This is a genomic window from Delftia sp. UME58 (assembly GCF_014170385.1).
Lineage (GTDB): Bacteria > Pseudomonadota > Gammaproteobacteria > Burkholderiales > Burkholderiaceae_C > Comamonas > Comamonas acidovorans.
Genome location: NZ_LZZV01000003.1, coordinates 55,933 through 109,711 on the forward strand (window position 1 = coordinate 55,933; position 53,779 = coordinate 109,711).

General features: G+C 63.7%; 54 protein-coding genes, 1 tRNA gene and 2 pseudogenes (1 of these 57 cut by a window edge). 36 read left to right on the forward strand and 21 right to left on the reverse strand.

Annotated elements, in window-relative coordinates:
* The 25 genes from A9976_RS00310 to A9976_RS31250 form a co-directional block, all read left to right on the forward strand.
* Window positions 1-597: the 3' portion of a carbohydrate ABC transporter permease gene (locus A9976_RS00310; protein ID WP_183017333.1), read on the forward strand. The gene continues 297 nt to the left of window position 1, outside the view; 597 of the gene's 894 nt are visible here — the last part of the coding sequence; the start codon falls outside the window, past its left edge; it ends in the stop codon at window positions 595-597.
* A complete protein-coding gene (locus A9976_RS00315) occupies window positions 590-1,402 on the forward strand; it encodes a carbohydrate ABC transporter permease (protein WP_183017334.1) in 813 nt (270 codons plus the stop codon). Before A9976_RS00310 ends, A9976_RS00315 begins: the two co-directional genes overlap by 8 nt.
* A 160-nt stretch (window positions 1,403-1,562) precedes the next feature.
* Entirely contained in the window at window positions 1,563-1,871 is a 309-nt protein-coding gene (locus A9976_RS00320; RefSeq protein WP_043820414.1) for a DUF2160 domain-containing protein, read from the forward strand.
* A gap of 251 nt (window positions 1,872-2,122) precedes the next feature.
* Window positions 2,123-3,856, forward strand: coding sequence for an ABC transporter substrate-binding protein (locus A9976_RS00325; RefSeq protein ID WP_012202962.1), 1,734 nt, complete (start codon window positions 2,123-2,125; stop codon window positions 3,854-3,856).
* A gap of 343 nt (window positions 3,857-4,199) precedes the next feature.
* On the forward strand, window positions 4,200-5,789 hold the full coding sequence (locus A9976_RS00330) for a glycerol-3-phosphate dehydrogenase/oxidase (RefSeq protein WP_183017335.1): 1,590 nt from the start codon (window positions 4,200-4,202) through the stop codon (window positions 5,787-5,789).
* A 525-nt stretch (window positions 5,790-6,314) separates the two neighbouring features.
* Window positions 6,315-6,476, forward strand: coding sequence for a hypothetical protein (locus A9976_RS00335; protein ID WP_013804445.1), 162 nt, complete (start codon window positions 6,315-6,317; stop codon window positions 6,474-6,476).
* Window positions 6,473-6,841 carry a 50S ribosomal protein L14 gene (gene rplN, locus A9976_RS00340; RefSeq protein ID WP_012202964.1) on the forward strand — a complete coding sequence of 123 codons (369 nt, stop codon included), beginning with the start codon at window positions 6,473-6,475 and terminating at the stop codon, window positions 6,839-6,841. The genes A9976_RS00335 and rplN overlap by 4 nt, the downstream gene beginning before the upstream one ends.
* A gap of 10 nt (window positions 6,842-6,851) precedes the next feature.
* Window positions 6,852-7,172, forward strand: coding sequence for a 50S ribosomal protein L24 (rplX, locus tag A9976_RS00345; protein WP_012202965.1), 321 nt, complete (start codon window positions 6,852-6,854; stop codon window positions 7,170-7,172).
* A gap of 10 nt (window positions 7,173-7,182) precedes the next feature.
* The gene (gene rplE, locus A9976_RS00350; RefSeq protein WP_012202966.1) at window positions 7,183-7,722 is read left to right on the forward strand and encodes a 50S ribosomal protein L5; all 540 of its coding nucleotides are present in this window, start codon (window positions 7,183-7,185) and stop codon (window positions 7,720-7,722) included.
* A gap of 8 nt (window positions 7,723-7,730) precedes the next feature.
* The gene (rpsN, locus tag A9976_RS00355; RefSeq protein ID WP_012202967.1) at window positions 7,731-8,036 is read left to right on the forward strand and encodes a 30S ribosomal protein S14; all 306 of its coding nucleotides are present in this window, start codon (window positions 7,731-7,733) and stop codon (window positions 8,034-8,036) included.
* 20 nt (window positions 8,037-8,056) lie between these two features.
* A complete protein-coding gene (rpsH, locus tag A9976_RS00360; protein WP_012202968.1) occupies window positions 8,057-8,452 on the forward strand; it encodes a 30S ribosomal protein S8 in 396 nt (131 codons plus the stop codon).
* Between the two features lie 24 nt (window positions 8,453-8,476).
* The gene (gene rplF / locus A9976_RS00365) at window positions 8,477-9,010 is read left to right on the forward strand and encodes a 50S ribosomal protein L6 (RefSeq protein ID WP_013804444.1); all 534 of its coding nucleotides are present in this window, start codon (window positions 8,477-8,479) and stop codon (window positions 9,008-9,010) included.
* Between the two features lie 11 nt (window positions 9,011-9,021).
* Complete coding sequence (gene rplR / locus A9976_RS00370) at window positions 9,022-9,387, forward strand: 50S ribosomal protein L18 (protein WP_012202970.1); 366 nt, start codon at window positions 9,022-9,024, stop codon at window positions 9,385-9,387.
* A 15-nt stretch (window positions 9,388-9,402) separates the two neighbouring features.
* Window positions 9,403-9,924 carry a 30S ribosomal protein S5 gene (gene rpsE, locus A9976_RS00375; RefSeq protein ID WP_183017336.1) on the forward strand — a complete coding sequence of 174 codons (522 nt, stop codon included), beginning with the start codon at window positions 9,403-9,405 and terminating at the stop codon, window positions 9,922-9,924.
* Between the two features lie 14 nt (window positions 9,925-9,938).
* A complete protein-coding gene (gene rpmD / locus A9976_RS00380) occupies window positions 9,939-10,121 on the forward strand; it encodes a 50S ribosomal protein L30 (protein ID WP_012202972.1) in 183 nt (60 codons plus the stop codon).
* A gap of 11 nt (window positions 10,122-10,132) precedes the next feature.
* Window positions 10,133-10,564, forward strand: coding sequence for a 50S ribosomal protein L15 (gene rplO / locus A9976_RS00385; protein WP_012202973.1), 432 nt, complete (start codon window positions 10,133-10,135; stop codon window positions 10,562-10,564).
* Between the two features lie 24 nt (window positions 10,565-10,588).
* Window positions 10,589-11,908 carry a preprotein translocase subunit SecY gene (gene secY / locus A9976_RS00390; RefSeq protein WP_012202974.1) on the forward strand — a complete coding sequence of 440 codons (1,320 nt, stop codon included), beginning with the start codon at window positions 10,589-10,591 and terminating at the stop codon, window positions 11,906-11,908.
* 132 nt (window positions 11,909-12,040) lie between these two features.
* The gene (gene rpmJ / locus A9976_RS00395) at window positions 12,041-12,154 is read left to right on the forward strand and encodes a 50S ribosomal protein L36 (protein ID WP_003050535.1); all 114 of its coding nucleotides are present in this window, start codon (window positions 12,041-12,043) and stop codon (window positions 12,152-12,154) included.
* A gap of 22 nt (window positions 12,155-12,176) precedes the next feature.
* Window positions 12,177-12,542 carry a 30S ribosomal protein S13 gene (gene rpsM / locus A9976_RS00400; protein ID WP_012202975.1) on the forward strand — a complete coding sequence of 122 codons (366 nt, stop codon included), beginning with the start codon at window positions 12,177-12,179 and terminating at the stop codon, window positions 12,540-12,542.
* A gap of 18 nt (window positions 12,543-12,560) precedes the next feature.
* On the forward strand, window positions 12,561-12,965 hold the full coding sequence (rpsK, locus tag A9976_RS00405) for a 30S ribosomal protein S11 (protein WP_012202976.1): 405 nt from the start codon (window positions 12,561-12,563) through the stop codon (window positions 12,963-12,965).
* Between the two features lie 90 nt (window positions 12,966-13,055).
* The gene (rpsD, locus tag A9976_RS00410; protein ID WP_012202977.1) at window positions 13,056-13,679 is read left to right on the forward strand and encodes a 30S ribosomal protein S4; all 624 of its coding nucleotides are present in this window, start codon (window positions 13,056-13,058) and stop codon (window positions 13,677-13,679) included.
* Window positions 13,680-13,791: 112 nt separating this feature from the next.
* Window positions 13,792-14,790, forward strand: a complete 999-nt coding sequence (locus A9976_RS00415) for a DNA-directed RNA polymerase subunit alpha (RefSeq protein WP_012202978.1) — start codon at window positions 13,792-13,794, stop codon at window positions 14,788-14,790.
* 186 nt (window positions 14,791-14,976) lie between these two features.
* Window positions 14,977-15,369: a 50S ribosomal protein L17 gene (gene rplQ / locus A9976_RS00420; protein ID WP_012202979.1), complete on the forward strand. Its 393-nt coding sequence runs from the start codon at window positions 14,977-14,979 to the stop codon at window positions 15,367-15,369.
* Between the two features lie 21 nt (window positions 15,370-15,390).
* Window positions 15,391-15,467, forward strand: a tRNA-Met gene (locus tag A9976_RS00425).
* Between the two features lie 386 nt (window positions 15,468-15,853).
* Window positions 15,854-16,564 (forward strand): site-specific integrase, encoded by a 711-nt coding sequence (locus A9976_RS31250; RefSeq protein ID WP_310889359.1) that lies wholly within the window; start codon window positions 15,854-15,856, stop codon window positions 16,562-16,564.
* A 2,051-nt stretch (window positions 16,565-18,615) separates the two neighbouring features.
* Here A9976_RS31250 and A9976_RS00435 read toward each other — a convergent pair.
* From A9976_RS00435 to A9976_RS00470, 8 genes are read right to left on the reverse strand one after another with little or no spacing between them, the layout of a single operon-like run.
* The gene (locus A9976_RS00435) at window positions 18,616-20,592 is read right to left on the reverse strand and encodes an ATP-binding protein (protein WP_183017337.1); all 1,977 of its coding nucleotides are present in this window, start codon (window positions 20,590-20,592) and stop codon (window positions 18,616-18,618) included.
* Between the two features lie 30 nt (window positions 20,593-20,622).
* Complete coding sequence (locus A9976_RS00440) at window positions 20,623-21,471, reverse strand: restriction endonuclease (protein WP_183017338.1); 849 nt, start codon at window positions 21,469-21,471, stop codon at window positions 20,623-20,625.
* Window positions 21,472-21,503: 32 nt separating this feature from the next.
* Window positions 21,504-21,653, reverse strand: coding sequence for a hypothetical protein (locus A9976_RS00445; protein WP_183017339.1), 150 nt, complete (start codon window positions 21,651-21,653; stop codon window positions 21,504-21,506).
* A 30-nt stretch (window positions 21,654-21,683) separates the two neighbouring features.
* Window positions 21,684-22,031: a hypothetical protein gene (locus A9976_RS00450; protein WP_183017340.1), complete on the reverse strand. Its 348-nt coding sequence runs from the start codon at window positions 22,029-22,031 to the stop codon at window positions 21,684-21,686.
* Window positions 22,032-22,044: 13 nt separating this feature from the next.
* Complete coding sequence (locus A9976_RS00455) at window positions 22,045-24,912, reverse strand: ATP-binding protein (protein ID WP_183017341.1); 2,868 nt, start codon at window positions 24,910-24,912, stop codon at window positions 22,045-22,047.
* 11 nt (window positions 24,913-24,923) lie between these two features.
* Window positions 24,924-27,767: a DUF1156 domain-containing protein gene (locus tag A9976_RS00460; protein WP_183017342.1), complete on the reverse strand. Its 2,844-nt coding sequence runs from the start codon at window positions 27,765-27,767 to the stop codon at window positions 24,924-24,926.
* Window positions 27,764-31,285, reverse strand: coding sequence for a helicase-related protein (locus A9976_RS00465; protein ID WP_183017343.1), 3,522 nt, complete (start codon window positions 31,283-31,285; stop codon window positions 27,764-27,766). The genes A9976_RS00460 and A9976_RS00465 overlap by 4 nt, the downstream gene beginning before the upstream one ends.
* Window positions 31,286-31,306: 21 nt before the next feature.
* Entirely contained in the window at window positions 31,307-32,203 is an 897-nt protein-coding gene (locus A9976_RS00470; RefSeq protein WP_183017344.1) for a WYL domain-containing protein, read from the reverse strand.
* A 78-nt stretch (window positions 32,204-32,281) separates the two neighbouring features.
* Here A9976_RS00470 and A9976_RS31830 point away from each other — a divergent pair.
* Window positions 32,282-32,492 (forward strand): annotated as a pseudogene (locus A9976_RS31830) (transposase); the annotation flags it as partial.
* 279 nt (window positions 32,493-32,771) lie between these two features.
* Here A9976_RS31830 and A9976_RS00475 read toward each other — a convergent pair.
* Window positions 32,772-33,347, reverse strand: coding sequence for a hypothetical protein (locus tag A9976_RS00475; protein WP_183017345.1), 576 nt, complete (start codon window positions 33,345-33,347; stop codon window positions 32,772-32,774).
* A gap of 555 nt (window positions 33,348-33,902) precedes the next feature.
* Here A9976_RS00475 and A9976_RS00480 point away from each other — a divergent pair.
* Window positions 33,903-34,535 (forward strand): hypothetical protein, encoded by a 633-nt coding sequence (locus tag A9976_RS00480; protein ID WP_183017346.1) that lies wholly within the window; start codon window positions 33,903-33,905, stop codon window positions 34,533-34,535.
* A gap of 35 nt (window positions 34,536-34,570) precedes the next feature.
* Here A9976_RS00480 and A9976_RS00485 read toward each other — a convergent pair whose 3' ends face one another.
* Window positions 34,571-35,281, reverse strand: a complete 711-nt coding sequence (locus A9976_RS00485; protein ID WP_183017347.1) for a hypothetical protein — start codon at window positions 35,279-35,281, stop codon at window positions 34,571-34,573.
* Window positions 35,282-35,391: 110 nt separating this feature from the next.
* On the opposite strand from A9976_RS00485, the gene A9976_RS00490 reads away from it, so the two are divergent.
* Window positions 35,392-35,625, forward strand: coding sequence for a helix-turn-helix domain-containing protein (locus tag A9976_RS00490; RefSeq protein WP_183017348.1), 234 nt, complete (start codon window positions 35,392-35,394; stop codon window positions 35,623-35,625).
* 550 nt (window positions 35,626-36,175) lie between these two features.
* Here the strand turns inward: A9976_RS00490 and repC are convergent.
* The 3 genes from repC to A9976_RS00505 all read right to left on the reverse strand — a co-directional run bounded on the left by repC (window position 36,176) and on the right by A9976_RS00505 (window position 37,999).
* A complete protein-coding gene (gene repC, locus A9976_RS00495) occupies window positions 36,176-37,039 on the reverse strand; it encodes a replication protein C, IncQ-type (protein ID WP_183017349.1) in 864 nt (287 codons plus the stop codon).
* Entirely contained in the window at window positions 37,036-37,302 is a 267-nt protein-coding gene (locus A9976_RS00500) for an AlpA family transcriptional regulator (protein ID WP_183017350.1), read from the reverse strand. Before A9976_RS00500 ends, repC begins: the two co-directional genes overlap by 4 nt.
* A gap of 379 nt (window positions 37,303-37,681) precedes the next feature.
* Window positions 37,682-37,999: a hypothetical protein gene (locus tag A9976_RS00505; protein ID WP_183017351.1), complete on the reverse strand. Its 318-nt coding sequence runs from the start codon at window positions 37,997-37,999 to the stop codon at window positions 37,682-37,684.
* 294 nt (window positions 38,000-38,293) lie between these two features.
* On the opposite strand from A9976_RS00505, the gene A9976_RS00510 reads away from it, so the two are divergent.
* Entirely contained in the window at window positions 38,294-39,799 is a 1,506-nt protein-coding gene (locus tag A9976_RS00510) for a DASS family sodium-coupled anion symporter (protein ID WP_183017352.1), read from the forward strand.
* A gap of 12 nt (window positions 39,800-39,811) precedes the next feature.
* On the opposite strand, the gene A9976_RS00515 is transcribed toward A9976_RS00510, so the two are convergent.
* From A9976_RS00515 to A9976_RS00545, 7 genes are read right to left on the reverse strand one after another with little or no spacing between them, the layout of a single operon-like run.
* Entirely contained in the window at window positions 39,812-40,399 is a 588-nt protein-coding gene (locus A9976_RS00515) for an alkylhydroperoxidase domain protein (RefSeq protein WP_183017353.1), read from the reverse strand.
* Window positions 40,396-41,091 (reverse strand): CMD domain protein, encoded by a 696-nt coding sequence (locus tag A9976_RS00520; protein WP_183017354.1) that lies wholly within the window; start codon window positions 41,089-41,091, stop codon window positions 40,396-40,398. Before A9976_RS00520 ends, A9976_RS00515 begins: the two co-directional genes overlap by 4 nt.
* Entirely contained in the window at window positions 41,088-42,206 is a 1,119-nt protein-coding gene (locus A9976_RS00525; RefSeq protein WP_183017355.1) for a putative FMN-dependent luciferase-like monooxygenase, read from the reverse strand. Before A9976_RS00525 ends, A9976_RS00520 begins: the two co-directional genes overlap by 4 nt.
* The gene (locus tag A9976_RS00530) at window positions 42,187-43,878 is read right to left on the reverse strand and encodes an ABC transporter ATP-binding protein (protein WP_183017356.1); all 1,692 of its coding nucleotides are present in this window, start codon (window positions 43,876-43,878) and stop codon (window positions 42,187-42,189) included. The genes A9976_RS00525 and A9976_RS00530 overlap by 20 nt, the downstream gene beginning before the upstream one ends.
* Window positions 43,875-44,849 carry an ABC transporter permease gene (locus A9976_RS00535; protein ID WP_183017357.1) on the reverse strand — a complete coding sequence of 325 codons (975 nt, stop codon included), beginning with the start codon at window positions 44,847-44,849 and terminating at the stop codon, window positions 43,875-43,877. The genes A9976_RS00530 and A9976_RS00535 overlap by 4 nt, the downstream gene beginning before the upstream one ends.
* Window positions 44,846-45,793, reverse strand: a complete 948-nt coding sequence (locus tag A9976_RS00540) for an ABC transporter permease (RefSeq protein WP_183017358.1) — start codon at window positions 45,791-45,793, stop codon at window positions 44,846-44,848. Before A9976_RS00540 ends, A9976_RS00535 begins: the two co-directional genes overlap by 4 nt.
* Before the next feature lie 27 nt (window positions 45,794-45,820).
* Window positions 45,821-47,494 (reverse strand): TIGR04028 family ABC transporter substrate-binding protein, encoded by a 1,674-nt coding sequence (locus A9976_RS00545; protein ID WP_183017359.1) that lies wholly within the window; start codon window positions 47,492-47,494, stop codon window positions 45,821-45,823.
* 252 nt (window positions 47,495-47,746) lie between these two features.
* Between A9976_RS00545 and A9976_RS00550 the strand changes: the two genes are divergently transcribed.
* From A9976_RS00550 to A9976_RS00560, 3 genes are all read left to right on the forward strand, one after another.
* Window positions 47,747-48,298, forward strand: coding sequence for an OsmC family protein (locus tag A9976_RS00550; protein ID WP_183017360.1), 552 nt, complete (start codon window positions 47,747-47,749; stop codon window positions 48,296-48,298).
* A gap of 34 nt (window positions 48,299-48,332) precedes the next feature.
* The gene (locus tag A9976_RS00555; RefSeq protein WP_183017361.1) at window positions 48,333-49,157 is read left to right on the forward strand and encodes a VOC family protein; all 825 of its coding nucleotides are present in this window, start codon (window positions 48,333-48,335) and stop codon (window positions 49,155-49,157) included.
* Window positions 49,158-49,273: 116 nt separating this feature from the next.
* The gene (locus A9976_RS00560; RefSeq protein WP_183017362.1) at window positions 49,274-50,530 is read left to right on the forward strand and encodes an Hsp70 family protein; all 1,257 of its coding nucleotides are present in this window, start codon (window positions 49,274-49,276) and stop codon (window positions 50,528-50,530) included.
* Here A9976_RS00560 and rsmI read toward each other — a convergent pair whose 3' ends face one another.
* Window positions 50,531-51,472 (reverse strand): 16S rRNA (cytidine(1402)-2'-O)-methyltransferase, encoded by a 942-nt coding sequence (gene rsmI, locus A9976_RS00565; protein ID WP_183017363.1) that lies wholly within the window; start codon window positions 51,470-51,472, stop codon window positions 50,531-50,533. It abuts the gene before it with no gap.
* On the opposite strand from rsmI, the gene A9976_RS00570 reads away from it, so the two are divergent.
* From A9976_RS00570 to A9976_RS00585, 4 genes and pseudogenes are all read left to right on the forward strand, one after another.
* Window positions 51,472-51,906 carry a YraN family protein gene (locus A9976_RS00570; protein ID WP_183017364.1) on the forward strand — a complete coding sequence of 145 codons (435 nt, stop codon included), beginning with the start codon at window positions 51,472-51,474 and terminating at the stop codon, window positions 51,904-51,906. The two genes, rsmI and A9976_RS00570, sit on opposite strands and share 1 nt — an antisense overlap.
* A 73-nt stretch (window positions 51,907-51,979) precedes the next feature.
* A complete protein-coding gene (locus A9976_RS00575; RefSeq protein WP_012202994.1) occupies window positions 51,980-52,588 on the forward strand; it encodes an SIS domain-containing protein in 609 nt (202 codons plus the stop codon).
* A complete protein-coding gene (locus tag A9976_RS00580) occupies window positions 52,585-53,316 on the forward strand; it encodes a BON domain-containing protein (protein ID WP_183017365.1) in 732 nt (243 codons plus the stop codon). The genes A9976_RS00575 and A9976_RS00580 overlap by 4 nt, the downstream gene beginning before the upstream one ends.
* A gap of 106 nt (window positions 53,317-53,422) precedes the next feature.
* A pseudogene (locus tag A9976_RS00585) lies at window positions 53,423-53,779 on the forward strand (IS3 family transposase); the annotation flags it as partial.

The window sequence follows — 53,779 nt, forward strand, 5'->3', positions numbered from 1 at the left end:
GCTTCGGCCGTGCTGGTCGTGGTCTCGCTGTCGCTGCTGATTCCTTGGAACGTGGTCGGCACCATCTGGCAGATCTACGGCCGCGCCGACATCGGACTGCTGGGCGCGGCGCTCAACGCGCTGGGCGTGGACTACAACTACACGGGCAATGCCACCCATGCCTGGCTCACCGTGCTGGTCATGGATGTCTGGCACTGGACGCCGCTGGTGGCCCTGCTGTGCTACGCGGGCCTGCGCTCCATTCCCGACGCCTACTACCAGGCCGCGCGCATCGACGGCGCCAGCAAGTTCGCGGTGTTCCGCTACATCCAGCTGCCCAAGATGCGCGGCGTGCTGATGATTGCCGTGCTGCTGCGCTTCATGGACAGCTTCATGATCTACACCGAGCCCTTCGTGCTCACGGGCGGCGGGCCCGGCAATGCGACCACCTTCCTGTCGCAGTACCTCACGCAAAAGGCCGTGGGCCAGTTCGACCTCGGGCCGGCGGCTGCCTTCTCGCTGATCTATTTCCTCATCATCCTGCTGCTGTGCTTCATCCTCTACAACTGGATGCAGCGCGTGGGTACGGCAGACAAAGAAGGAGCCGGCCATGACTGAACGCCGTTTCCACAAGCGCACGCTGTTCCTGGTCGCCTACCTGCTGTTCGCCGTGCTGCCCATCTACTGGATGGTCAACATGAGCTTCAAGACCAACGAGGAGATCCTGTCCAGCTTCTCGCTGTGGCCCCAGCATTTCACCTGGGCCAACTACCAAACCATCTTCACCGACGCCTCCTGGTACTCGGGCTACATCAACAGCCTGATCTACGTGGCCATCAACACCGTGATCTCGCTCACGGTGGCGCTGCCGGCGGCCTATGCGTTCTCGCGCTACCAGTTCCTGGGCGACAAGCATGTGTTCTTCTGGCTGCTGACCAACCGCATGACGCCGCCGGCCGTCTTCCTGCTGCCCTTCTTCCAGCTCTACACCACGGTAGGCCTGATGGACACGCACATCGCCGTGGCCCTGGCGCACCTGCTGTTCAACGTGCCGCTGGCCGTCTGGATCCTGGAAGGCTTCATGAGCGGCATCCCGCGCGAGATCGACGAGACGGCCTATATCGACGGCTACTCCTTCCCGCGCTTTTTCCTCACCATCTTCCTGCCGCTGATCAAGGCCGGCGTGGGCGTGGCGGCCTTCTTCTGCTTCATGTTCAGCTGGGTGGAGCTGCTGCTGGCGCGCACGCTGACCAGCGTGAACGCCAAGCCCATCGTGGCGACCATGACGCGCACCGTCTCGGCCTCGGGCATGGACTGGGCGACGCTGGCTGCGGCCGGCGTGCTGACCATCGTGCCGGGCGCCATCGTGATCTGGTTCGTGCGGCATTACATCGCCAAGGGTTTCGCTATGGGAAGGGTTTGAGGCACCCCCTGAGCGGCTTACGCCGCTTCCCCCTCTCTACCCGCTTCGCGGGGGAGGGGGACGACAGCCTCGCGGCGGGGCGGCCCTTGCTCGCTGTCCCTCGCTTGGGGCCGCGCCAGTTTCGACGGGCAGTGGTTTTTGTTTCTGAAAGGACTCGTCAATGTTTTCCTGGATGGCCTGGACGCTGCCGGTGGCGGTGTTCTTCAGTTGCATCGTGCTGATGCTGGTGGGCATGACGCTGTGGGAGTTGCGCAGCCCGACCGTGATGCGCAAGGGCTGGCTGCCGATGGCGACGACGCGCGGGGACCGGCTGTTCATCGGGCTGCTGCTGGCGGCCTATGTCAATCTGGCCTGGGTGGGCCTGGGCGAGAGGATGGTGCAGTGGTTCTCGCTGGAGGCCGAGCCTTCGGTGTGGATCAGCCTGGTGCTGTCCATGCTCGTGCTGGCCGTGGTCATGCGCAAAGGCTGAAATGAAGCACCCCCTAAGTCGCTGCGCGCCTTCCCCCGTGTGCACGGCGCCCTCTCTCGCTTCGCGGGAGGGGCACGACAGCCTCGCTGCGGGGCGGCCCTTGCTCGCTGTCCCTCGCTTGGGACATGCCTGCTCTATTCGCAGCGCCATGAATATTTGAAGCTCTTCTCAACAGCCGGGTCCGAAGCTCCCCCGGGGCCCGCTGGTGCATGTGCATGTCGGGGAGACAGCAAGAATCTAGGAGACGGCAGATGAAACAACGACTTCATACCATCGCCCTCGCGGCGGCCCTGCTGGCGGCGGGGCAGGCGTCCTGGGCCGGAGAGGCGGAAGCCAAGAAGTGGATCGACGCGGAGTTCCAGCCCAGCACGCTGTCCAAGGACCAGCAGATGGCCGAGATGAAGTGGTTCATCGAGGCGGCCAAGAAGCTGCAGGCCAAGGGCGTCAAGGAGATCGCCGTGGTCTCCGAGACCATCACCACGCACGAGTACGAGAGCAAGACGCTGGCCAAGGCCTTCACCGAGATCACGGGCATCACCGTCAAGCACGACCTGATCCAGGAAGGCGACGTGGTCGAGAAGCTGCAGACCTCGATGCAGTCGGGCAAGTCCATCTATGACGGCTGGATCTCCGACTCCGACCTGATCGGCACGCACTACCGCTACGGCCGCATCATGAGCCTGACCGACTACATGGCCGGCGCCGGCAAGGACTTCACCAATCCGGGCCTGGACATCAAGGACTTCATCGGCACCAGCTTCACCACCGCGCCCGACGGCAAGCTCTACCAACTGCCCGACCAGCAGTTCGCCAACCTCTACTGGTTCCGCGCCGACCTGTTCGAGCGCAAGGACCTCAAGGACAAGTTCAAGGCCAAGTACGGCTACGAGCTGGGCGTGCCGCTGAACTGGAGCGCCTACGAGGACATCGCCGAGTTCTTCACCAACGACGTCAAGCAGATCGATGGCAAGCCCATCTACGGCCACATGGACTACGGCAAGAAGGACCCGTCGCTGGGCTGGCGCTTCACCGATGCCTGGCTGTCCATGGCCGGCGCGGCCGACAAGGGCATTCCCAACGGCATGCCCGTCGATGAATGGGGCATCCGCGTGGCCGACGACAAGTGCACGCCCGTGGGCGCATCGGTCTCGCGCGGCGGCGCCACCAACTCGCCGGCCGCCGTGTTCGCGCTCACCAAGTACGTGGACTGGATGAAGAAATACGCGCCCAAGGAAGCCATGGGCATGACCTTCGGCGAGTCCGGCCCCGTGCCGGCCCAGGGCCATATCGCGCAGCAGATCTTCTGGTACACCGCCTTCACGGCCGACATGACCAAGCCCGGCCTGCCCGTGGTCAATGCCGACGGCACGCCCAAATGGCGCATGGCGCCCGGCCCCAACGGCCCGTACTGGAAGGACGGCATGCAAAACGGCTACCAGGACGTGGGCAGCTGGACCTTCTTCAAGGACCATGACGCCAACCGCACGGCCGCCGCCTGGCTCTACGCGCAGTTCGTCACCGCCAAGACCACCAGCCTCAAGAAGACCATCGTCGGCCTGACGCCCATCCGCGAAAGCGACATCCGCTCCAAGGCCATGACCGACATGGCGCCCAAGCTCGGCGGCCTGGTCGAGTTCTACCGCAGCCCTGCCCGCGTGGCCTGGACGCCCACCGGCAACAACGTGCCCGACTACCCCAAGCTGGCCCAGCTGTGGTGGAAGAACGTGGCCCAGGCCGTCACCGGCGAGAAGACGCCCCAGGGCGCCATGGACAACCTGGCCGAGGAAATGGACCAGGTCATGTCCCGCCTGCAGCGTGCCGGCATGGCGCACTGCGCGCCCAAGCTCAACCCCAAGGGCGATCCGGCCAAGTGGCTCAGCGACAAGCAGGCGCCTTGGAAGAAGCTGGCCAATGAAAAGCCCAAGGGCGAGACGATTGCGTATGACACGCTGCTCAATGCCTGGAAAAACGGAAAAGTTCGGTAAAAGCACCCCCTGAGGCGCTGACGCGCCTTCCCCCTCTCTCGCTTCGCGGGAGGGGGACGACGCCCTCGCCGCGAGGCGGCTCTTGCTCGGCGTCCCTGAGTTGGGCCGCGTCGGCTTTGGGCGCAATACCCTGCGCTGGCACCACAGTCCATCGTTGGGCGTCCTGGGTCGCAAAAAACACGAAACGAAAGATAGCGAAGAAAAAAATACAAAAACGAGCGAAAATAGCGGAAAACCCGATTCCGTCCCCTTCGCATTGGGCGCAGGCGTGGCGTCCCGGGTGCTGACATGGCGGCTACATGGCGCCCTGTTAACTTGCCCCACATTCCTTCGTCGAAGATCCATGTCCCTCGCTGCTTCCCCTCTGCCCACCGGCCGCGCCGCCCTGCTGGAACGCCTGGCCCAGCCTGAAACCTACGATCTGGCCATCATCGGCGGCGGTGCCACCGGCCTGGGCGTGGCCCTGGACGCGGCGGCGCGCGGGTTCAAGGTCGTGCTGGTGGAGTCGCATGACTTCGCCAAGGGCACGTCCTCGCGTGCAACCAAGCTGGTCCATGGTGGCGTGCGTTACTTGGCCCAGGGCAACATCGCCCTGGTGCGCGAAGCCCTGCACGAACGCACCACGCTGCTGCACAACGCGCCCCACCTGGCGCAGCCGCTGGCCTTCGTCATGCCGTCGTACAAGCTGCTGGACACGCCGTTCTACGGCATCGGCCTCAAGATGTATGACGCGCTGGCCGGCAAGGCAGGCCTGGGCGCCACCGAATTTCTCTCGCGCTCCAGCACTGTCAAGTGCCTGCCCACCGTGCGCCAGCAAGGCCTCAAGGGCGGCGTCAAATACTGGGACGGCCAGTTCGACGATGCCCGCCTGGCGCTGGCGCTGGCACGCACGGCCGCCGCCAAGGGCGCGCTGCTGGTCAACTACTGCCCCGCGCTTGAACTGCTGCATGAAGGCGGCAAGGTCGCCGGCCTGGTCTGCGAAGACACGGAATCGGGCCGGCGCTTCACGCTGCGCGCCAAGTGCGTGGTCAACGCCACCGGCCCCTGGGTGGACCTGTTCCGCCAGCAGGATGCCGAGGCCCAGGGCCGTCCCGTCAAGCCCATGGTCGCGCCCAGCCAGGGCGTGCACGTGGTCGTGGACCGCGACTTCCTGCCCAGCGATCACGCCCTGCTCGTGCCCAAGACGGCCGATGGCCGCGTGCTCTTTGCCGTGCCCTGGCTGGGCAAGGTCATCCTGGGCACCACCGACACCCCGCGCAACGACCTGGCACGCGAGCCCCTGCCGTTCCCCGAGGAGCTGGACTTCATCCTCACCGAGGCCGGACGCTACCTCACGCGCCAGCCCACGCTGGCCGACGTGCGCAGCATGTGGGTCGGCCTGCGCCCGCTGGTCAAGCCCCAGGACGACGACGGCGAGAACACCAAGAAGATCAGCCGCGAGCACACGGTCATGTCCAGCCGCACCGGCCTGGTCACCGTCACGGGCGGCAAATGGACCACCTACCGCGCCATGGCCGAAGACGTGCTCTCCGAGTGCTTTGCCATCGGCCGCCTGCCGCACCGACCCGGTGGCGTCACGGCCCGCCTGCCGCTGGCCGGCGCCCCGGCCGAGGCCGCCGTGCACCACCGCATGAACCAGATCCAGGGCCTGCACTCCTATGGCACGGAAGCCTCGGCGGTGGAGGCGTTGCCGGGCAACGACGAATGGCTGGCAGACGGCCTGAACGAAGCCATGGTGCGCTTTGCCGCGCGCTTCGAATACGCGCGCACCGTGGAAGACGTGCTGGCGCGCCGCAGCCGCCTGCTGTTCCTGGATGCGCGCAAGGCTGCCGAAGTGGCGCCGCGCGTGGCTGCCATCCTCCAGGAGGAGCTGGGGCAGGACGCCGGCCTGGCGGACTTCATGGCGCTGGCGGCGCAGTACCTGCCTGCCTGATCCCGTCCATTTCCAGGCAAAACGCCCTGCAACCGCAGGGCGTTTTGCTTTCTGCGGCAGGCACTTGCGCAAGGCATGATTATCAAAAATTATGAATATGTGCGATCGATTGTTTTTATGAATGAGAATGCCGCTCATGGCACCGTGCTCCAGTGCCGGCGAACAGCAGCCAGCACAAGGCTGACGAGGGAGGGGGAACGATGAAGAAAGCGCCTGAAAGTCCGTTTTCCGCATGGCAGGGGCTGTACCCAAGCCAGTCGCGGTGGCTCCAAGCCGCTGCGCGATCCGTGCCGTCGCAGTCAGCGCGGCCAGTCCGCAGCCAACAATTGCGTTGAGTCTGCCACCCTTTGCCGAGCCCGCGTGGCTCGGCTTTTTTATGGGCATCTCCGGCGGCATGTGGCGTTCAGGAGGTTGAGGCTGCTCCTGGGTTGGTAGCGCCCTTGTGGGCGCTGCGCAACGCTGCTGGCCAGGGGTGGAAAAAGGCGCTAAGGGTTTGACGCGCAAAGGAATTTCTGGGACAATCCCATGCTTCACGTGAAAATCGTGAAGTTATCTGCCCAGTGGAAGCGCCGAGAAATGGTTTTCGGCGTGGACGACGGGCCCAAGACTGACTGGCTGCTCGCGGCCCTTGAGAAGACTCTGGGGCTGTCGAGTGTTTGCTGGAGCAAGTTGGGAATATTGAAATGATCCAAACAGAATCTCGGTTAGAGGTTGCCGACAACACCGGCGCGAAGTCTGTTCAGTGCATCAAAGTGCTGGGCGGTTCTCATCGTCGCTATGCGAGTGTTGGTGACATCATCAAGGTGACCATCAAGGAAGCTGCACCGCGTGGACGCGTCAAAAAAGGCGAGGTCTACAGCGCGGTCGTGGTGCGTACGGCGAAGGGTATTCGCCGTGCCGATGGCTCGCTCGTCAAGTTCGACGGCAATGCCGCCGTGCTGCTGAACGCCAAGCTGGAGCCTATCGGCACCCGCATCTTTGGCCCCGTGACTCGTGAACTGCGCAACGAAAAGTTCATGAAGATCGTGTCCCTGGCACCTGAAGTTCTCTAAAGGAAGCACCATGAACAAGATTCGCAAGGGCGACCAAATCATCGTGCTGACCGGCCGTGACAAGGGCAAGCAAGGCGTGGTCTCGGCTCGCAAGGACGACTCCCACCTGTTGATCGATGGCATCAACATGGTGAAGAAGCACGTCAAGCCGAACCCCATGAAGGGCACCACTGGCGGTATCGTGGAAAAGGCCATGCCTATCCACCAATCCAACGTGGCCATCTTCAATGCAGCGACCGGCAAGGCTGATCGCGTGGGCATCAAGGTGCAGGCCGACGGCACACGCGTTCGCGTGTTCAAGTCCAGCGGCGCCGAAATCAAGGCGGCCTAAGGGGTAACACATGGCACGACTGCAAAAACTGTATCGCGAAAAGATCGCGGCTGAACTCAAGGAAAAGTTCGGCTACACCTCCTCCATGGAAGTGCCCCGTCTGACCAAGATCACCCTGAACATGGGTGTGAGCGAAGCCGTGGCCGACAAGAAGGTGATGGACAACGCCGTGGCTGACCTGACCAAGATTGCCGGTCAGAAGCCCGTGGTTACCAAGGCCAAGAAGGCTATCGCCGGCTTCAAGATCCGTGAAGGCCAGGCCATTGGCTGCATGGTGACCCTGCGTGGCGTTCAGATGTATGAATTCCTGGACCGTTTCGTCACCGTGGCTCTGCCCCGCGTGCGTGACTTCCGTGGTATCTCCGGCCGTTCTTTCGACGGTCGCGGCAACTACAACGTCGGCGTCAAGGAACAGATCATCTTCCCCGAAATCGAGTACGACAAGGTGGACGCTCTGCGTGGTCTGAACATCAGCATCACGACGACAGCTCGGACCGACGATGAGTGCAAGGCACTGCTCGCCGCTTTCCGTTTCCCCTTCAAGAACTGAGGTGGCGCATGGCTAAAGTTGCATTGATCCAGCGCGAACTCAAGCGCGAAAAGCTGGCAGCCAAGTACGCTGCCAAATACGCAGAACTGAAGGCAATCGCCGCTGACGCAAAGCGCAGCGACGAAGAGCGCGACGCCGCTCGCCTGGGCCTGCAGAAGCTGCCCCGTAACGCGAACCCCACTCGCCAGCGCAACCGCTGCGAGATCACGGGTCGTCCCCGTGGCACCTTCCGTCAATTCGGTCTGGGCCGCGCCAAGATCCGTGAACTGGCCTTCGCTGGCGACATCCCCGGTGTCACCAAGGCCAGCTGGTAAGCAAGCAGGAGAGATTAAACATGAGCATGAGTGATCCCATCGCTGACTTGCTGACCCGCATCCGCAATGCACAAATGGTCTCCAAGACCACCGTGACGGCTCCTTCCTCCAAGGTCAAGGTTGCCATCGCCCAGGTGCTGAAGGATGAAGGCTATATCGACGGCTTCCAAGTGAAGACCGACGCTGGCAAGTCCGAACTCGAAATTACCCTGAAGTACTACGCCGGCCGTCCGGTGATCGAGCGCATCGAGCGCGTGAGCCGTCCCGGCCTGCGCGTGTACAAGGGCCGTGACGCAATCCCCCAGGTCATGAACGGCATGGGCGTTGCCATCGTCACCACTCCCAAGGGCGTGATGACGGATCGCAAGGCGCGCGCCACTGGCGTGGGCGGCGAAGTGCTGTGCTACGTGGCCTAACGGACATTAAGGAGAAATACTGAAATGTCTCGCGTAGCAAAGACTCCCGTGGCCATCCCCGCAGGCGTGGATGTGTCCATCAAAGACGACCAGATCAATGTGAAGGGCACCGGCGGCACGCTGTCGCAAGCCCAGAACGTTCTGGTGAAGATCTCCAACAACGAAGGCAAGCTGTCTTTCGAGCCCGTCAATGACTCGCGCGAAGCCAACGCCATGAGCGGCACCATGCGTCAGCTGGTGAACAACATGGTGGTGGGCGTGAGCAAGGGCTTCGAGAAGAAGCTGTCGCTGGTTGGCGTGGGTTTCAAGGCTTCGGCCTCGGGCTCCAAGCTGAACCTCGCGATCGGCTTTTCGCACCCGGTGAACTTCGAAATGCCGGCCGGCATCACTGTCACCACCCCCACACCGACCGAAATCTTGGTCAAGGGTGCTGACCGCCAGGCCGTTGGCCAAATGGCTGCTGAGATCCGTGCCGTTCGTCCTCCCGAGCCCTACAAGGGCAAGGGCATCCGTTACTCGGATGAGAAGGTCGTGATCAAAGAGACCAAGAAGAAGTAAGGAGCTGCATTATGTTGACCAAGAAAGAGCAGCGTCTCCGTCGTGCCCGCCAGACCCGCATCCGCATTGCACAGCAAGGCGTGGCACGTCTGAGCGTGAACCGTACGAACCTCCACATCTACGCAAGCGTGGTGTCGGAAGACGGCACCAAGGTGCTGGCTTCGGCCTCCACCGCCGAAGCCGAAGTGCGCACCCAACTGGGCGCCATCGGCAAGGGTGGCAACGTGGCTGCCGCTACGCTGATTGGCAAGCGCATTGCCGAGAAGGCCAAGGCTGCCGGCGTGGAGAAAGTGGCTTTCGATCGCGCTGGTTTCGCATACCACGGCCGCGTGAAGGCTTTGGCAGAAGCCGCTCGTGAAGCCGGCCTGCAGTTCTAAGCGGAGCGGATAGAAATGGCAAAGTTTTCTCCCAAGGTGCAAGACGAAGGTCGTGACGACGGTCTGCGCGAAAAAATGATCGCGGTGAACCGCGTCACCAAGGTTGTGAAGGGCGGTCGTATCCTCGGCTTCGCTGCACTGACCGTGGTTGGCGATGGTGATGGCCGCGTTGGCATGGGCAAGGGCAAGTCCAAGGAAGTGCCTGCAGCCGTGCAAAAGGCGATGGAAGAATCCCGTCGCAACATGATCAAGGTGTCCCTGAAGCACGGCACGATCCATCACACCGTGATGGGTCAGCATGGCGCAGCATCCGTGATGCTGAACCCCGCTCCCAAGGGTACCGGCATCATCGCCGGCGGCCCGATGCGCGCCGTCTTCGAAGTGCTGGGCATCACCGACATCGTGGCCAAGAGCCATGGTTCGTCGAATCCCTACAACATGGTCCGCGCGACTTTTGACGCTCTGAAGAACTCCACGACCCCTTCGGAAGTGGCAGCCAAGCGCGGCAAGTCGGTTGAAGACATCTTCACCGCCTGATCGGAGTCAATCACATGACAACGCAACAAACCGTGAAGGTGCAACTGGTGCGCAGCCCCATTGGCACCAAGGAATCGCACCGCGCCACTGTCCGTGGCCTGGGCCTGCGCAAGCTGAACAGCATCAGCGAACTGCAGGACACGCCTGCCGTGCGCGGCATGATCAACAAGATCAGCTACCTGGTCAAAGTTCTCTGAAAGGATTGATGATGGAACTCAATAGCATCAAGCCTGCAGAGGGCTCCAAGCACGCCAAGCGCCGTGTCGGTCGCGGCATCGGCTCCGGCCTGGGCAAGACTGCCGGCCGTGGTCACAAGGGTCAGAAGTCGCGTTCGGGTGGCTACCACAAGGTGGGCTTCGAAGGCGGTCAAATGCCTCTGCAGCGCCGTCTGCCCAAGCGTGGCTTCAAGTCGCATCTGCTGAAGTTCAATGCAGAAGTGACCCTGTCCGCTCTGGAACAGCTGGGCCTGGCCGAAGTCGATCTGGCAGCTCTGAAGCAAGCCGGTCTGGTTGGTGAAATCGCAAAGGTGGTCAAGATCATCAAGAGCGGTGAAATCAGCAAGGCTGTCAAGCTCAACGGCATCGGCGCTACCGCCGGCGCCAAGGCTGCCATCGAAGCTGCCGGCGGCAGCATCGCCTGATTAATGATCTGAAAGAAGACATCCGTGGCTACTAGCGCAGCTCAAATTGCAAAAACCGGAAAATTCGGCGATCTTCGCCGCCGTCTGGTTTTTCTGTTGCTCGCGCTGGTCGTTTACCGCATCGGGGCGCATATCCCCGTGCCGGGCATCGATCCAGCGCAGCTGCAGCAGCTGTTCAATGGCCAGCAGGGCGGCATTCTCAATCTGTTCAACATGTTCTCGGGTGGGGCGCTCTCGCGCTTCACGGTGTTCGCACTGGGGATCATGCCGTACATCTCGGCATCGATCATCATGCAGCTCATGACCTACGTGGTCCCTACATTCGAGCAGCTGAAAAAAGAAGGTGAATCGGGTCGTCGCAAGATCACCCAGTACACCCGCTACGGCACGTTGGGCCTGGCGATTTTTCAGTCCCTGGGAATTGCCGTGGCTCTGGAAAGCTCCGCAGGTCTGGTTCTGAGCCCTGGCTTCGGCTTCCGCCTCACGGCGGTGGTCAGCCTGACGGCCGGCACCATGTTCCTGATGTGGCTCGGTGAACAGATCACTGAACGTGGTCTGGGCAACGGCATCTCGATCCTCATCTTTGGAGGTATCGCCGCAGGTCTGCCGAGCTCCATCGGTGGTCTGCTGGAGCTGGTGCGCACCGGTGCCATGAGCATCCTGGCCGCGATCTTCATCGTTCTCGTGGTGGCAGCCGTGACGTACTTCGTCGTGTTTGTCGAGCGAGGACAGCGCAAGATCCTGGTGAACTATGCGCGTCGTCAGGTGGGTAACAAGGTGTATGGTGGCCAGTCTTCGCACTTGCCGCTGAAGCTGAACATGGCGGGGGTCATTCCTCCCATCTTCGCTTCCTCGATCATCTTGCTGCCGGCGACCGTTGTGAACTGGTTCAGTGCAGGGGAATCCATGCGCTGGCTGAAGGACATTGCTAGCACGCTGACCCCCGGTCAGCCGATCTATGTGATGCTCTACGCCACCGCCATCATCTTCTTCTGCTTCTTCTACACGGCCCTGGTGTTCAACAGCCGGGAAACCGCCGACAACCTGAAGAAGAGTGGTGCCTTCATCCCCGGGATCCGTCCCGGTGACCAGACGGCCCGCTACATTGACAAGATCCTGGTTCGCCTGACCCTGGCTGGCGCGGTGTACATCACATTCGTGTGCTTGTTGCCCGAGTTCCTGATCCTGAAGTACAACGTTCCGTTCTACTTCGGTGGTACATCACTGCTGATTATTGTGGTGGTGACCATGGACTTCATGGCCCAGGTGCAGAACTACATGATGTCGCAACAGTACGAATCGCTCCTCAAAAAGGCGAACTTCAAAGCGACACTTGGCAATTGAACTAAGTGATGGGCCTGGCCGGCGGTGCCGGCGGGTCCAGTAAGAGTTAGTAGACGCCCATTCGATCTATCCATCGCGGGCATGTTTCCCGGTCGATAGGCCGTAACGGATGTAGAGTTTTAGGAGAATGAAATGAGAGTTTCGGCTTCGGTCAAAAAAATCTGCCGTAACTGCAAGATCATCCGCCGCAAAGGTGTGGTGCGAGTGATCTGCACGGACCAGCGCCACAAGCAGCGCCAGGGTTGATAGGAAAGTTTGAGGACGAATAATGGCACGTATCGCTGGCATTAACATCCCGCCGCATCAGCACGCTGAAATCGGCCTGACCGCTATCTATGGGATCGGTCGCACCACTGCACGCAAGATCTGCGAAGCCGCTGGCATCGCATATTCCAAGAAAATCAAGGAACTGACTGACGGTGATCTGGAAAAGATCCGTGATCAGCTGACTTCCCTGACCCTGGAAGGTGATCTGCGTCGCGAAACAACGATGAACATCAAGCGTTTGATGGACATCGGTTGCTATCGCGGTTTCCGTCATCGTCGTGGCCTGCCCATGCGTGGTCAGCGTACCCGCACGAATGCACGTACCCGCAAGGGTCCGCGCAAGGGTGCCGCGGCTTTGAAGAAATAAAGAGATTGAAAGATCACTATGGCTAAGTCTCCCGCAAACAACGCTGCACAGCGCGTTCGCAAGAAAGTCCGTAAGAACATTTCGGACGGCATTGCCCACGTGCACGCTTCGTTCAACAACACGATCATCACCATCACCGACCGCCAGGGCAACGCTCTGTCGTGGGCCTCGTCGGGTGGCCAGGGCTTCAAGGGTTCGCGCAAGTCGACTCCCTTCGCTGCCCAGGTGGCTTCGGAAGTGGCTGGTCGTGCTGCCATCGAACAGGGCATCAAGAACCTGGACGTCGAAATCAAGGGTCCCGGTCCCGGCCGTGAATCCTCGGTTCGCGCCCTGGGCGCCCTGGGCATCCGCATCACTTCCATCGCGGACGTGACGCCGGTTCCCCACAACGGCTGCCGCCCTCAAAAGCGCCGTCGTATCTAAGCTTTTTCACCAAGCCCACCGCCGCCCAGATGTGTAACATCGCGGGCGGCTCCCGTGCTTGTGCACGGCAGATGACACAAAGGAAATCAAGTGGCACGCTATATCGGCCCCAAGGCCAAACTCTCCCGCCGTGAAGGCACTGACCTGTTCCTGAAGAGCGCACGTCGCTCGATCGCCGACAAGTCCAAGTTCGACACCAAGCCCGGCCAGCACGGCCGCACTTCCGGTCAGCGTACTTCCGACTTCGGCCTGCAGCTGCGTGAAAAGCAGAAGGTCAAGCGCATGTACGGCGTGCTGGAAAAGCAATTCCGCCGCTACTTCGAAGCCGCCGACAAGAAGAAGGGCAACACCGGTGCCAATCTGCTGTCGCTGCTGGAGTCGCGTCTGGACAACGTGGTGTACCGCATGGGCTTCGGCTCGACCCGCTCGGAAGCGCGTCAGCTGGTGTCGCACAAGGCCATCACGGTCAACGGCCAATCCGTCAACATCCCTTCCTACATGGTGAAGGTGGGTGACGTGGTCGCCGTGCGTGAAAAGTCCAAGAAGCAGGCTCGTATCGTCGAAGCCCTGCAACTGGCTGGTCAAGTCGGTTTCCCCGCATGGGTGGAAGTGTCTGCCGACAAGGCTGAAGGCACGTTCAAGAAGTCGCCTGACCGCGACGAGTTCGGTGCAGACATCAACGAATCCCTGATCGTTGAGTTGTACTCGCGTTAATTCCGCGCAGCGACATTTCTGTAAAACCGTCCCCCAGCCGCGAGGCATCGCGCTGGGGTGCTTCACCAGCCTTACCGGTGTAACGAGCCGGGGGTATTGAGAGGAAGTCTGCATGCAAACCAATTTGCTGAAGCCCAAGACGATCAATGTCGAGCAGCTTGGCCACAATCGCGCCAAAGTTGTTCTGGAGCCGTTTGAGCGTGGCTACGGCCATACGCTGGGCAATGCCCTGCGCCGTGTCCTGCTCTCGTCCATGGTGGGTTACGCAGCGACGGAAGTGACGATTGCTGGTGTGCTGCACGAGTACTCGTCCATCGACGGTGTCCAGGAAGATGTGGTCAACATCCTGCTGAACCTCAAGGGTGTGGTGTTCAAGCTGCACAACCGCGATGAGGTCACGCTCTCCCTGCGCAAGGATGGCGAAGGCGTCGTGACGGCGCGCGACATCCAGACGCCCCACGACGTGGAAATCATCAACCCTGATCATGTCATCGCCAACCTGTCGCAAGGCGGCAAGCTGGACATGCAGATCAAGGTGGAGAAGGGCCGCGGCTATGTGCCCGGCAACGTGCGCCGCTATGGCGACGAGTCCACGAAGTCGATCGGCCGCATTGTGCTGGACGCTTCGTTCTCGCCCGTCAAGCGCGTGAGCTACGCCGTCGAATCGGCCCGCGTTGAACAACGCACCGACCTCGACAAGCTGGTGGTGGAGATCGAAACCAATGGTGCGATCACTGCCGAGGACGCCGTGCGCGCCTCCGCCAAGATCCTGGTGGAACAGCTTGCCGTGTTCGCTCAGCTGGACGGCGGCGATATCGCCAGCGTCTTCGATGCTCCGGCCGGTGGCCGTGGTGCCGCAACCGCCTTTGACCCCATCTTGCTGCGTCCCGTGGACGAGCTGGAACTCACCGTGCGTTCGGCCAACTGCCTCAAGGCAGAGAACATCTACTACATCGGCGACCTGATCCAGCGTACCGAAAACGAGCTGCTCAAGACCCCCAACCTGGGTCGCAAGTCGCTCAACGAGATCAAGGAAGTCCTGGCTTCCCGCGGTCTGACGCTGGGCATGAAGCTCGAGAACTGGCCGCCTGCCGGCCTGGAAAAGCGCTAAGCGCTATAATTGCGGGCTCTCCTTTTTGGAGAGCCTCAGTGCCTCGGGCAGTACCTGATACGGCTGCCCGAATTAATCAACAACTTGCGCAAATTCGGTTGAGGCAAGCTGCAGATCCGGTAACGGGTCCGGGCTTGCATCCTTGTTTGCGCAAGCCCTAATTACATATTTTAGGAATAAAGCACCATGCGTCACGGTCACGGCCTCCGCAAACTCAATCGCACCTCTTCGCACCGCCTGGCGATGCTGAAGAACATGATGAATTCGCTCATCGAGCACGAAGCCATCAAGACCACCGTTCCCAAGGCCAAGGAACTGCGCCGCGTGATCGAGCCCATGATCACCCTGGCCAAGGTCGACACCGTTGCCAACCGCCGTCTGGCATTCGACCGCCTGCGCGACCGCGACAGCGTGACCAAGCTCTTCAACGAGCTGGGCCCCCGCTTCGCCAAGCGTCCTGGTGGCTACACCCGTATCCTGAAGATGGGCTTCCGCGTGGGCGACAACGCCCCCATGGCCTTCGTGGAACTGGTCGAGCGCGCTGAAGAAGGCGCCGCCGAAGCCAAGGCAGCTGAATAATCTGCTATAATTTTGGAATACCGCGCGATGGAGCAGTCTGGTAGCTCGTTGGGCTCATAACCCAAAGGTCGGAGGTTCAAATCCTTCTCGCGCAACCAATAAGATCAGAGGGTTACGACAGTGTCGTAACCCTTTTTTCGTTGTAGCTGGAGTTTCTGCTGCACTTTTGCTGCACTTGGAGCTATACGCCTTGCCCCCACAACCCTAGGAGCAAGGATGGCAACTTTCAACTACCGCGGCCCGTTCCAGCATCAAGCCACCGTCCGCCGGGTCGGTTACCCGACACAGAGTCGGACTTTCGAAACCAAGCGCGACGCCCAGGATTGGGCCTCCACGGTCGAGTCGGAGAATCTTCATTGATCGCTCTGAAGCCGAGCGAACGACGCTGCGTCAACTGCTTGAACGCTACCGTGACGAGGTCACGCCCACCAAGCTGGGCAAAGGTCCTGAACTCTCGCGGCTCAAGCGGCTGATTGCGCATCCAGTGGCCCTCCAGCGCCTGGCAGCACTTCGATCTGTCGACTTTTCGACCTATCGGGATGAGCGTATTGACGAGGAGGCGTCGAACAAGACCGTCCGCGAGGAACTGCTGCTGTTGTCCGTGGTGCTCAATACTGCACGCAAAGATTGGTCGATTCCCGTAGAGAACTGGGTTAAGCATGTGCGCAAACCGGTGGTGGGAAAGCATCGGGAGCGCAGGCCGTCGGCGGATGAAGAGACGAAGCTGATGGTTGCATGTCGAGAAAGCAGAAGCGTAGGCCTCGAGTGTGCTGTCATTCTGGCGATTGAGACAGGCATGCGGCGCGGAGAGATTGCCGGGTTATCGTGGGACCAAGTGGATCTTCATGCCCATGTGGTGCGATTGAGTGTTACGAAGAATGGGGACAAGCGTGTCGTGCCGCTTTCCTTAACGGCTGAAGAGGCGCTGCGTGTACTACCGCGGAACATTGATGGCAAGGTTTTTACTTTCCATGACTCCAATGGCCTCGGGGCTGCTTTCGCGCGTGCTTGCGTGAGGGTTGGCATCGAGGATTTGCATTTTCATGATTTGCGGCATGAGGCGGCATCGCGCTTTGCGCCCCGCATGCCAGCGACCACATTGGCAAAGTTGATGGGCTGGCGGTCCATTCAGATGGCGATGCGGTATTACAACCCGCGCGAAGATGAGCTTGTCGCCCTCGTGCGCGCGGCGTGAGTGCTGACCAGGCCGCTGAGTGCTTTGGCTCGGGGGGCGATAGCCCCCCTGCCTAACGGATTCTTGCCCTCCGGCAGCCGCCAAGCTCAGAGTGTGCTGCTTAGGGTATCTCCGATGCTGAGCCAGCTGCCGTCGGCGCAGCCTTGCACGATCATTTCCAATGACGGTGAGTTTCAAATCCCCACTTTGTTATGCGTCGACGCGCTATACATAGCTGAGGACTCTGTTGTTGAAGGAAATAGCTTGAAGACGATTTGAGGCCTCACGTTTCATGTGTTCGTTTCCTCTTCTCTTTGCCCGGGCTTCGGCCCGGGCTTTTTTGTGGACTGAAGCGATGAGCGTGGGTGGTAGGCCTTCCTTGAGCACAAGCCAGAAAGCCCCCACCGCGATGGAGGGGGCCTGAGAGATGAGAGATGACCTCGCGCGGCGCTTTGCAGCCCGCAGATGCCGTGCCGAGACTGTCCTTCACATGGGCACGGTCCTGATCGAATCCAAACTCTCTTGCGTTCCCTGGCCGCCAAGCCAGGAGAGGTTCGCCGTCCACACCGCCAAGCGCCTCGGGCTATCACACACTGCAATGGGCCGCCAGGCCCGGACCGCCGAGGATTGTCCTCGGGCGGGCATACACACGTTCAATCGCCGCCAGCTTTCGCTCGCTTCCCGCTTGCCTGATGAAGGCTCGAAGGTCGCTCAGACGCTACTCACCGACTCTCCCCCTCTTGTGCCGTCCCAGGTGCCACCATGGTCAATTGGCCGTCAGAGGTTCCCACGTTAGTCAACCATGTCGAGACCACGATTTCGGCTTGCGTCATCTCCGGTTCAAGGCATCGCATACGCTTACCGGCCAGAAGGCCGTTTCAGCGCCCCGATGTTCCATAGCAGGCGCCTACCCGCCTTGAACCCTCATCGATGAATCACTCCCTCAGGGGAGCGCAACCAAGGTCTCTCACCGCGATAAAGGGGGCTCTCACCCCTATCTACGTGCTTGAGCTATCCAGCGAGCCTTCCATTACGAAGGTCCCAGGTCGTCCAGCTTTCGCCTCCGACCCCTGCGCCATTTCTGACGCCTCAGCAGCCCACACGCGCGGCCTCCGTCACGCCGTTCATTTTCGAACGTCCCGGAGCGTGGATTTGCACCACTTCATGTGTCAACAGGGTTGGACTGGTTACCCAGTCGCCCGTTTCCGTGTCGCCCAACGCCGTGTTGGATTGGGTCGAGAGGTGGCGGCTACCACCCAGCGCCCGTCGTAGCCGCACCAGCCAGCGTTACCCAGCATGCAGCTTCAGCGATTTGCGGAAAGTTGGCGACTTTCCGCGCGGGGAGCAATCCCCAGTGTGTGTATGTTTGCAGGTTGGCGGCCCTGCCTAATGCGCCCTGAAGCAAGATGCATGAGGCAGGTCCGCCGATGCAAGTGCGCTGGACTTCTGTCCCGCGCGCGCAGTTTCCTCATAGAGGTATAGCGCCAATGGTGCATTTCCGAATGTACTCGCCGCGCCATAGCAAAGCTCACGCAGATAAGATAAGGCGCGTTATGCACGATTGGAGCCACGGCACTCGCGAAAAACTGGGGACAGTCCCGGAGATGTGTGGGCGTAGTGGTAGCAGGGTCGGAATGCTCGGATCGAGGGGAAGCAGGGACAGTAGCTGGTGCAAAGCAGCGGCTCGTAGTCTGAATAGTAATGGTGGCAGAGGTGAGCAGTCAGATGCCGAGGCGGCGTAGTGGGGACATAGAAGAGGCAGCGGGAGCGTGGCGCTTGCGAGGCTTCTTTTGCTTCTTGGCGGTCATGAGGGGCAGGAGTGTAGCTGGCGCAAGCTGCTGCTATCGCCAGATAGCGGTCCGTCAGGCGCAACAAAAGCCACCTGCGCTTTAGGCTGATCTGGGTCATTCACGATCCAGTGACTGAGCGGCAGCAACCGAAGACATCCGTGGTTCAATGCGGCAAGTACCAGCCATCTGCTTGTTGATTTCCACGCCGACCTGACCTGCTGGGGGCTAGCGGGTCACTTCTAAATGGAAATCAACATGTGCAATCTTGAACCGCAAGCCAACTCAGCCCTTCCCTGAGACTGATAGCGCGAGCGAGGCCTGCGAAGTGGTCAGCATCACCTTGGCGGACAGGTCCGCCCCTGACATATCCTCGTAGCGTGCCGGTATCCGCTCTTTCAAGCGAAAAAGCCGCTGATGGGCCGAACGCATGAGCTGGCCATAGGTCACGGCCTGGACCCTGCCCCGCAGCACACCTTCTTCTTTTAGTTCGATCTCGCGCGTGGTCTTCGCGGTGATCGCATGGCCGACAACGAACGCACGGAACATCGGCGTGCCGTCAAGCGCGCCGCTGCCGAGGAAGTCCTGCACGTAGCCGTTGCCCTGGTTCATCTCCTCGCGACCGATCGCGGAGCGGCCCTTCTTCAACTCGATGATCAGGACGTTTTGAATTCGGGTCAGGGTGGGGTCGGTCGCGTCGAATCCTTCCGTGCCGACGATCGAGCAGGTCGCGTCGGCCAGCGCCATGATGTCGGGCCGCTGCTTGGCATTGATGAAAGCATCGTTGGACAGCCGCTTCTTGAAGATCTTCTCGGCAGCCGTGCGCAGGCTGACGTTCGACGAATATTCGCTGCTGTCGAACTCGGGCCCGAAGAGCCACCGGGCCTGCGTCACCAGCGGGTGCAAGGTGTGCAGCTCGTCGGCCGCCTCATCGCCAGCGAGCTTCTCGATGGCCACGATAACCGCCAAGCGATGGTCGATCTCATCGAGCACCGACAGCGCGTCGCGGACGGTCCACTGGCTCAGCAGCCGGTCGAGCCCCTCAATGTCTGACTCGTCGAGCCGGGTGAGCTTTTCGAGCAGCGCCGCACCGCCGCGGGCCTTTTCGATGTTGATCAACGCCTGAACTGCGGCCGAGAGCACGTCCTGCGAAACGGTAGGCGTGGCCTTCACCAGATCGCGGGCGAAGCTGGCGACCTCGGCCCGGCCCAAGGGCGATAGTTCCTTGAAGTCCTCGCGGTTCTTGACCAGGGCCTCTTCGGAGCTCTCCTCCACCAGCGTCGCCGAGAGCTGCGCGAAGACATTCTTCGCATAGTCGCGTGCGGCTTCGAAGAGCGCATCGACCTTATTGCCGCTCTTGAAGCGGACCCAGTCCTGCTCGACCTCGGGCAGCCAGCCGTCGTCGGCTTTGATCACGATCGAGAAGCGCTTAGCGAAGCGCGCGCGGCCATCGATCACAGCATCCGAGCCGACCACCCAGCTCGGGACGCCGACCAGGCGCCCATTCACCCAGAAGGCGATGCCTTGGTAGAGCGTGTATTTGGCCGTCCGCATCGTGTCGACGACGAATGCTTCGGCCGGCGGGCAACCGGGAATCTGCAAGTCTTGCTTCTCGATGAGGCCCGTCTGGTCGGCCAACGCGACCGACACCCCATTGACCCGAACGACGAACTGGGGATCGTGGACGAAGCGGCCCGCCAGGATCTCGCGGATGGCGTCGGCGTTCGGCAAGTGCCGCTGGACGATGACGGAGAGCTTGGTCCCGTGGCCCTTCCTGATAAAGGAGCCTTCCTTCTCGATCTTGAAGGGGTTCTCTTCGCTCTGGGTGCCGATGTTGAAGCTCGCGCCCTTGTCCTCGCGCCAGGTCTCCACCGAATACTGATCGGCGAAGCACAGCAGACCGTGGCGGCCGACGCCGTTGCGTCCATAGGCCTTGCGGCGCCAGCCTTGGCGCTCCGGCGGGAACTCGACCAGCGCGCTTTGATGCTTGAGCCGGTTGTAGCCCAGCTTCATCCAGCGGCCCTTGAACTGGCCAGCATACATGCCGTGCCCGTCGTCCTCGACCGTCAGGGCCAGCTCGTTGGTGGGAGGAATGGTCAGGTCTACGAGAGACGCACCAGCATCCCAGGCATTGGCCACGAGCTCGGTGAGGGCGACCTCATAATCTTGGGCGATGCGCCCGAGCGTGCGGACGAGATAGTTTTCCTCGAACAATGAGCTTGTCGAATCGTCAGCCTTCGGTTTTGCCTTTGGTTTAGCCATCGTCTCCCCTTTCTTGTTCAGACCTCGGCCTCAGTGGCCGAAGATATCGCGCACACGTTCGAACGGCAGGCCCGTCTCCGCGGCACGGCGCGCCTTGCGGGCGATCACCTGGTCGAGCGGCAGCTCGCGATCGAGCGTCTCGAACAGGTCGAAGCCATCCATGCAGATCACGCGCTTGCCTTTGCCGAAGGCGATCAGGCCATCGGGCGTGAAGCCGCTGTTGCTGATGAAGAGCCCGCGGGCCCATGCCGCCTTCTGCTCGACCTTGCCGTGGAAGGCATGCAGATCGGCCGCCGGGGTTTGCGCCGAGTGCCACTTTGCCTCGACGAGGTAGGTATCGCCCTGCAACTGGAAGCTCCCGTCGATCTGCTCGCCGCGCTGGCGGAACGGCTCCCGCGCTTGCAGACCGAACGCGTTGAACGCGTTGGTAAGCCAGGCCTCGAACGCGTAGCCGCGCGGCTGCGGCTCCAAGGCCGACAGCTCGATGAGCTTCTGCTTTAAGAGGATGATCTTCGGTCGATCGAATGCGGGCTTAGGCCGCTCGCCCTGCGGAGCCGCCAGGTCGGGCTTGCCCTGCATGCGGTTGAGCAGTGAGAGGAAACGCCCTTCGGCGTTGTCTACCCATTCGGCGCGCCTGCTGTCCTTCCGCGTGGCCTCTCGGTATTCCCAGAGTGCTTTAAGCGTCTTGATCGACGTGGTCAAGTCCACCTTGTTCAGGTAGCAGCGCAGGCGCTTGGCCTTCGAGGTGCCCTGCTCCTGATAGGCCGGATCATCGATGTCAACGTTGAGCTCCTCGGCGAAGAAGGACCACATCGTCCGGTCCGAGAAGTCGAGCACGTAGCCGCCGCCCATATCGAATAGGTCGTCGACGAGTTTCATGTCGAGGGATCGGATGTTCGGCATTGAACCCCTCACTTCTTCGCGGCGGTTTTTCGAGGGGGCGGCTTGATGACGTCGGGCCTCTGGCGGAAATCGATGAAGTCAGGCTCCCGCCCGATGGTTGCGGCCTCTTTGGCGTCGTCCACGTCTTTCGTCGCACCGCTCGATTGTTCCGAGGTCATCAGCGTCTCCTCCTGTTGTTGTTCTTCGATCTAGAACTCGTCCACGGTGGACCTCTTGGGCGGCGGTACAAGTTCTTCGAAGCGCCATCCGCCATCGGTCAGGACGCCTTCGACAAACCCCTCTTCCGAGTCGTCGATGTCCATGTCCTTGCATCCGTTGAAGACGTTGTAGTCGACCTCATAGGACACGCCGATGGTTGTAGCGCCCAACTCCACATCGGAGATGCGCACGCCGTAGACCTGGGCCCGCATGTCGACATGGGACACATCGAGATCGAGCGTGCCGCGGAAGGCGCTCACCTCGTCATCGAGCAGCGATTGGAGATGCCGCTGCATCTCCCGCTTGGTCGGCTGGACTGGAACGCTGATCTTGGCCACGGTGCCCGCCCGATCAGTCGAAATCTCGGTTGATGAACTTCAACACGCGGGTGTTTTCGAGGACCGCCCGCTGCGTGGACTCGTCGAAGCCGGGTTGGGTTTCTGCGTGGATCTCGACCTTGATCGTGACCTTCACACCGGGCTTGGACGTGAAGAGCATGAGCACCTCTTCGGAGATTTCTGAAAATTGAAGCTTGGCCTTGACGGGATCGAGCTCCACATTGCCGAAGAACACCGTCTTCTTGGCCGCAGGGGGCTTGGAAGGCAAAGGCGAAGGCGTTCCGCCGTCGCCGCCGCCGCTCGACCCGTCGCCGCCATCGCCGGAAGAGCCGCCAGATCTACCGCCGGCCGGTACTTCCTTGTCCTTGATTTCGCCTTTGGCCTTGGCGTCGCGGTCGGCCTTCTCCTGGGCGAGCTTGGCCGCGAACTCAGAGGCGGCCTTGGGTTCGACCAGCAGCAGGGCCTCGTCGAAGATGGCCGTGGTGGCCTCATCGAAATGGAAGCCCTTGTAGCGGCTTTCCTCCTGGCCATATGCGATGCCGAAAAAGTCCCGCGCGTCGACGCCGACATTGATCGCCGCCCGCAGCGTATGCTCGTCTTTGAGACGCGGCAGGTAGAGATAGCAGCAAGTCTTTTGCCAGACATCGAGAGCCGAGACGGCCTGCGCGTCATCCTTCCAAAACCAAGTGCGCAGCATCTTTTCCAAGTGGACAGGGGCCCACTCGGTGATCAGCAGTTCATGCTCCTTCAAGACTTTCTGAATCTCCTCGGTGCGGTTCACCGCCGCGGGACTGATCAGATGGTGGTCCCACTGAATATCGCCGATGCCAGTTCCCGGGGAGGCTTCTTGCGACGGCGCGAGCAGCCACTTGTAGGTCTCGCGAATCATGCGGCCGATTGCCTCCGCCGCCACGTCGTAGCTGTGTGAAGCGAGCTTGCTCTGGTGCACGTCGAGATTGAGACGGCCCTCCTTCACATCGTCCACGATGGACTTCCAGGCCAGAACCGAAGTGATCTGGTCCTTCAAGCGGGAAATCGTGTCAGCGTCCGACGCCAAAAATATCAAACGATTCTGGCGCTGGCGAAACTGTTCGCCCCGGTGCTTCACGATCGCCTGCGCCGCTTCGATCGCGGTCGACTGGCCCGAGCGGCTGAACGAAGCTTCCGGCGGCAGGACCACCAAACGCAACTGATGGTCGTCCGGCACATCGGCCGAGGGCGTGAAGATGTGGACGCCGCCAAAGTCGCCCGGCGCGAAGCGCAGTTTGTCCTTGATGAACGGGTAGACATCCTCGCGCAGGTCGTAGCGGCGCTTGCGCTCTTCCATCTCGCGACGCAGGTTGGGCCGCGTGTCGAACCAGTATCGGTTATTCGCGCTGTTGATGTATTGCAGGCGATCCACCAACGCCCGCACGCCGTCCTTGTAGTGGCCCAACACTTGGCCAGGCTGGGCACAGCCCAGCATAAGGCGGCCGAGATCCAAGCCTCGATGGTGCTTGGCGCCGCCGACGATGCCTGCGTCCGGGGCCGACCCGAGGAAGATAGAGCGCGCGATCCGGCGGCATGCGTGGATTGAGCCGAAGAGCGGCTTGGCGTTGTCAAGCTCAGTCGTCGCCGCCCGCTCGCCATCGATGTCGCGTTCAAGGACCGGATCCCACCCCTGTTGAAGGTAGTTGATGGCCTCGTTGCGGGTGTCGGAATCGAACAAAGGCAGCGAGCCCGGCTGGATCATCAGATCGTTGTTGCCTGAGGTCCAGAGTCGATGGATCACTTTGGCCATGAACTTCAAGACGCCGCGCGTGCGCTGGAAGTTGTCGAGTGATGACCAGTCGTCATAGAGGCGATCGAACACCTCGGGATGGATTGGGTAGGCTTGCCGCAGCCGTTCAAGATAGGCGGCTTCCAACGTCTCGGCAGGGAAGTCGCCCGAGTTGGCAGCATAGAAATCCGCATAGGCGCGGCAGACATCGTCAGCGGCGAGCCGATCGCTCACGTCCGCGAAGAGCCGGCGACGCACGATCTCGAAAGCCTCTTCGGTGGCGACAGGCTTCCAAAGAGCCTGGACGCGGCCGAAATAGTGCTCCAACGCCTTCAAGGCCTTCACACCCTGCTGGCTGCCCGCCTCGCGATCCGAGAACGGCAGCGAGGCCAACAGGATCGCGTTGGGCACAGCCTTCATCGCCTCGGTCAGCGATTGAATGAAAGAAATCTGGGTGTCGTAGGTGCCTCCCGAGAGCACCTTCCCTTCCTCAAACTGCGAGACATAACGAACCAACTCGTCCATGAGCACGATGCAAGGCGCCGCGCTAGACAAGATGTCGGCCAGGATACCTTTGCCAGGCGCCGTCCCGTCGGCGTCGGCTTCTTTGAGCTTGGCGAACGCCTCCGCGCCGCCGAGCTGCCAGGCCAGCTCGCCCCAGATCGTCTTGACCTTCGTCGAGCCGTAGACACGCGGCTTGCTCGCCAGGTCCAACAGCTCTACGCCATCCAGCACCGCGACCTTGGCTTTGGGCATCTCGACGATGCCTGCATCGGTCAGGATCTTGCTGACGCCTTGGAGCTTGGAGGTCGCCTTCTTGCCCTCGGCCAAGTGGTAGACCGCGAGCAGGGTGTGGGTCTTGCCGCCACCGAACGCCGTTTGAAGCTGGACCACAGGATCGCCGCCCAGCCCGGCCAGCCGCTTGACGACAGAGTCGAGCAGCAGGCGCATGCCTTCGGTGATATAGGTCCGCTGGAAGAAGAGCTCCGCATCCTGATATTCAGGCGTCGCCGTCCCTTGGTGGACCTTGGAGATGTCTGCGGCGAACTCCGCCTGCTGGAAGGTGCCTTTTAGGACATCCTCGTGCGGAATGGCGAGCTCTCGCCATGGCTTCAGCTTCATATCTTCTCTCCCTAGATGCTTTCGATGTCTCGTTGCGAGCCGAAACGGCCGACCTCATGGGAAGCGGATTCGATGCCCGTCCAGGAAGTCCCCAGTTCGTTATATGCGCGGGCCTCGTCGGTCCATCCATTGCGCTCGCACAGCGTATAAAGGCGATAGGCCAAAGGCCGGATGTTTTCGGCCAACGCCGGCATCCCCGCCAGCAGAGCGCCCGCAGCCGACTCTCCTTCGGCTTGCAACGCGCGGACCATTTGGTGGAGAGCTTCCCACACAGGCGTGTTGTTGTCGTTCTCCGGCGACCAATCGGCCGGGTATTCACTTGGCTTCAAGAGACGCACGATCCCAGAGCCGGACTCGATCACGCCAGCCCGCGCCACGCCATCCACGCTTGTGCCCTTCGCCCGGGCCAAGACATCCGCCTGGCCAAAGTCGCCTTGGGCCCAACCCTTCTCGTCGAACCAAGCTAGGCAGAACTGCGTGTCAGCATCGAGGCCGTCGGCTCCCTCGGTCAACATCTTATTGATGAGGGTCAGCGCTGTGTGGACCGACATGGGCCGGCCGTCAGCTTCAAGCACCGCGGAGTATTTGGAGAAGATCGCCATGCCGGGGCCGATGACCGCCTGCGCCAAGTCAACCGGAGCAACGGGCGAGACGCCTTCACCGCCACCGATCATCACGTCCAACGCCTCCGACATCTGCTCTTTGAGCTCGCGCAAGAACTCACGACGAGACACGGTGGTGGCGCCCTCGTCGCGCTTGCGGCAGACAAGTACGATCGACGAGGCCAGCGCGTTTGCGCCGATGGCGATGCCGCGGCTGCTACGCTCGGTTCGGACAGGCCAGGTGCCGGTGATCACGAACTCGGACTGGATGACCGATTCCAGGAAGCTTTCCCAGCCTGAGGAAGCCGTGCCTGTCGCGCCGGTCTTGCTTTGCTTGAACGCGTAGTAGATTGTGACCGGCACCGACTCGTTGGACTTGTCGTGGATCTGCCGCAGCGCGAGCGTCATGCCATCGGTGAAGTGCCGCATGGCGTCGTTGAGGTCCGCGTAGAGGCTGTGCGACGCCACCAGCTCATCTTTCTTCGGCGTCTGGCGCGTCGCGAAAACGTCGGGGAACACTTGGCGCAGACACAGCCGCATCCATATGTAGAAGAAGTCCGACAGGTTCGAATACGGCACGTTGTCGTAATACGGCGGGTCCGTCGAGACCACCGTCAACGCATCGGTCGGGATCGTGGCCTTCGCCGCGTCGAGCTGCATCGCATGCCCTGGCGCATAGGCGGGAAGTAAGTCGATGACCCGAGCGATCCATCCCAACGCGCTGGCCCAAGTTCCGCCGCCATCGGTCAACGGGTTGATCTCCGCGTAGTCCCAAACGATGGGCATCGCGTGCTTGGTGAAGGCGTGGGCGACGAACTCGCCGCCCGACTCCCAAGCGGTCAACGTGTTCCAGTAGTCCGCGGCCCGGCCGATTGCACAGGTTAGATACACAGACACCGCCTCGGCGTAGGCCGTGGCGCCAGAGCCGCCTTGATCGAGGGTCAGGCCATCGTCCAGCATGCCCGCCTTGGCCGCGTCGGCTCTGATGACCTCACGAGACTCGACGACAAGCGCCGAGAAAGTCGAGAGTGCATGTTGCTGGCGTAGGTTGAAGAGGCTCTCGAAGGTCGTCATGCCATACACGACGACATTAGTGCAGCTCTTCCAGTGCAGGATCTCCGCGTCGGGCGCGCTTGGCGACAGCGCGGAGAAGTCAGGTACATCGATCTCGCTGGCGGCCACATAGGTTTTGCCCCTCGGCGTCTCCACCACGGCGGCCATGAGGCGATGCCCAAGCCGCCCGGCCTGTCCTTCGGCCTGGATGTAGGGCAGCGGAACCACGGATTCCGTGAAGATGCAGAAGCCGCCCCGGCCACCGACGGTACTGGGAAGCTTTGGCTCTCCGCCCTCTTGCAGCACGAACTCATAGCTGCGCTTGTCGTCCGAAACTTTCGGAACGACGTGGAGCTTGCGGCCTTCCTTCGTGGAAAGCTGGAAGGACTTCGACAGCGGAATGTGCGCTCCGCCGGCCGCAGGGTTGGGGCTGGCGACAGTGCGGCACCAAAGCCAAGTGAGCACCGTGCCCTTGCCCCCGCCCAATCGCTTGGGGAGAGTGACCTGCGCATACTGCTCAGCCAGGCGCTGGCGCGCGTTGTTCGCGACCCAGTTGCCATAGCGGCGAAGGTCTTCGGCCAGGCCGCGCGCGCCTTCCCAGTGCTCGTCAATCCGCGCTTGGCTTGCGGCCAGCGACTTCGGACCGACCGGGGGGCGGTCCTTGAATCGCGGCGGGATCTCCAACATCGCCTTGTTCAAGACCACGGGCACGGGGTTCAAGTCGGTGGCGTAGCTTTCAAAGCCGAGCCGCTGCGCTTCCAGCGGCAGCGATCCGCCGCCCGCAAACGGGTCGTGGAAGACCGGGAGCTTGTCCGGGTCGAACCCTGGCAGGCCGGCATTGAGCTCGCAAGTCTCCCGCCATGACTTCTTTATTTCGTTGCGGGCCCGGTTCAGCACCTCTTGGTTGTCGGTGTTCTCCCATTTCACCAAGTCCCGAATGATGTTGAACAGACGCTCGCGCTCGACCTTGGCCCGCTCCTTGTTGACACCGCGGCCGAGGTGTCGCTCATAGCCCGGATCGTTGACCATCTGCGCGAACAGGATCGCCCTGGCAGCCGCAAGAGGCCGCCGGGCAAACCACATGTGGAGCGTGGACGGGTGGCCATGGCGGATGGATTTTTCCTTCGAGGAAGCCGCGTTGATGTCATCGAGCGGTAGGGCCACTTCGATGAGCTTCTTCGGCGTCTTGATGGCAGTCATTGTTCTTGTGCTTTCTCCAGCAAGGCTGTCAGGTCGAGATTGATGCTTGTCACCGCCCAGTCGGGCTCTTGGGTGAATGGATTTCGAATGTAGTGAGGCCCCTCGTACGAATCGCCATCGATGATCACGATGGCCAGCAGGAACTTCTCCGCCTGGTTGAGGGCATAAAGGATCTCGTTGCGGGTGACGGTGATGGTGGACTGGCCCTTCGCGCGCCCCTTGACCTCGATGTGGCGGGCCTGCGGCAGCTTGCCGTCCTTGGCAGGCACCACGGCCGTGAGATCCCAGCCGCACTTCTCGGCCGAGACATCGATGACTTCATGGCCCAAAGCTTCTTCCGCCTTGCGGACCGCCTCCATGGCCACGCGCTCGACGTGCGCGCGGGCGTCGGCGTCCGCCGTCCAGGTCTGACCTTGCGGTTCTCCGTTGCGCTGGGCCAGCAGGCCCGCCGGAATGACCAGCGCGCCGCCAACCACCACAGGGATGCCCGAGACGACGTTGCGCATGGCTTCCAGCTCCTTGGTGCGCGTCTCCAAGCGGGCCGACAGCTCATCGATCGTCCTGCGGACGTTCTCCAAGGTCAGGCGCACGTCCTTCCCGGCTTGTAGGTCGGTCTTGAACTTTTCGTGCCGGTCCGACCAGTAGTCGATTTCTTTAACCAGCCGCTCGCGGATGGCCGCCAAGTTCTTGTCAACCTGGCTTTCACGGCGGAAGCGGACCTCTTCGAAGTGTTCGGGGACGAGCTTCTCGGAGGCGTGCGCCATGGCCGCCTGCTCCAAGTCCCTCTTGATCCATTCGGCCTGGACTTGGTCGGCGACCATCTTCAACTGGGTCTCGTCGAGCTCGGTCAAATCCAGATGAGGGGCCCAGCCGGCGTTCTCGATGACGCCGGCCTTGTCGATGGTCACGAATTGCAAGCGGCGCGAGACCACGATGCCGGACTCGCCGCCCTCTTTGACGGAGTGGTCGAGCATCAGCATGAGCTTGGGCTCGATACCTTCGTCGTCGGGGGCCAACAGCACGGCGCCTTGTTTGAGCTTCGCGCGATGCTGCTCGATAGCTAGGTCGACCACCGACTGCATGAGCGGATGAGCCGGGTGGACCAGGCTCGCTTGCGGCTCTGTCGGCTTGTCCTCGACGCGTACGTTGCCCTTCTCGAAGCACACACGCTCGTATTTGGTGACCACGGGCGTCATGCTGCGGCGCTCGCGGCCTTGGAGCTGGCGGTCGCGTTCGCGGATGAGGGCCGGGACGTGCGTGATCTCGAAGCGACCAGAGCCGCGCGGCTTCAAGTCGCCGCCGAGCTGGGCGAAGGCCTGGGCGAAAAAGGAGCGGATGAAATAGGGCTGGAGTTTCCTGGCCTCGGCCTTCTCCATCTCCTCCTTCAAGGCGAAGAGGCGGCGCTCGTCCATGATTTCGTTTGCCAGGGCGTTGCGCCGGATGATCTCGCGAAGCTTGTCGGTGTCGAGCGCTCCTTGGACCACCTCTTGGAGATGGCGCTTGCGGGCCGGGTCTTCGCCGTAGCGGATGGCCTCGATCAGCAGGTCGCGCAGGCTTACGCCATCGAAGACTTTGCCCAGGATGTCGAATACCCGGCCACCCAGGGCCTTGCGCTCGATTTCGAGCTTCTCGAAGAGCTTCTGGAAGACGTTACCCTCGCGGGTCTCGGCCGCGACCATATTCCAGAGGTGGCAGACCTGGGTCTGGCCGATGCGATGGATGCGGCCGAAGCGCTGCTCCAATCGGTTCGGGTTCCACGGCAGGTCGTAATTGACCATCAGGTTTGCGTTTTGTAGGTTCACGCCTTCGCCGGCAGCGTCGGTGGCCAGCAGGACGCGGGTGTCCCGGTCGGTTCGAAACATCTCCTGCACCTTGCGGCGGTCTTCGCGATGCGTGCCGCCATGGATCATCGTCACAGCCTCGCGCTTGCCCAGCAGCCCGCGGATGCGGTCGGCCAGGTAGTTCAAGGTGTCTCGGTGCTCGGTGAAGATGATGAGCTTTCGCTGCAAGCCATCGGGGCCGAGCATCTCCGGCGTGTTTTGCAGGATCTCGCGCAGTTCTTCCCACTTGCGGTCCTGCCCGCCATCGCGCAGCGACTTGGCTTGCTTCTCCAACTGCTCCAACGTGAAGACTTCGGCTTCGAGCTCGGCGATGGTCTGGGCCGCGGTGGCCTGGTCGACCACCTCCTCCTCGAAGTTCTCGTAGTCCTCCGGGGTGAGGTCGTCCTCGGTGTCCCAAATGTTCTCGGCCACGTCGTCGGCGAAGATTTCCGAGGCGCTGATGCGCCCGCCTTTCTGGCGCTGCCTCTCCTCCTCGATGCGCCGCTTCAACTTCTCGCGGCGGCGCTTCAACGACTGGTAGATCGCCTCGGGGCTGGACGCGAGGCGGCGCTGCAAGGCGGTCAGGGCGAAACCGACTGTACCCTTGCGCTTGCCATCTAACGCGTCGGCACGGTTCATCTCCTCCTTCACGTAGGCCGTGACGGCGTCGTATAGGGCGCGCTCAGCGTCGGAGAGCTTGTAGTTGGCTGTGTAAGCGACGCGCTCGGGGAAGAGCCGCGTGCCGTCGAACTTCAACAGGTCTTCCTTGACCATACGGCGCATCAGGTCGGACACGTCGACCTTGTGAGCGCCGTCGCGGAACTTACCGTAGAAGCGGTCCGAGTCCAGCAGCGAGAGGAAGAGCTGGAAGTCCTCCTCCTTGCCGTTATGCGGCGTGGCCGTCATCAGCAGGAAGTTGCGGGCGACCGATCCCAAGAGCTGGCCAAGCCTGAAGCGCTTGGTCTCGTTGACTTTGGAGCCGAACCAGGTGGCCGAGAGCTTGTGGGCTTCGTCGACCACCACCAGGTCGAAGCGGCTGAGCTTGATCTTCTCTTGCAGCTCCTCGCTTCGCGAGAGCTGGTCGAGCCGGGCGACGAGCAGGTCATGGTCCTCGAAGGGGTTGCCTGTACGGCTCTGGTCCACCAGCTCGCGGGTGAAGAGCGTGAAGGAGAGGCCGAACTTTTCATAAAGCTCTTCCTGCCACTGCTCCACCAGGCTGCCAGGAGACACGATCAGGATCCGAGCGGCGTCGGCGCGCATGAGCAGCTCGCGAATCAAGAGGCCCGCCATGATCGTCTTGCCCGCGCCGGGGTCGTCGGCCAGAACGAAGCGCAGGGGCTGCCTGGGCAGCATCGACTCGTAGACCGCGGTAATCTGGTGCGGCAGCGGCTCGACGTTGGAGGTGTGGACCGCCATCATCGGATCGAACAGGTGGGCCAAGTTGATGCGGATGGCCTCGGCGGCGAGCTTGAAGCCCTCCCCGTCCGCGTCGAAGCTCCACGGGCGGCCAGCCGTCGCGATCGAGAGCTCCGATTCATTCGAGCGGAAGAGAACGCGCTCGCCCAGGCGGCCGTCGTCGGTCCGGTAGACGACGGTGACGGCGTTGTCCCCTAGCGGGTCCGCGCTCACGATGCGGGCGACCTTCCCCGGCTCAATGCCAGAGACGAGCGCGCCCTTGGCGATCTCTTCAAGCTTCATATCTTTTCCGTTTCCCCCCGGTCAGCCGTTGACGGCCGATTCGAGGGCCTCCCTTTGGCCCGGGGCGAGAGCCGCGCTCTCCACCCCATAAAGCGTCTGCGGATTGCGCAACCACAGGTTATGGATCGAATGCTCCAGCCGGTGGTCCGGGCTCGCGTCCACATTCCATCGCCGCAGCACGTAGCCCGCCAGGGCCGCGCGAGCCTTGATGCGCAACACCCCGTCGTGCATGCCGTAGTCGGCTTCGATGGCCTTCGGGTGCTCAATGCCGGGATGCGGCGCAAGCTCCATCTCGACCATTCGAGCCCACTGCTCATCGGCCCCCAAGAGCTCGCGCTCCTCGACTTCGCCCTCAATCTCCTGCACCTTCGAAATCCGCGTCAGCACGAAGTCGCCAAAGCGGCCCTTCTCGCGGTCGAAAGCCCGAACATGCCAACGCAGACCGTTGTCGGCCAATGCCACCGGCACGATCTCCCGGCGCTTCAAGCCCGAGGACAGCGACAGGTAGCTGATGCGCGTGGCGCGCTTGGCACACATGCTGCGGGTGATCGAGCCAAGCACGTGCATATTAGGCCGCGTGAGCTGGCCCGGGCCCTCGCACGGTGCCGCCTGCTTCAAGCCCAGGTCCAGCCCATCGCCGAAGCCTTGCAAGAGCCACGCGAGCACGCGGTTCGGGTTGAACTCGAACACCGGGGCGAAAGACGGCGAGGGCCGGTAGCACCTGCCCACAGCGTCGTATTCCAGATTGTCCGGCGCGATCTCGCGATACAGCGCCAGGTCGCGGGACGAGGCCGCCGGCTTGATGCCAAAGCGAGCCTCGATGTCGGAGCGCCTCAGTTCGCCCGTGAAGAACGCGCGCAACTCCAAGAACGCCAGCCGTTCACGCTGCGCCTGCGAAGCATCGAGGGGTTCTGCCAAGGGCCCTTTCCCGGGCGACGGGCCCGCGCGCGTAGCAAGAGACGCGCCTTATAGGAAAGATATTACCACGCTCATCAAATTGATAATCACATCATCGCAGCACCCACCCCGACTAGGACGAGGGAGGCGTCCAAGAACGAAGTTGGCAAGCGACGACCAGAGATGCACCAGACGAAGAAGGGCAATCAATAACACTTAGGGGTGAAGGCGCACATCGGCATGGGCGCGGATTCGGGGCTTGTGCACACGGAGACGACCCACGGCGGCCAACGAGGCGGACGCTGAGCAGTAAGCTTCGACCTACCTTAGTTGCGCCCCAAGCGCATGTTTGTGAACGCCAGCATGATGGACGATAGCTGTCTGTCAACGGGGAAAGTCGACCGACCGCAACCGCTGCACGGCGGGCGTTGACCAAGGTCCTGCGACCGTCCGCAATGAGTCGGCGTGCGACAGCCGCAGGCGGCCAGGAGCAGCCGTTGGTGGCAAGTGAAAGCGGACGCTCAACGTTGAAATTGAGCCGTGGACTGAGGCTTGCCGAAGGACGTCGGCTCGACCGACCGGTTCAACATCAGTTCTGCTCAACTTCAGGGAGCACAGTTGGATCAAGATCGATCGTGTGTTGTCGTGGATTTCGCTCGCAAATGAACCGATCAAAGCGCGGACCGTCTTTCGGGCCAACATTGCGAAGATTCATTCTTGACTGACACCAAGGACAGACGGCTGTAAAACTACTCAGGTATAGCCTGTCTTGATTTCCGGCCTCAACGTAGTATTTCCGGAACAGAAAGTTCTCAAACCTCCTTTTCCGCAGTGCAAATGCCAGGAAAAAGCTGAACACACCGATGCCCAAGGCAAACATGAAAACGTAGGGCCAAGATGAGATTTTTGGCTGCGGAAATGCTTGGAACAGCGTGAAGTAGAGACCGATCAGACTGGCGACTCCAGTGACGATGCCAAAGACGCTAAGGCTCTCGCTCTTTACGCTACTTCCGCCAAGCGCAAGATGACGCTGAATTTGCATTTGCTCAGGCGTGAATTTGGGCCGACCACCTCCACCAATATTGACATTGGCACCGCGAAAGTCGCCAACGCCGACGTTGACACTGTTGTCGCCTTCTTGTGATCCATTATTATCGCGGGACAAATATTCTCTCCTGATGATTAATGAAATGTAGACCGAAAAACCTGCGGGATAAACTGGACCGCGCGGAATATTCTGGACACGGTTTTCTTTTGAAAGTAGCCTGCGGTCTGAGTCTACAAGCGCGCTTTATAAACGTCCAGGTGTAAAATTTCCGCGAAACCCGGCAGGCGTCAACGTGGGAAACTATAACTTGCCAACGGGCAGGGGCTGGACACGTCGGCCGCACGTTTTGGGCTTACCAGCCAGCGTTTAGTGAACCAACGGCCGCGTTTGGGTAGTGGTGCCCACCGACTGCTCTGGGTCGATTTCCGACTCCCGCAGATGGCCAAATGCAATCACTGGCAGACCTGCGACGAATGTACGTTCAAGACCAGTCTGCTGAATGCACAGCTTGGGCCTCACCGGTTGCTCGGCCATGTGCTGATGCCTAGCGTGAGCAGTTGTACCGAGCTGCGCTCGGAACATCTATTGGTCTCATTCGCTCCAGCACTAGCCAGCCCGATCACACGCGCTGGGAATGCTATACGAGGTATCAAAACCCTCAAGGAGCCCTCAATGCTTACCCCCACCACCCCGCTGGCGCATAGCACTGCTGCGGCGCTGGCCCGCGTGCTCGACAACATCCCGCGCGGCTACACGCGCTACACCTGCGGCACCATCGCGGCCGCTAAGCTGCCCGCGCTGGTCAGCAAGTTCCACCGTTGCTACGCAGTCGCCGCCTCGCCCGCACAGCGGATGACGCGTAGGAAGCACGGCAAGGCGAACGCGGTACTCTCGCTGTACCTTCCGGCAGGTGCCAGCACAGCCCACTGGATGATGCTTTTCACGGAGGGCGAGCTGGAGGTCCATGAACGTCTTTGCAGCATATACAGCAAGCCCCAACTTCGGTGGCTTGGATACGAGTTGACCCGATATGCCCACAAGGGCGGAACGCGGTGGACTTGGCGCCGTCCGAAGGACGCCATGCAGGAGTTGTACATGCTGTTGGCCGAGCCTCTGGCGAGGCGACGCTGGCCAGCGGTCAGTGAGCTGCTTGCGCGCATTGCCGCCCAGCCCGGATTCCACGGCGTGCGAGGGCAGTCATGGCGCCTGTGCCAAGAGGCCAAGCAGCACGGCTATCCAGGTCAGCTGCCCATGCTGTTCTACATGCAGAAGATTAACCACGGGGAGCGCATCTCCGTGGTTTAACGGCTTTTAAGGCGCGCAGTCGTGTGGCGGGTGGGCTATTTTTGGGGTGGGTTGTACGTTAAACCGCAAGCAACATTGGCCGACACGTGTTGTTGTGCGCGAAGTATGTTTGTGTGCTCCATCAGGTTGAGTTGTTTTCCTGCAATTGCAGCTGCCATCGCTGGTCCTGCGGCAGCTTCGATTTCACGAGTCCTTGCGTTGTGGCGCTCGTAACAAGCGGCTTGGCGTTTTGCTTGCTCTTCCTCTTCGCGTCTGTTACTCGCCGTTTCGGCCGCAATGAACGCCGCAATCACTGCCCTTGCTTGCTCCTCTGAGATCGAGTTCACCGCCTTGCGCACAGAGGTCGCATCGTAGTGCTTAGCCCCAAAGAATCCCCGCTTCGCTAACGAACTGGTGCACACCGAATAACCCGTTTCGCCGTCAGTACAGCTTTTCTCCGGGGCGATGGTGGTCTCCCATGCAGCGAGGTCGCGGGTTATCAGAAATACCTCTTGCTGCTTGCTACGGGCTGGATATGTCGTGTGAACACTTATTAGCTCCCACGAGTCTCCCTTCGGGCCGATCACTGCAAACAACCGACCTCGCACCCAGTTGTCTTTGATCGTGCGGGCGGTGTTCACCTGAACTTTTCGCGTGCTCTGGTCTGCTGCCAGGCTTGATGCTGCTGGGGGCGTTGTTGTTGTGCATCCCATGGTCGCCACAACGGCGGACAGGCTGATGATTGCTCTCAAGAAACGGGGGATCATTGAGTCTACCTTTCCTTTTTTCACTTGATCTTACCAAATGTATACGAAAGTATAAAGACTTTATTTACCCGCATGCATAGCGTCCCTCTCTTTCAGTTGAGGGACAATGAATGGAGCCAGCTGTGGCGTTCGGGCAAGCGTTACGCCGCCGCCGGAAAGATGCGAGGCTGACACAAGAGAAGCTTGCGTTTGAGGCGGGGATTGAACGCGTCTACGTTTCATGGCTCGAGAGCGGAAAGCGGCAGCCGACATTTCAGATGATCCTGAGGCTTGCGGGGGCGCTCAACTGCTCGGCTGCGGACCTCGTCGCTGAAGCCGAGTCTTTACTTGCGACTGACGTCTAGGAGGGCATAGCTCTCCGGAGGCTGCGCTTGGGGACCTCTCCCATCCCCTGCCCCCGCAGTTGCGCCTTCTATCGCATCTTGAGCGGAGCCCCCACTGGCGCTTTTGGGCTTGTCTGGACCTCTATCTTCCTCTTCGCCATCATCACCCCAGGCCTGCTATGGCCCTTTGGCGGCCTTCAATAAAGATGCGTATAGGGTTCGGGAGCTTCGCCCCCTGACTCCTCTCTTGGTAAGCAAAACCGCCGCAGGCGGATCGGGCTCAACGCAACCAGGATGGCAGACAGTGGCGCGAGGATGGAGGGCTAGAAGCCGCGTCAGCGGCGATGATGCTGCAAAAAACATAGCAAAGCAGGAGGTCGCAGGGCAGCATCCTTTGATGAGAAAAAAAGCTCTAGAACTTACATCGAAGAAATATTGACTGGAAATAGCACGCGTCGGCGCGGCGTAAAAAACTGCCAGTGGTGGCTGGCAGTTTTCTCGCTCAGACCTTATCGGTCGAGTGAGTGATACGACGCAGCGACGTGAGTGTTATGACGCAGCAACGTGAGCGTTATGACGCAGCTTTGAACGGTTTGCTCGGGCCTGGGGGGCGGGTGATCATGTACTTTCCCGAACCTGAGGCAGTCTCTTCACAACCCCAGCCAATGCCCCTCAGTTCTTCCAGCGACTTCTTGACAGTTCTCCGGCGCTGCCGCACACCGCTGGGACTGGCATGGGCATCGCCGTAGGCGTACCCACAGAGGGTGTCGACAGTAAGCAATTTGCTCGAGCCGTGATTGATCCAATGAAGGCGACTGTGAATCAGATGCGTGGCATCGCTCTTGAGCCTGCGCACCTCTTGAAGATCAACGCGCAGATACTCGTTCTTTCCGAGTACCGCAGCGGTGATGCAGGGGTTCAGGCTGACGACGAATTCGTCAGTTTCCGTGTCTTGGCTAAAGCCAGCGATGTGATATGCCGCACGGTATCCTGGCCGTGTTGCATAGACGGTGATCGCGCAGATGCGCTTGATCGACTGCTCTAGCAGCGCGCGCATGCGTCCGCTGGGGCGGGCGTAGCCGATGGTCTGAGCGAGTGCGGAAAGACGAAACCGCGCAGCGATAGTGGGCTGTTCCAGTGCGTCGTGTTTGAGTGCCAGTCTGGCACGTCCTGCTCGTCCATCGCGCAGTAACTGCTTCACCCCACCGTCACGTGGGCGTTGGCTCGTTACGACAGCGACAAGCCCTTGCAGTACACGCAAGTCCATTGCACCCAGCGGCTCTGGCCCCCAGAAATGGAAGCTGACACAAGACTCTTTCACACTGTATCGAACGTCAAGCTTCAGTCGTTGCTGCTCGCCCTTAGCGAAACTGCGGAAAAGTGGGGCATGGACAAACGGTTGAGCCATTCGCGCATGTGTCAGTTCCTTCATCATGCACGCCCCCGGCGAGCAATCTGCTCTGCTTTAGTTGGCCTGCCGGGGCGGCGGCGGGCCGGGGCGGCGGTAGCTGTGGCTGTCTCGGAGGTGCGCTTCGCGTCGATCCATACATGGACGTCGTCAAGCGCGAATCGAGGCAAACGCCCTAGGCGCAGCACGGGAGGCAGGTCACCTCTCTCGTTGATCCGGTTGTAGATCGTCCTAGTTGCCAAGCCGACGAGTTTGCCCAGTTCGGCGGGAGAGATCAGGAGAGGATTCATCGTCTATGCGAGTAGCGCAGTCATGACGACTGCCTCTCGTATAGCTCGAGTTTCATTTTCAGCACGATCGTTCTTTTTTACCGAGACCTCCCTCCTGTGCCCCTGCCTTACATAGGAGCCCTAGATTTTCTCTAAACTTGCTGCAATTTTGCTGCACTTACTTCAGTAATCCACGGTAAACTAAAGGTAGGCAAGGTAAGCTAACGCGCTGATTTTATTGGACTTCTAATTTATGCCGAGGGAGAACTTTGGGCTCATAACCCAAAGGTCGGAGGTTCAAATCCTTCTCGCGCAACCAAATTGAAAAGGGCTACGACAGTGTCGTAGCCCTTTTTTCATGCCCTCGCGCCAGGGCAAAGGCCAGGCTGACAGCCCGGCATCAGCCGCCCAGCTGGTTGCCGATGCGCTGGCCCAGCCGCAGGCGCACGCGGTGGGCGATTTCCTGGGCGACCTCGGGGCTTAGCACTTCGCTGATGTGCAGCAGCTCGGTGTAGTGCATGCACAGAAGGCCTCGCAGGGTCTTGAATGCGGCATCGTGCTCGGCGCCGCAGACGCTGGCGTCATTGGCCAGCACGCGCTCCACCACGCCGGCCTGCAGCAGCGGGATCTTGCAGATGACGGCGTGGCGGGCGATCTCCAGGTCGATTTCCTGGAGCCGGCATTCCCATTCCTCGGGCAAGAATCGGTTGGCTGGCATGTCGGCTTTTCTCCTTTTTTCACTGCATGGGTACACCGGGGCGAAAGACACCCGGTCCGGGGATGCTGTCATGTGGGTGGGGCTCGGTGGCCTGGGTCGCCAGGTTTACTGGCGCGGCCTTGATGCCTGTCAAACTTCGGTGGCGCAGGCGCCCGCCGGAAGCCGGGCTCATGCTGCACTGCATCATGATGTCAGTCATGCGGCGCGGCCGCCAGTGCCCGTGCAGGCTGGTGGGCTTTTGCTCCCGGCAGGCCATGCTCTCTCGGCGCCGCTCCGGCAACGCAAAGGATCCACATGCTCGAGAAGATCGCCTCGCTGTTCCGCTATTTCAAGGCGGCCGTGCCGTTCCGGCTGGTGCCGGCACTGATCGCCACCGCCGTGCTGTTCGGCCTGCTGCTGGTGCCCGTGCCCGAGGGGCTGACGCCCAAGGGCTGGCAGCTGGTCGCCATTTTCCTGACCACCATCGTGGCCATCATCCTCAAGGTCATGCCCATTGGCGTGATGGCCTTGATGGCCATCGTCATCGTCTCGCTGTCCCAGGTCACCTCCGGCTCGTCCAAGGGTGCCGTCACCGATGCGCTGAGCAGCTTTTCCAGCCCGCTGATCTGGCTGATCGTGGTGGCCATCCTGATCTCGCGCGGCCTCAAGAAGACGGGGCTGGGCAGCCGCATCGGCCTGATGTTCATCGCCCTGCTGGGCAAGCGCACCATCGGCATCGGCTACGGCCTGGCGATCTGCGAGCTGGTGCTGGCACCGTTCACCCCCAGCAACACGGCGCGCGGCGGCGGCATCGTGCACCCGATCATGAAGTCCATCGCCAATGCCTTCGAGTCGGACCCGGCCAAGGGCACGCAGGGCAAGGTGGGCACCTACCTGGCCCTGGTCAACTACCACGCCAACCCCATCACCTCGGCCATGTTCCTGACCGCCACCGCGCCCAACCCGCTGGTGGTGGATTTCGTGGCCAAGGCCACGGGCCAGGCCCTGCACCTGAGCTGGACCACCTGGGCGCTGTACATGCTGCTGCCGGGCCTGCTGTGCCTGCTGCTGATGCCGCTGGTGATCTATCTGCTGTCGCCGCCCGAGCTCAAGGCCACCCCCAACGCCGTGGAATATGCACGCAGCGAGATGGCCCGCATGGGACCGCTGTCGGGCAAGGAGCGCGTGATGCTGGGCACCTTCGGCCTGATGCTGCTGCTGTGGGCCAACGTGCCGCAGATGCTGTTCGGCCCGGCCTTCGTGCTGGACCCGACCGTGGTGGCCTTCCTGGGCCTGTTCGTGCTGATCATCACCGGCACCATCGACTGGGATGATGTGCTGTCCGAAAAGAGCGCCTGGGACACCCTGGTCTGGTTCGGCGCCCTGGTCATGCTGGCCGAGCAGCTCAACAAGCTCGGCGTGGTGTCCTGGTTTGCCGTGGGAATGAAGAACGCCATCGTCGCCAGCGGCCTGGACTGGCTGTCGGTGGCGGCCATCCTGGTGGGCGTGTTCGTGTTCTCGCACTACCTGTTCGCCAGCACCACGGCCCACATCAGCGCGATGATGCTGGCCTTCCTGACCGTGGGCGCGCAGCTGATTCCGGCCGACTATGTCGTGCCCTTCATGCTGATGATGACGGCCGGCTCGGCCATCATGATGACGCTGACCCACTACGCCACCGGCACCTCGCCCATCATCTTCGGCAGCGGCTATGTCACGCTGGGCAACTGGTGGCGCGTGGGTGCGGCCATGTGCGTGATCGAGCTGCTGATCTTTGCCGTGGTCGGCAGTGCCTGGTGGAAGCTGCTGGGCCTGTGGTGAGGACGTGCGCCCTCAAGCCGTGGTCCGTGGCTCGCCCAGCGACAGCATGAGCCGGTTGGCCCAGTTGAAGAAGGCCGTGCCGTGCAGCACATCGGAGATGGCGGCATCGTCCAGGCCTGCGGTGCGCAGCGCATCGATGTGGGCGGGCTCCAGCGCAGGCGGGGTCTGGGTCAGCGCCACGGCGGCCGTGACGATGGCATTCCAGCGCGGCCCCAGGTCCGTGCCCGGGCCTTCGTCGAGCAGGCGCTGCACGTCGCCGCCCCGGCGCGAGAAGTGCGTGGCAAAGCGCGCATGGACCGAGGCGCAGTAGATGCAGCCATTGGCGCGCGAGGTGGCCGCAGCGGCCAGCTCGCGCTCGGCACGCGGCAGGCCGGCGTCGGGGTTGTAGAAGATGTCCTTGTCGGTGCGCGTGCGCGCGCCCAGCGTGTCGGGGTCGCGCGCCAGCAGGCGGAAGTAGGGCGACTGCGCGCGTGAGGCATCGACCAGGCCTGCATGGTGGCGTTCGGTCAGCTCGCTTTCGTCCAGTGGCTCAATCCATGGCAGCCAGTCGAGCTGATCCTGGGTGAAGACCTGGGGAGCGGCGGAGTTCGTTGAGGTCATGGCTGGGCTTGCAGGGTGTTGGGTTGATGGACTGCCGGGGGCGCGGGGCGTGCAGCCAGCACGCGCAACCCCGCCACCACGCGGATCTGGAAGGACAGGAAGGACGCCAGCTGGGACAGGATGACGATGTCCGTCTCGCTCCAGCCCGCCTGTTGCAGCGCCTGCAGGGCCCCGGCGCTGGCGTCGCGCGGGTGGTAGGCCAGCAAGTGGGCATGGGCCAGCGCCGCGGCCAGGCGCGCGCCCAGCAGTGCGGCGTGGGCCGGGTCCACGGCATAGGCGGGGCCGCTCTGGTCCTCGCGGCTCAGCGGGCCTGCCGGGTAGCTGCCGTAGGGACCATGCGGGCCGCTGCCGGCCTGCAGGCTCTGCGCGCGGCCACGCACCACTTCGGATGCCACGGCGGCAGCCAGTTCCGCATCTTCGGCCGCCAGCGCCTTCGCATAGAAGGCGGCGCTGCGTGGCTCGCCATGCAGCCCGGCCGTGAAGGCGGCCAGGGCCAGCCGCTCGCGCAGCGAGACCGTGCCGGGCACGGGCTCGGCGGGCGTGAACAGGGCTGCAAAGCTTTGCTGGGCCTGCGTGCGTGCCTCGGTGCGGTGGCGGCGCACGCGGTCCAGGGCGCTGCCGGGGGTGATGTCGGCGAGGTGGTCGATCACGTCGCCGGGAAAGCGGGGCGCTACGGTGGTGTTCATGGTCATGCGGCTTGCAGCAGTCCGGCACGGACTGCGGGGAGGGAAGAGGGCGCTGGGGCGGACACATCGGCGCGGCGCCAGCCCAGGGCCGGGGCCACATGGGCGGCCGTCAGTTCGATGGAGCGCAGGATGGCGGCATGCGGCGGGTCGATGGAATGCACCTGGAAGACGATGTCGCTCACGCGCGCCAGCGCCGTGTCGGCGTGCAGCGAGGCGATGACCTCGTCGGGCGTGCCCACATGCACGTCGTAGGCGGCGATGAGATCGGCCAGCGGCGCCTGCGGATCGACGCGGGCCGCCCATTGCGAGGGCTGGGCCGCATGGCGCAGGGCCACGCGGCGCAGGCCGGCCTCGGCCCAGCGCAACGCCTCGTCTCGGCGGTCGGCCACGAACAGCGTGCGCGAGCCCAGGATGCGCGGCGCCCGCCCTGCGGGCAGGCGGGCGAGGTAGGCGTCGATGATGGGGTTCTGGATCTCGGACAGCGTGGCCTGCGGCGCGCCTTCGGGCCGTGGCTGGGTGCGCGACAGCATCAGGCCGTCGCCGTTGGCACCGGCCCGCGCGCCGCCCTCGGCCGAGAACGTGGCCTGCCAGACGCGCTCCAGCAGCTGCGGCGCGGCCGGGTACAGGTGCACGCCGCCGGCCAGCGCACGCCCGGCCCAGGCGTCCTGCAGCACGCCGAAGTTGCGTGCGAAGACGGCGCCGCGCTCGGCGCCCTGCACGCCAAAGGCCTCGAAGGATTCGGCCGTGCCGCCCGTGCCCAGGCCCACTTCCAGGCGGCCGCCGGTCAGCAGGTCCAGCACGGCCGCATCCTCGGCCACGCGCAGCGCGTTTTCCAGCGGCAGCGTGATCACGCCCGTGCCGATGCGGATGCGCCGCGTGCGCGCCGCCACATGGGCCAGGAAGACGAAGGGCGAGGGCAGGCCGCCCTCGCTTTCATGGAAATGGTGCTGGGCCACCCAGGCCGAGTCGAAGCCCTGGGCCTCGGCATGGGCGATCTGCTCGGCCACCAGGCGGTAGCGTTCGCCGGCCGGCACATCGTCGAGCAGACGGCTGAAGAAGCCCAGGCGCGGGCCGCTGCGGGAGCCGTGGCCACGGTTGGTATCAGGCGGGGTGAGGGACAAAATCAATGCTCCTTTTGCCGGGAATGGCGTCCATGAGTTCGCGCGTGTAGTCGCTGGTGGGGCGCTGGAACACCTCCTCCACGCTGCCCGCGTCCACCACCCGGCCCGCGCGCAGCACCGACACCGTGTCGGCAATCTGGCGCACCACGGCAAGGTCGTGCGAGATGAAGAGATAGGTCAGCCCCAGGTCCTGCTGCAGCTGGGCGAGCAGGGCCAGGATCTGCGCCTGCACCGTCACGTCCAGGGCCGATACGGCCTCGTCCAGCACCAGCACTTGCGGCTGCAGCACCAGGGCGCGCGCAATCGCCACACGCTGGCGCTGGCCGCCCGACAGCGCATGCGGGCGCCGCTGCAGCACGGCGGGCGGCAGGCCCACGCGCTCCAGCATGTCGTGCACGCGCCGGCGGCGCTCACTGGCGGGTAGCGGGTCGAAGTTCAGCAGGGGCTCCTCGATGATGTCGAACACGCTCTGGCGCGGGTCCAGAGAACTGAATGGGTTCTGGTAGACCAGCTGCACGCGGCGGCGCAGCTGGCGCAGGGCCTCGCCGCGCAGGCCCGTGACCTCGGTGCCTTCGATGCGGATGCGGCCCGCCGTGGGGCGGCCCAGGCCCACAATGCTGCGGATGGTGGTGGTCTTGCCCGAGCCCGACTCGCCCACGATGGCATGCGTGCTGCCCCGGCGCACGCGCAGCGAGACTCCGTCCACGGCACGGAAGATGCCGCGCCCGTGGGCGGAGGCATGGCCGGGGGCCGCGAACTCGTGCACCAGGTCCTCGACCTCGATGGCCCAGTCATCGGCCGTGGCGGGCCTGGGCGTGCGGCGTGGTGCCGGCGCCAGCGAAGGCGCATCGGCCAGCAGCCGCCGCGTGTAGGCGCTTTGCGGATTGCGCAGCAGCTCCAGCGTGGGGCCCTGCTCCTGGATGCGGCCGCCCTGCATGACGACCAGGCGGTGCGAGCGGTCGGCCGCCACGCCCAGGTCATGCGTGACCAGCAGCACGGCCGTGCCGGTTTCGCGGCGCAGCGCGTCGATCAGGTCCAGGATGCGCCGCTGCACGGTCACGTCCAGCGCGCTGGTGGGCTCGTCGGCAATGATGAGGGCGGGCTGCAGCGCGATGGCGATGGCGATCAGCACGCGCTGGCGCATGCCGCCCGACAGTTCGTGCGGATACTGGCGTGCGCGCAGCGCGGGCTGGGACAGGCCCACGCGGGCCAGCAGCTCCAGCACGCGCGCCTCCACGGCCGTGCGGTCGCGCAGTCCGTGGATGCGCAGGATCTCGCCCACCTGGTCGCCCACCGTGCGCACGGGGTTCAGCGACATGGTGGGGTCCTGCGGCACCAGGCTGACCACGCGGCCACGGATGGCGTTCCAGCGCGCGGCCGGCCAGCCCGAGACCTCGGTGCCCTGCAGGCGGATGCTGCCGTGCTCGCGCTGGCCGTTGTCGGCCAAAAGGCCGATCACGGCCTGGGCCGTGGTGGTCTTGCCCGAGCCCGATTCGCCGACCAGGGCCACCACTTCGCCCGGCGCCACGGAAAACGACACGCCGTGCACCACGCGCTGCGCCCGGCCTGCGGCATCGCGGTAGGCCACGGCCAGGTCCTGCACTTCGAGCACGGGGGCGGTGGTTGCCACCGCTGGTGCGGCGTGGATGCCTTCCTCGATGGCGGCGCTCATGCAGGCCTCCGCGCAAAGGCCGTGGCGATGCGGTTGGCCGCCAGCACCACGGCCACCACGATCAGGCCCGGCGCCGTGGTCAGCCACCAGGCGGTGGCGATGTAGTTGCGGCCCTCGGCGATCAGCAGCCCCCATTCGGGCGTGGGCGGCGGCGCGCCGTAGCCCAGAAAACCCAGCGTGGAAATCGCCAGGATCGCCGAGCCGAATTGCAGCGCCGCCATGGCGATGACCGACGTCAGCGAGTTGGGCAGCACATGGCGCCACAGCACGGCGGCAAAGCGCCCGCCGCTGCCGAAGGCGGCCTCCACGTAGTCGGAGCGGCGCACGCGCACTACCTCCGAGCGCACCAGGCGCGCGAAGCTGGCCACCGAGACCACGCCCACGGCAATGGCCGCGTTGATGGTGCCAAAGCCCAGCACGATGATGATGGTCAGAGACAGCAGCAGCGAAGGCACGGCCAGCAGCACATCGACCAGGCGCATCAGCGCATCTTCCGTGCGCCCGCCCGTGGCCCCGGCCAGCAGGCCGATCAGCGTGCCCACGGCCAGGCCCACGCCCACGGCCACGAAGGCGCCCGACAGCGAATGCACGGCGCCGTGCACCACGCGTGCCCACAGGTCGCGCCCCAGCGCGTCCGTGCCCAGCCAGTGCGCGGCGCTGGGCGCCAGCAGCTGCTGGCCGGCCTGGCCCGCGATCGGGTTCTGGTGAGCGAACCAGCCGGGCGCCAGCGCCCACAGCGCGGCCACGGCAATCACCAGCCAGGCCAGGGCCAGCGTGGGCGGCAGGCGTTTCAGGGATTGCAGGCGGGCCGGCAAGGCGAAGCTGCGGCGCGGGGCGGCTGGCGCAGAGGCCGGGGACGACGCTGGCAGCGCCGTGGGAATGGGAATGGGAATGGGAATGGGAATGGGAGTGGCGGGCGCGGCCTGGGCATCCAGGGCCGGGGAAAGAGCGCTTGAGACGGCGGTGTTCATGGCCGGTTCTCCACGGAATGGCGCAGGCGCGGATCAAGCAGCGGGTACAGCAGATCCACGGCGAGGTTGATGAGTACGAAGGCCGCTGCCGAGACGACCACCACGGCCTGGAGCACGGCCGTGTCCTGGTTGCCCACGGCCTGCTGGGTCAGCGTGCCCAGGCCGTTGAGGCCGAACACGGCCTCCGTCACCACGGCGCCGGCCAGCAGCTCGCCGAACAGCACGCCGGCAATGGTCAGCGTGGGCAGCAGGGCATTGCGTGCCACATGGCGCAGCAGCACCCAGCGGCGCGAGGCGCCCTTGGCCCGCGCCACGGCCACGAAGGGCTGGGCCAGCACGGCGTCGATATTGCGCAGCAGCACCTGGGCCAGCGGCGCCGAGATCGGCACGGCCAGGGTCAGCGTGGGCAGCACCAGTCCTTCCCAGGGGCCGGGATTGATCACGGCAATCCAGCCCAGGCGGAACGACACCACCTGGATCAGCATGATCCCCAGCCAGAACACGGGCACCGAGACAAAGACCGAAGGCAGCGAATACAGCGCGTTGCGCAGCCAGGCAAAGGGCGCCAGGCTGGCAGCCGCCGCCAGCGCCACGGCCAGCAGCGCGGCTGCGGCAAAGCCCAGGGCGGCGAGCCTGAGCGTGGGCGGCAGGCTGGTGGCCAGGCCCTGGCTCACCGGCACGCCGGCCTGCAGCGAATAGCCGAAATGGCCCGTGAGGAACTGGCCCAGCGTGTGCAGGTACTGCTGCCACACGGGCTGGTCCGAGCCGTAGGCGGCGCGGATGTCGGCGATCTCCTGCGGGCCCAGGCCCAGCTCGGGGTTCAGGAACTTGATCAGCACGGCGTCGCCCGGCAGCAGCTGCAGCAGGATGAACGAGACCGTGAAGGCCGCCCACAGCACCAGGGCGGCCTGGGCGATGCGGCTGAGCAGATAGCGGCGCGGCATGGAGCGGTTCCTCAGGGGACGTTCCGTTCAGCGCCTGGCCAGCCAGGTGCTGTAGAAGCTGGGCCGGCCCACGGCCTCGAAGCCCACGTCGCGCACCCAGCCCGCGCCTGCAAAGGCCTGGGGCTCCTCGAAGATGGGAATCACATAGGCCTGGTCGATCAGGTAGTTCTGCACCTCGCCGGCCAGCGCCAGGCGCCTGGCGGCATCGGTCTCGGCCGCGATGGCGTCGAACAGGCCGTTGAGCTTGGTGTCCTCGAAGGACTTGACCTTCTGGCTCACGCCGCCCTTTTGCAGCAGCACGTTGCGGTTGGTCGGGTAGTAGTTGCTCTTGATCACGTCGGGATCGGCGCGGCCCACCATGCCGGGCAGCACGCCGGTCTTGTCGGGGTCCAGCGTGTCCACGGCGCGGCTGCCCGCGTCGCCCGACAGCACGTTGAGCTTGACCCCGATGCGCGCCCACTGCTGGGCCACGAGCTGCAGCGTCTCCTTGTTCTGCGGCTGGGGCAGGGACTCGTAGGTGGACAGCACAAAATCGCGGCCGTCCTTCTGGCGCAGGCCGTTGGTGCCCAGCGTCCAGCCGGCCTCGTCCAGCAGCTGTTTCGCCTTGGCCTCGTCATAGGCCAGCTTGGCCGACAGGTCCACGAAGCCGGCCGCCGTGGAGGCAATCACCGAGCGCGCCTGCGGATAGCGCGGCGAGAACAGCGTCTCCACGATCTCCTTGGTGTTGGTGCCATGCAGCAGGGCCTGGCGCACCTTGAGGTCGGCCACCAGGGCGTTGTCCGGGCGGATGGCCACGCTGTTGTTCACACCGCGCGTGGGCGGGGCGTAGATGCTGAACTTCTGGTCCTCGACGCGCTTTTCGTCATAGGCCTGGATCTGGCGGATCAGCCCGGCCTGCCCGGCCAGCAGCGCGCCGATGCGCACGCTGTCCTCGGGCGTGACGATGAACTTCACCTCGTCCAGCCGCGCGCGGCCCTGGTGGGCCAGCTTTGCAGGACCCCAGGCATAGTCCTTGCGCACCTTGAGCACCAGTTCCTTGCCCAGCGTCTCGCTGGCCACCACGAAGGGACCGGAGCCGATGATGCGGGTGGCATCGCCCAGCTCCTCGAAGGGGCGGTCCAGCGTGGCCGGCGAGACCAGGCCCGAGCCGATCACCGAGGTGCCCTGCAGGAAGCCCGGTGAAGGCTTCCTGAAGAAGAACTTCACCGTCAGCGGGTCGACCACCTCGCTGCGCTCGTAGTTGTTGATCACCTCGGACACGGGCTGCTTGAGCGCCTTGTTGCCCAGGCCGTAGGTGTCGAAGTTGCGCGCCACGGCCGCCGCGTCCAGCGGTGTGCCATCGGAGAAGGTGACGCCGGGCCGCAGCTTGAAACGGTACTCGGTAGCGTCGGCATTCACCGTCCAGGACTCGGCGATCCAGGGCTGGATCTCCAGCGTCTTCGGGTCCTGGTAGGTCAGCTTGTCGGTGATCTGGTTGAGCACGCCGCCATTGGGGTAGAAGCCCCCGGCCGGCGGATAGAGGTTGGTATGGGCCTGCTGCTCCAGATAGACCAGGGTGCCGCCTTCCACAGGGCCAGACGATGCGCCGGCCTGGGCCGTGTCCGCCTGCCGGGAGCACGCCGCCAGCAGCAGGCTGCTGCCCGCCAATACCGCTATCGCGGCCTTCCATGCCACCTGACCCGCCTTCGATTGGGAAAACACGTTCGTACCTCGCCGCCGCTGGGGCGCTGAAAAACAAGACTGCCGGCCACAGGACCGGCTCCATGTTTTTCATGCTATCGATGCCAAATATTTGTGCTCATATATCGAGTTGCATCGTTATTTGGAAAACGACTAAGGGATGGGAGCTCCCGCATATCTGCCCAGTGCATAAGCGCAGACGGATTCGTTTGTTTGCCGCGCATGCGGCGGTCCCAACAATGGGCTGGTACTTCCTTCACCGAAAGCCCGTCCATGAGCCATCTCAACGAATACCTCGCCGAAAAGCGCGCCGCCGTGCTCGCCCGCAGCGCCGCCGTCGCGGCCGGCACGGCACAGCCCGCCCACCTCAAGGCCCATGTGCGCGCCGAGGGCCGCAGCGGCGTACGCCGCCTGCGCATCCGCGAGCACCAGGTCATCAGCGACAGCCCGCCCGACTTCGCGGGCTACAACCTCGGCCCCAGCTCGCCCGAGCTGCAGCTGGGCGTGCTGGGCACCTGCGTGACCCACATCTTTCTGATCCAGGCGGCCGAGCGCCAGGTGCCCGTGGAGAGCCTGGAGGTCGAGGTCACGGGCATCATCGACCCGCGCGGCGGCAAGCCCGGCCACGAGGCCACGCCCGTCTGGCCGCATGAGATCGGCTACACCGTGCACATCGACTCGCCCGCCAGCCGCGCCGAGATCGATGCGCTGTTCGAGGCCGTGGAGCGCACCTGCCCCATCCTCAACCTGCTGCGCAATCCGCAGAACATCCGCGCCGAAGTGCGCCACACCGACTCCAGCGCCGCCGCGCGCCTGGCGGCCTGAACCTCTCGCAGCCTCTTGCAGAAAGCGCCCCGTCATGACCCTGCCACTCGACCACATCGTCATCGCGGTCCAGGACCTGGAACGCACCATTGCCGACTACACCGCGCTGGGCTTCAACGTGCTGCGCGGCGGCGAGCATCCGGGCCGCTCCACGCACAACGCCCTGGTGGTGTTTGCCGACGGCGCCTATTTCGAACTCATCGCCTGGCGCGCACCCGCGCCCGAGGAGCGCTGGTGGCAGCAGCTGCAGCGCCATGGCGAGGGCATTGTCGATTTCGCGCTGCTGCCCACCGAGACCGGCGCCGTGGTTGCCGCCGCCCAGGCGCGCGGCCTGGACTACGAGGCGCCCTACGAAGGCGGCCGCCTGCGGCCCGACGGTGCCCAGCTGCGCTGGCGCAATGCACGCGCCCGCAGCCAGGACCTGCCCTTTCTCTGCGGTGACCTCACGCCGCGCGCCCTGCGCGTGCCCGAGGGCGGGGCGCGCGTGCATGCCAATGGCGCGGCCGGCGTGGCGCGCCTGCATGTGGCCGTGCATGACCTGCGCGCCAGCCTGGAACGCTGGCGCGCGCTGCTGGGCGAGGGCGCCGGCATTGGCGAGGCCCGGCTGTCGGACGACGGCAGCGCCTACCGCGCATCGCTGAGGCTGGGCGCCACCGCGCTGGTGCTGGCTGCTCCCGCCCAGGGCGTTGCCACGGGCACCCTGGGCCACCGTCTGGCCACGCGCGGTGAAGGCCCTTATGCCATCGAGCTGGAGGTACGCCAGCCCGCGTCTGCGCTGGCGCTGGACGAGACCGCCACGCATGGCGCGCGCATCGTGCTGGCCCAGGCTTCCCCGGCCAGGGAAACCGCCGCCGCCTAGGCGAAATGCGTGGGCGCTAGAATGGCGCCCCGCTGACACCCATGCCCACCCCGGTGGGCGTTTTCGTTGCAGCCGCGGCCTTCCTTGAGGGGCGCCGTGGCGCGGCGCTGCTTGCCATGACGACTGCTTCCACTCCTGCCACGCTGGGCATAGATTTCGGTACCTCCAACTCCGCCATGGCCTGGCGCGCCCCCGGCCAGGCCGCACGCCTGCTGCCGCTGGAGGGCGAAGCCTGCGGCATGCCCACGGCACTGTTCTTCCATACGGACGAGCACAGCACCCATTTCGGGCGCGACGCCATGGCCCAGTACCTGGACGGCGAGCCGGGCCGGCTCATGCGCTCCCTCAAAAGCCTGCTGGGCAGTGCGCTGCTGCAGGAAAAGACGGCTGTGCACGACCAGTTCGTGAGCTACCAGGACATCATCGGCCTTTTCCTGCGACGCGTGGCCGACCGGGCACGTGCCTCGCTGGACGGCCGCCTGCCCGAGCGCGTGGTGCTGGGCCGGCCCGTGCATTTCGTGGACGACCACCCCGAGCGCGACCGCCAGGCCCAGCAGGCCCTGGCCGATGCCGCGCGCGCCGCAGGCCTGGGCGAAGTCGATTTCCAGATGGAGCCCATTGCCGCCGCGCTGGACTACGAGCAGCGCCTCACGCAGGAATCCGTGGTGCTGGTGGTGGACATCGGCGGCGGTACCTCCGACTTCACCGTCGTGCGCCTGGGCCCCGAGCAGGCCGGCCGCAGCGATCGCCGCGACGACATCCTTGCCACCAGCGGCGTGCACATCGGCGGCACGGACTTCGACCACCGGCTCAATCTGGCCCAGCTCATGCCGCTGCTGGGCTACCGCCACACCGGCCCCAGCGGCCGCGAAGTGCCCAGCCGCGTGTTCTTCGACCTCTCGACCTGGCACCTGATCCAGTGGCTGTACTCGCCCAAGGCCCTGGCCGAGGCGCGCAACCTGCGCACCGACTACAGCGACCAGCGCCTGCACAAGCGCCTGATGGAAGTGCTGGAACTGCGCGAAGGCCACCGCCTGGCCGCCGTGGTGGAGCAGGCCAAGATCGAGGCCTCCACGCGCCATGCCGAAGCGGCCATCGAGCTGGGCTGGCTGGAATCGGGCCTGTCCGCCGCCATCTCGCCCGAGGTGCTGCACGAGCAGCTGCAAGGCCCGCTGCAACAGGTCGTGGCCTGCGCCCAGGACTGCCTGCGCCTGGCCGGCGTGGCGCCCCAGGCGCTGGACGCCATCTACCTCACGGGCGGCTCATCGGCCCTGCGCACGCTGCGCGATGCGCTGCGCGATGCCTTCCCCGGCGTGCCGCAGGTCGAGGGCGACCTGTTCGGCGGCGTGGCCACCGGCCTCGCGTATGCCTGATCAATCCGCGTCGCCGTCCTCCTCGGCGGCCTGCTTGATCGCCAGCGCGGCGTCATAGAGGCGGTTGCGCGGTGCGCCCGTGATCTCGGCGGCCAGGCGCACGGCGGTCTTGGTGGGCAGTTCGGCCAGCAGCAGGCGCAGCACGCGCAGGGCGTCGGCGTCGGCCTCATCGCCACCCAGGGCCACAGGGTGCAGCACCACGGCGAATTCGCCCTTGCTGCGCTGGGGCACGGCCTGCAGCCAGGCCGGCAGCGCGCTGGCGGGCATGGTGGCAATGTCCTCGAACTGCTTGGTGATCTCGCGTGCCAGCGTCACCGGGCGCTCGCCCAGCGTGGCCAGGGCGGCGGCCAGGTCGGCAATGCGGTGGGGGGCTTCCAGCAGCACGGTGCAGCGCGGCTGCAGTGCCAGTTGCTGCACGGCGGCCAGGCGCTCGGCCGACTTGGTGGGCAGAAAGCCCGCGAATACGAACCCTGCCTCGCCCTGCGAAGGCGTGACCGCTCCGGCCACGCTGATGGCGGCCGTGATGCTGCTGGCGCCGGGCAGCGGAATGCAGCGCAGGCCCGCGGCCTGCACGGCTGCGCACAGTCGTGCGCCGGGGTCGCTGACGCCGGGCGTGCCCGCGTCGCTGACATAGGCGATGCGCTGGCCCTGCTGCAGCCGCGCCACGATCTGCTGGGCCGCCTCGGCCTCGTTGTGCTGGTGCACGGCCAGCAGCTGGCTGCCGGGCCGGTCCAGTCCATAGGAGCGCAGCAGGCCCTGCGTGTGGCGCGTGTCCTCGCAGGCCACGCAGTCCACCAGCTGCAGCACATGCAGGGCGCGCAGGCTGATGTCGGCCAGGTTGCCGATGGGAGTGGCCACCACGTAGAGGGCGCCCTGCGGATAATGCTGGGATGCCGCAGCATCCTTGGCTGCGCCCAGCGCGGTGGCGAAAGAGGTAGTCAATGGGTTTCCTTGCGAAAAAGCCGGCAGGCGCGGGGCCGTCTGCCCTCACGACCCGGCACCGGGGCCAGCAGGCCGAGGATGCGGCGCTGGCCCATCTGCAGGCGGCCGGCCTGCGTCTGGTCGAGCGCAATTATCGGACGCCGGGCCGCGGCGGCGGCGAGATCGACCTCATCGTGCAGGCGCGCGACGGCACCGTGGTCTTCGTCGAGGTGCGCAGCCGGGGAACGCGTGCCTTCGGCGGTGCCGGCGCCAGCATCGGCGCCACCAAGCAGCGGCGCATCGTATTTGCGGCGCGCCACTACCTGATGCGATGGTCCGCGCCGCCGCCTTGCCGCTTCGACGTGGTGCTGGTCGAGCCCGGCAGCACCGGCCATCCGGGCGCAGGGCCGGGCGTGCAGTGGCTCCAGGCCGCCTTTGACGCCGAAGGCGCCTGATCCGTTACCGGTGCAGCACAAATAACGCCTGGCTACGAAAGACTTCAAGGGCGGCAGTTATCATCGGGCCTCCATGCTTGAGCAACGTATCCAACAGCATTTCATCGACAGCGCCGACCTGAAATACCAGGCCGCCCAGGCGCTGAGCCAGCCCATTGCGGCGGCAGTGCAGGCCATGCTGGCCTGCGTGACCAGTGGCGGCAAGGTCCTGGCCTGCGGCGCGGGCGCCTCTGCCAGCGATGCCCAACTCTTCGCCGCCCTGTGCGTGGCCGGCTTCGAGCGCGACCGGCCCGAGCTGGCTGCCGTGGCCCTGGTCTCCGACGGCGGCCTGCTGGGCACCGTGGGCGCCACGGGCTCGGGCGGCAACGCCACCCAGTACCTGGCGCGCCAGATACGCGCCCTGGGCCAGCCCGGCGACCTGCTGCTGGTGCTGTCCGCCACGGGCAACGACGTGGCCGTGCTCGAAGCACTGGATGCCGCCCATGAGCGCGACATGATGGCCGTGGTGCTGACCGGCCGCACGGGCGGCTCCCTGGCCGGCCGCGTGCGCGAGACCGATGTTCTGATCTGCGTGCCGCACGACCGTGCGGCGCGCGTGCGCGAAACCCATACGCTGGTGCTGCACTGCCTGTGCGACGGCGTGGATGCCCAACTTCTGGGTGAACAGGAGATGCCTTTATGAAGTTCCGTTGGTCCCGCGCCGCCTGCGCCGTGCTCGCCGTCGCGTCCCTGGGCGCCGCCCTGTCGGGCTGCGTCGCCCTGGTGGGCGGCAGCGCCGTGATGGCCGGCATGTCGGTGGCGGACCGCCGCACCACCGGCACCCAGGTGGAAGACCAGGGCATCGAGCTGCGCGCCAACAACCGCATCGCCGAGGTGCTGGGCGACAAGGCCCATGTCAACGTCACCAGCTACAACCGCCAGGTGCTGCTGACCGGCGAGGCCGGCAACGAGGCGGACCGCCAGACCATCGAGAAGATCGTGCGCGAGCAGACTACGGTGCGCAATGTCTTCAACGAAGTGGTGGTGGCCCCCTTCACCTCCACGCTGAGCCAGCGTTCCAAGGACACGCTGATCACCACCCAGGTCAAGGCCAGCCTGCTGGACGCCAAGGACATCCAGGCCTCGGCCTTCAAGGTCGTGACCGAGAACAAGGTCGTCTTCCTGATGGGCATCGTCACCCCGCGCGAAGCCAGGCGCGGCGCCGAGATTGCACGCGGCATCAACGACGTGACCAAGGTCGTGCGCGTGGTGGAAGTCATCTCCGAGGACGAACTGGCCCGCATGCAGCCCCAGTCCGCCCCCGTGGTCACCGACGACTCCGGCAAGGCCGCCGCAGCCAGCGCTCCCACCAGCCCCTCGGAAAGCAGCCTTTCCACCCCCGCGGGCGCCACCGTCACCCCGGTGAAGTGATCACTGCCACCCGAAAGCAAAAGCCGGAACATGTTCCGGCTTTTTTCATTGCTTTGACCCGTCCTGACCTGGGTTGACACCTTTTCCTCTCAGAAAAGGCAAGTCAATGGAATCAAGGGTCAAACGCACGCAGCGGGACTACACGCTGGCTTTTAAGCTGTCGGTGGTCGATCAGGTGGAAAAAGGCGATCTCACGTACAAACAGGCCCAGGAGCGCTACGGCATCCAGGGCCGTTCGACCGTGTTGGTGTGGCTGCGCAAGCATGGTCGCCAAAACTGGAGTTCGGCATCATCCGGGCTTGCCATGCCAGTACCGATCAAGAAGCCCTCATCTGCACCTGCTGCACCGCTGACTCCCGAGCAGAAGATCAAGGCCCTCGAAGTCCAGCTTCGCGAAGCCAACGAGAAGGCCCAACTGTTCGAGGCGGTGATCGATGTCCTGAAGAAGGACTACGGGGTGCGC

Bases quoted from the DNA above. Each gene is read 5' to 3' on its own strand.
- A9976_RS00315 (WP_183017334.1), top strand. From the start codon at position 590: ATGACTGAACGCCGTTTCCACAAGCGCACGCTGTTCCTGGTCGCCTAC.
- A9976_RS00320 (WP_043820414.1), top strand. From the start codon at position 1,563: ATGTTTTCCTGGATGGCCTGGACGCTGCCGGTGGCGGTGTTCTTCAGT.
- A9976_RS00325 (WP_012202962.1), top strand. From the start codon at position 2,123: ATGAAACAACGACTTCATACCATCGCCCTCGCGGCGGCCCTGCTGGCG.
- A9976_RS00330 (WP_183017335.1), top strand. From the start codon at position 4,200: ATGTCCCTCGCTGCTTCCCCTCTGCCCACCGGCCGCGCCGCCCTGCTG.
- A9976_RS00335 (WP_013804445.1), top strand. From the start codon at position 6,315: ATGCTTCACGTGAAAATCGTGAAGTTATCTGCCCAGTGGAAGCGCCGA.
- rplN (WP_012202964.1), top strand. From the start codon at position 6,473: ATGATCCAAACAGAATCTCGGTTAGAGGTTGCCGACAACACCGGCGCG.
- rplX (WP_012202965.1), top strand. From the start codon at position 6,852: ATGAACAAGATTCGCAAGGGCGACCAAATCATCGTGCTGACCGGCCGT.
- rplE (WP_012202966.1), top strand. From the start codon at position 7,183: ATGGCACGACTGCAAAAACTGTATCGCGAAAAGATCGCGGCTGAACTC.
- rpsN (WP_012202967.1), top strand. From the start codon at position 7,731: ATGGCTAAAGTTGCATTGATCCAGCGCGAACTCAAGCGCGAAAAGCTG.
- rpsH (WP_012202968.1), top strand. From the start codon at position 8,057: ATGAGCATGAGTGATCCCATCGCTGACTTGCTGACCCGCATCCGCAAT.
- rplF (WP_013804444.1), top strand. From the start codon at position 8,477: ATGTCTCGCGTAGCAAAGACTCCCGTGGCCATCCCCGCAGGCGTGGAT.
- rplR (WP_012202970.1), top strand. From the start codon at position 9,022: ATGTTGACCAAGAAAGAGCAGCGTCTCCGTCGTGCCCGCCAGACCCGC.
- rpsE (WP_183017336.1), top strand. From the start codon at position 9,403: ATGGCAAAGTTTTCTCCCAAGGTGCAAGACGAAGGTCGTGACGACGGT.
- rpmD (WP_012202972.1), top strand. From the start codon at position 9,939: ATGACAACGCAACAAACCGTGAAGGTGCAACTGGTGCGCAGCCCCATT.
- rplO (WP_012202973.1), top strand. From the start codon at position 10,133: ATGGAACTCAATAGCATCAAGCCTGCAGAGGGCTCCAAGCACGCCAAG.
- rpmJ (WP_003050535.1), top strand. From the start codon at position 12,041: ATGAGAGTTTCGGCTTCGGTCAAAAAAATCTGCCGTAACTGCAAGATC.
- rpsM (WP_012202975.1), top strand. From the start codon at position 12,177: ATGGCACGTATCGCTGGCATTAACATCCCGCCGCATCAGCACGCTGAA.
- rpsK (WP_012202976.1), top strand. From the start codon at position 12,561: ATGGCTAAGTCTCCCGCAAACAACGCTGCACAGCGCGTTCGCAAGAAA.
- A9976_RS00415 (WP_012202978.1), top strand. From the start codon at position 13,792: ATGCAAACCAATTTGCTGAAGCCCAAGACGATCAATGTCGAGCAGCTT.
- rplQ (WP_012202979.1), top strand. From the start codon at position 14,977: ATGCGTCACGGTCACGGCCTCCGCAAACTCAATCGCACCTCTTCGCAC.
- A9976_RS00435 (WP_183017337.1), bottom strand. From the start codon at position 20,592: ATGGCTAAACCAAAGGCAAAACCGAAGGCTGACGATTCGACAAGCTCA.
- A9976_RS00440 (WP_183017338.1), bottom strand. From the start codon at position 21,471: ATGAAACTCGTCGACGACCTATTCGATATGGGCGGCGGCTACGTGCTC.
- A9976_RS00445 (WP_183017339.1), bottom strand. From the start codon at position 21,653: ATGACCTCGGAACAATCGAGCGGTGCGACGAAAGACGTGGACGACGCC.
- A9976_RS00455 (WP_183017341.1), bottom strand. From the start codon at position 24,912: ATGAAGCTGAAGCCATGGCGAGAGCTCGCCATTCCGCACGAGGATGTC.
- A9976_RS00460 (WP_183017342.1), bottom strand. From the start codon at position 27,767: ATGACTGCCATCAAGACGCCGAAGAAGCTCATCGAAGTGGCCCTACCG.
- A9976_RS00465 (WP_183017343.1), bottom strand. From the start codon at position 31,285: ATGAAGCTTGAAGAGATCGCCAAGGGCGCGCTCGTCTCTGGCATTGAG.
- A9976_RS00480 (WP_183017346.1), top strand. From the start codon at position 33,903: ATGCTTACCCCCACCACCCCGCTGGCGCATAGCACTGCTGCGGCGCTG.
- A9976_RS00485 (WP_183017347.1), bottom strand. From the start codon at position 35,281: ATGATCCCCCGTTTCTTGAGAGCAATCATCAGCCTGTCCGCCGTTGTG.
- A9976_RS00490 (WP_183017348.1), top strand. From the start codon at position 35,392: ATGGAGCCAGCTGTGGCGTTCGGGCAAGCGTTACGCCGCCGCCGGAAA.
- repC (WP_183017349.1), bottom strand. From the start codon at position 37,039: ATGATGAAGGAACTGACACATGCGCGAATGGCTCAACCGTTTGTCCAT.
- A9976_RS00500 (WP_183017350.1), bottom strand. From the start codon at position 37,302: ATGAATCCTCTCCTGATCTCTCCCGCCGAACTGGGCAAACTCGTCGGC.
- A9976_RS00505 (WP_183017351.1), bottom strand. From the start codon at position 37,999: ATGCCAGCCAACCGATTCTTGCCCGAGGAATGGGAATGCCGGCTCCAG.
- A9976_RS00510 (WP_183017352.1), top strand. From the start codon at position 38,294: ATGCTCGAGAAGATCGCCTCGCTGTTCCGCTATTTCAAGGCGGCCGTG.
- A9976_RS00515 (WP_183017353.1), bottom strand. From the start codon at position 40,399: ATGACCTCAACGAACTCCGCCGCTCCCCAGGTCTTCACCCAGGATCAG.
- A9976_RS00520 (WP_183017354.1), bottom strand. From the start codon at position 41,091: ATGACCATGAACACCACCGTAGCGCCCCGCTTTCCCGGCGACGTGATC.
- A9976_RS00530 (WP_183017356.1), bottom strand. From the start codon at position 43,878: ATGAGCGCCGCCATCGAGGAAGGCATCCACGCCGCACCAGCGGTGGCA.
- A9976_RS00535 (WP_183017357.1), bottom strand. From the start codon at position 44,849: ATGAACACCGCCGTCTCAAGCGCTCTTTCCCCGGCCCTGGATGCCCAG.
- A9976_RS00540 (WP_183017358.1), bottom strand. From the start codon at position 45,793: ATGCCGCGCCGCTATCTGCTCAGCCGCATCGCCCAGGCCGCCCTGGTG.
- A9976_RS00550 (WP_183017360.1), top strand. From the start codon at position 47,747: ATGAGCCATCTCAACGAATACCTCGCCGAAAAGCGCGCCGCCGTGCTC.
- A9976_RS00555 (WP_183017361.1), top strand. From the start codon at position 48,333: ATGACCCTGCCACTCGACCACATCGTCATCGCGGTCCAGGACCTGGAA.
- A9976_RS00560 (WP_183017362.1), top strand. From the start codon at position 49,274: ATGACGACTGCTTCCACTCCTGCCACGCTGGGCATAGATTTCGGTACC.
- A9976_RS00570 (WP_183017364.1), top strand. From the start codon at position 51,472: ATGGGTTTCCTTGCGAAAAAGCCGGCAGGCGCGGGGCCGTCTGCCCTC.
- A9976_RS00575 (WP_012202994.1), top strand. From the start codon at position 51,980: ATGCTTGAGCAACGTATCCAACAGCATTTCATCGACAGCGCCGACCTG.
- A9976_RS00580 (WP_183017365.1), top strand. From the start codon at position 52,585: ATGAAGTTCCGTTGGTCCCGCGCCGCCTGCGCCGTGCTCGCCGTCGCG.